This is a genomic window from Arthrobacter sp. B0427-1-12 (genome assembly GCF_059092905.1).
The window spans coordinates 1-57,671 of sequence record NZ_JBNHIC010000028.1 but is presented as its reverse complement, the minus strand read 5'-3'; the positions used below and the strand labels follow the sequence as shown (position 1 = coordinate 57,671).

Annotated in this window: 40 protein-coding genes (1 of these 40 running past the window's edge); 20 read left to right on the top strand and 20 right to left on the bottom strand. The window is 68.1% G+C overall.

What is annotated here, in order from left to right; genetic code table 11:
• The 3 genes in view from eccCa to AC5RWU_RS16070 are tightly spaced (at most 14 nt apart) and all read left to right on the top strand, a layout consistent with a single transcriptional unit that may run on beyond the window.
• Positions 1-2,957, top strand: the 3' portion of a protein-coding gene (eccCa, locus tag AC5RWU_RS16080) for a type VII secretion protein EccCa (RefSeq protein WP_494028858.1). It extends 1,081 nt beyond the left edge of the window; only the last 2,957 of its 4,038 coding nucleotides appear in the window; its start codon lies off the left edge, out of view; its stop codon occupies positions 2,955-2,957.
• Complete coding sequence (locus AC5RWU_RS16075) at positions 2,954-3,379, top strand: hypothetical protein (protein WP_494028859.1); 426 nt, start codon at positions 2,954-2,956, stop codon at positions 3,377-3,379. Before eccCa ends, AC5RWU_RS16075 begins: the two co-directional genes overlap by 4 nt.
• 14 nt (positions 3,380-3,393) lie before the next feature.
• Positions 3,394-4,401 carry a DUF6177 family protein gene (locus AC5RWU_RS16070; RefSeq protein ID WP_494028860.1) on the top strand — a complete coding sequence of 336 codons (1,008 nt, stop codon included), beginning with the start codon at positions 3,394-3,396 and terminating at the stop codon, positions 4,399-4,401.
• Positions 4,402-4,407: 6 nt separating this feature from the next.
• On the opposite strand, the gene AC5RWU_RS16065 is transcribed toward AC5RWU_RS16070, so the two are convergent.
• From AC5RWU_RS16065 to AC5RWU_RS16005, 13 genes are all read right to left on the bottom strand, one after another.
• Complete coding sequence (locus AC5RWU_RS16065) at positions 4,408-5,709, bottom strand: FAD-dependent oxidoreductase (protein ID WP_494028861.1); 1,302 nt, start codon at positions 5,707-5,709, stop codon at positions 4,408-4,410.
• Positions 5,710-6,619: 910 nt separating this feature from the next.
• Positions 6,620-7,735 carry an RDD family protein gene (locus AC5RWU_RS16060; RefSeq protein ID WP_494028862.1) on the bottom strand — a complete coding sequence of 372 codons (1,116 nt, stop codon included), beginning with the start codon at positions 7,733-7,735 and terminating at the stop codon, positions 6,620-6,622.
• Positions 7,736-7,783: 48 nt separating this feature from the next.
• The gene (locus tag AC5RWU_RS16055; protein ID WP_494028863.1) at positions 7,784-8,485 is read right to left on the bottom strand and encodes a hypothetical protein; all 702 of its coding nucleotides are present in this window, start codon (positions 8,483-8,485) and stop codon (positions 7,784-7,786) included.
• 62 nt (positions 8,486-8,547) lie between these two features.
• Positions 8,548-10,269 carry a serine/threonine-protein kinase gene (locus tag AC5RWU_RS16050; RefSeq protein WP_494028864.1) on the bottom strand — a complete coding sequence of 574 codons (1,722 nt, stop codon included), beginning with the start codon at positions 10,267-10,269 and terminating at the stop codon, positions 8,548-8,550.
• Positions 10,266-12,101: an FHA domain-containing protein gene (locus tag AC5RWU_RS16045; RefSeq protein ID WP_494028865.1), complete on the bottom strand. Its 1,836-nt coding sequence runs from the start codon at positions 12,099-12,101 to the stop codon at positions 10,266-10,268. Before AC5RWU_RS16045 ends, AC5RWU_RS16050 begins: the two co-directional genes overlap by 4 nt.
• Positions 12,098-12,997 carry a PP2C family protein-serine/threonine phosphatase gene (locus AC5RWU_RS16040; protein ID WP_494028866.1) on the bottom strand — a complete coding sequence of 300 codons (900 nt, stop codon included), beginning with the start codon at positions 12,995-12,997 and terminating at the stop codon, positions 12,098-12,100. Before AC5RWU_RS16040 ends, AC5RWU_RS16045 begins: the two co-directional genes overlap by 4 nt.
• A 19-nt stretch (positions 12,998-13,016) precedes the next feature.
• Positions 13,017-15,449 carry a transglutaminase-like domain-containing protein gene (locus AC5RWU_RS16035; protein ID WP_494028867.1) on the bottom strand — a complete coding sequence of 811 codons (2,433 nt, stop codon included), beginning with the start codon at positions 15,447-15,449 and terminating at the stop codon, positions 13,017-13,019.
• Complete coding sequence (locus tag AC5RWU_RS16030; RefSeq protein WP_494028868.1) at positions 15,446-16,711, bottom strand: DUF58 domain-containing protein; 1,266 nt, start codon at positions 16,709-16,711, stop codon at positions 15,446-15,448. The genes AC5RWU_RS16035 and AC5RWU_RS16030 overlap by 4 nt, the downstream gene beginning before the upstream one ends.
• 13 nt (positions 16,712-16,724) lie before the next feature.
• Entirely contained in the window at positions 16,725-17,705 is a 981-nt protein-coding gene (locus AC5RWU_RS16025) for an AAA family ATPase (protein WP_494028869.1), read from the bottom strand.
• 17 nt (positions 17,706-17,722) lie between these two features.
• The gene (locus tag AC5RWU_RS16020; protein WP_494028870.1) at positions 17,723-23,836 is read right to left on the bottom strand and encodes an Ig-like domain-containing protein; all 6,114 of its coding nucleotides are present in this window, start codon (positions 23,834-23,836) and stop codon (positions 17,723-17,725) included.
• Positions 23,837-24,002: 166 nt separating this feature from the next.
• Positions 24,003-25,265: an adenylate/guanylate cyclase domain-containing protein gene (locus AC5RWU_RS16015; protein WP_494028871.1), complete on the bottom strand. Its 1,263-nt coding sequence runs from the start codon at positions 25,263-25,265 to the stop codon at positions 24,003-24,005.
• Positions 25,262-25,837 carry a PH domain-containing protein gene (locus AC5RWU_RS16010; RefSeq protein ID WP_494028872.1) on the bottom strand — a complete coding sequence of 192 codons (576 nt, stop codon included), beginning with the start codon at positions 25,835-25,837 and terminating at the stop codon, positions 25,262-25,264. The genes AC5RWU_RS16015 and AC5RWU_RS16010 overlap by 4 nt, the downstream gene beginning before the upstream one ends.
• 49 nt (positions 25,838-25,886) lie before the next feature.
• Positions 25,887-26,660 carry a biotin--[acetyl-CoA-carboxylase] ligase gene (locus AC5RWU_RS16005; RefSeq protein ID WP_494028873.1) on the bottom strand — a complete coding sequence of 258 codons (774 nt, stop codon included), beginning with the start codon at positions 26,658-26,660 and terminating at the stop codon, positions 25,887-25,889.
• A gap of 338 nt (positions 26,661-26,998) precedes the next feature.
• On the opposite strand from AC5RWU_RS16005, the gene AC5RWU_RS16000 reads away from it, so the two are divergent.
• Positions 26,999-28,492 carry a hypothetical protein gene (locus AC5RWU_RS16000; RefSeq protein WP_494028874.1) on the top strand — a complete coding sequence of 498 codons (1,494 nt, stop codon included), beginning with the start codon at positions 26,999-27,001 and terminating at the stop codon, positions 28,490-28,492.
• A gap of 43 nt (positions 28,493-28,535) precedes the next feature.
• On the opposite strand, the gene AC5RWU_RS15995 is transcribed toward AC5RWU_RS16000, so the two are convergent.
• Positions 28,536-29,435 carry an SDR family oxidoreductase gene (locus AC5RWU_RS15995; RefSeq protein ID WP_494028875.1) on the bottom strand — a complete coding sequence of 300 codons (900 nt, stop codon included), beginning with the start codon at positions 29,433-29,435 and terminating at the stop codon, positions 28,536-28,538.
• 222 nt (positions 29,436-29,657) lie between these two features.
• Here AC5RWU_RS15995 and AC5RWU_RS15990 point away from each other — a divergent pair, with 222 nt between their 5' ends.
• The 10 genes from AC5RWU_RS15990 to AC5RWU_RS15945 all read left to right on the top strand — a co-directional run bounded on the left by AC5RWU_RS15990 (position 29,658) and on the right by AC5RWU_RS15945 (position 41,925).
• Positions 29,658-31,253, top strand: coding sequence for an acyl-CoA carboxylase subunit beta (locus AC5RWU_RS15990; RefSeq protein ID WP_494028907.1), 1,596 nt, complete (start codon positions 29,658-29,660; stop codon positions 31,251-31,253).
• Complete coding sequence (locus AC5RWU_RS15985; RefSeq protein ID WP_494028876.1) at positions 31,250-31,594, top strand: acyl-CoA carboxylase subunit epsilon; 345 nt, start codon at positions 31,250-31,252, stop codon at positions 31,592-31,594. The genes AC5RWU_RS15990 and AC5RWU_RS15985 overlap by 4 nt, the downstream gene beginning before the upstream one ends.
• A gap of 66 nt (positions 31,595-31,660) precedes the next feature.
• Complete coding sequence (locus AC5RWU_RS15980) at positions 31,661-33,361, top strand: DUF885 domain-containing protein (RefSeq protein WP_494028908.1); 1,701 nt, start codon at positions 31,661-31,663, stop codon at positions 33,359-33,361.
• Positions 33,362-33,571: 210 nt separating this feature from the next.
• A complete protein-coding gene (locus AC5RWU_RS15975) occupies positions 33,572-34,999 on the top strand; it encodes a dicarboxylate/amino acid:cation symporter (RefSeq protein WP_494028877.1) in 1,428 nt (475 codons plus the stop codon).
• Between the two features lie 120 nt (positions 35,000-35,119).
• Positions 35,120-35,503 carry a GNAT family N-acetyltransferase gene (locus AC5RWU_RS15970; RefSeq protein ID WP_494028878.1) on the top strand — a complete coding sequence of 128 codons (384 nt, stop codon included), beginning with the start codon at positions 35,120-35,122 and terminating at the stop codon, positions 35,501-35,503.
• Between the two features lie 29 nt (positions 35,504-35,532).
• Positions 35,533-35,823, top strand: coding sequence for a hypothetical protein (locus tag AC5RWU_RS15965; RefSeq protein WP_494028879.1), 291 nt, complete (start codon positions 35,533-35,535; stop codon positions 35,821-35,823).
• Positions 35,824-35,958: 135 nt separating this feature from the next.
• Entirely contained in the window at positions 35,959-36,585 is a 627-nt protein-coding gene (locus tag AC5RWU_RS15960) for a TetR family transcriptional regulator (protein WP_494028880.1), read from the top strand.
• 43 nt (positions 36,586-36,628) lie between these two features.
• Entirely contained in the window at positions 36,629-39,142 is a 2,514-nt protein-coding gene (locus tag AC5RWU_RS15955; RefSeq protein ID WP_494028881.1) for an MMPL family transporter, read from the top strand.
• A gap of 83 nt (positions 39,143-39,225) precedes the next feature.
• Positions 39,226-39,966: a Maf family protein gene (locus AC5RWU_RS15950; RefSeq protein ID WP_494028882.1), complete on the top strand. Its 741-nt coding sequence runs from the start codon at positions 39,226-39,228 to the stop codon at positions 39,964-39,966.
• A gap of 147 nt (positions 39,967-40,113) precedes the next feature.
• Complete coding sequence (locus tag AC5RWU_RS15945) at positions 40,114-41,925, top strand: acetyl/propionyl/methylcrotonyl-CoA carboxylase subunit alpha (RefSeq protein WP_494028883.1); 1,812 nt, start codon at positions 40,114-40,116, stop codon at positions 41,923-41,925.
• A gap of 88 nt (positions 41,926-42,013) precedes the next feature.
• Here AC5RWU_RS15945 and AC5RWU_RS15940 read toward each other — a convergent pair whose 3' ends face one another.
• From AC5RWU_RS15940 to AC5RWU_RS15925, 4 genes are all read right to left on the bottom strand, one after another.
• On the bottom strand, positions 42,014-43,417 hold the full coding sequence (locus AC5RWU_RS15940) for an MFS transporter (RefSeq protein WP_494028909.1): 1,404 nt from the start codon (positions 43,415-43,417) through the stop codon (positions 42,014-42,016).
• Between the two features lie 164 nt (positions 43,418-43,581).
• Positions 43,582-44,079 (bottom strand): metallophosphoesterase family protein, encoded by a 498-nt coding sequence (locus tag AC5RWU_RS15935; RefSeq protein WP_494028884.1) that lies wholly within the window; start codon positions 44,077-44,079, stop codon positions 43,582-43,584.
• An 11-nt stretch (positions 44,080-44,090) separates the two neighbouring features.
• Entirely contained in the window at positions 44,091-45,455 is a 1,365-nt protein-coding gene (locus tag AC5RWU_RS15930; protein ID WP_494028910.1) for an NAD(P)H-quinone dehydrogenase, read from the bottom strand.
• Between the two features lie 203 nt (positions 45,456-45,658).
• Positions 45,659-46,360 carry a DUF4352 domain-containing protein gene (locus tag AC5RWU_RS15925; RefSeq protein ID WP_494037065.1) on the bottom strand — a complete coding sequence of 234 codons (702 nt, stop codon included), beginning with the start codon at positions 46,358-46,360 and terminating at the stop codon, positions 45,659-45,661.
• A gap of 138 nt (positions 46,361-46,498) precedes the next feature.
• Between AC5RWU_RS15925 and AC5RWU_RS15920 the strand changes: the two genes are divergently transcribed.
• The 3 genes from AC5RWU_RS15920 to AC5RWU_RS15910 all read left to right on the top strand — a co-directional run bounded on the left by AC5RWU_RS15920 (position 46,499) and on the right by AC5RWU_RS15910 (position 50,482).
• Positions 46,499-47,350 (top strand): purine-nucleoside phosphorylase, encoded by an 852-nt coding sequence (locus AC5RWU_RS15920; RefSeq protein WP_494028911.1) that lies wholly within the window; start codon positions 46,499-46,501, stop codon positions 47,348-47,350.
• Positions 47,351-47,357: 7 nt separating this feature from the next.
• A complete protein-coding gene (locus tag AC5RWU_RS15915; RefSeq protein WP_494028886.1) occupies positions 47,358-49,142 on the top strand; it encodes a phospho-sugar mutase in 1,785 nt (594 codons plus the stop codon).
• Between the two features lie 293 nt (positions 49,143-49,435).
• Entirely contained in the window at positions 49,436-50,482 is a 1,047-nt protein-coding gene (locus AC5RWU_RS15910) for an IS110 family RNA-guided transposase (RefSeq protein ID WP_494028887.1), read from the top strand.
• 120 nt (positions 50,483-50,602) lie between these two features.
• On the opposite strand, the gene AC5RWU_RS15905 is transcribed toward AC5RWU_RS15910, so the two are convergent.
• Together AC5RWU_RS15905 and nirD are read right to left on the bottom strand one after the other, a co-directional pair.
• Positions 50,603-51,328 (bottom strand): sirohydrochlorin chelatase, encoded by a 726-nt coding sequence (locus AC5RWU_RS15905; protein WP_494028888.1) that lies wholly within the window; start codon positions 51,326-51,328, stop codon positions 50,603-50,605.
• Between the two features lie 17 nt (positions 51,329-51,345).
• Positions 51,346-51,747 carry a nitrite reductase small subunit NirD gene (gene nirD, locus AC5RWU_RS15900; RefSeq protein ID WP_494028912.1) on the bottom strand — a complete coding sequence of 134 codons (402 nt, stop codon included), beginning with the start codon at positions 51,745-51,747 and terminating at the stop codon, positions 51,346-51,348.
• 244 nt (positions 51,748-51,991) lie between these two features.
• Here nirD and nirB point away from each other — a divergent pair, with 244 nt between their 5' ends.
• The 3 genes from nirB to AC5RWU_RS15885 are packed head-to-tail and all read left to right on the top strand — an operon-like array spanning position 51,992 to position 56,909.
• Positions 51,992-54,673 (top strand): nitrite reductase large subunit NirB, encoded by a 2,682-nt coding sequence (gene nirB, locus AC5RWU_RS15895; RefSeq protein ID WP_494028889.1) that lies wholly within the window; start codon positions 51,992-51,994, stop codon positions 54,671-54,673.
• A 2-nt stretch (positions 54,674-54,675) separates the two neighbouring features.
• Positions 54,676-55,737, top strand: a complete 1,062-nt coding sequence (gene cobA / locus AC5RWU_RS15890; protein WP_494028890.1) for a uroporphyrinogen-III C-methyltransferase — start codon at positions 54,676-54,678, stop codon at positions 55,735-55,737.
• A complete protein-coding gene (locus AC5RWU_RS15885; protein ID WP_494028891.1) occupies positions 55,734-56,909 on the top strand; it encodes a uroporphyrinogen-III synthase in 1,176 nt (391 codons plus the stop codon). Before cobA ends, AC5RWU_RS15885 begins: the two co-directional genes overlap by 4 nt.
• Positions 56,910-57,671 lie beyond the last annotated feature (762 nt).

The window sequence follows — 57,671 nt, the reverse complement described above, 5'->3', positions numbered from 1 at the left end:
CCGGCGAGGTGGCCATCCGCATCAGTGAAGAGACGGCCAGTGAAAAAGCGGCCCGCGGCGAGGCAGCCCGCGGCGAGGCGGAGAATGCGGGCTTCGTCATCGAAAACTACCGGGAGGATCCGCTCTCACCCGTCATCGAACGCGGGGTGCTGGACGATCTACCTGCCGCCACCGCCGCAGCACTGGCCCGCGAGCTCGCGCCCCTGCGCCTGTCCCCTGATTCGCTGGAACATGACAGCTCCGAGAACTCCGTTGGCTATCTGGAGATGCTCGGCCTCTCCGAGCGGCTGGACGAAGCGGATATCCGGCGGCTGTGGCAGCCGCGCAGCGAGATCGATTTCCTCCGCGTTCCCCTGGGCCCGGACGACCGCGGCAAACCCGCCCTGCTGGACCTGAAGGAGTCGGCCCAGTTCGGCCACGGGCCGCACGGCCTGTGCGTGGGCGCCACCGGCTCGGGCAAGAGCGAGATGCTGCGCAGCCTGGTCCTGGGCCTGCTGGCCACACACTCCCCCGAAGTGTTGGCCATGGTGCTGGTGGACTACAAGGGCGGCGCGACCTTCGCCCCCTTCGCCGACGCGCCCCAGGTCGCCGGTGTCATCACCAACCTCTCCGACGACGTCAGCCTGATCGAGCGCGTCTACGCCAGCCTGTCCGGCGAGATCCAGCGCCGCCAGGAGGTACTCAAGGCCGCCGGAAACCTGGCGAACATCACCGATTACCAGCTGCACCGCCAGGAGCGGAAGGCCCGCGGCGAGGACCTGCCGCCGCTGCCGCACCTGGTGGTGATCATCGACGAATTCGGCGAACTGCTTACGGCCCGCCCGGATTTCATCGAACTGTTCCTCTCGATCGGCCGCATCGGCCGATCGATCGGCGTGCATCTGCTGCTCTCCAGCCAGCGGATCGAGGGCGGCAAGCTGCGCGGCCTGGACACCTACCTGTCCTACCGGATCGGTCTGCGGACCCTCTCCGAAGCCGAAAGCCGCACGGTCCTGGACACTCCGGATGCCTTCCATCTGCCGCCGGTTCCGGGCTTCGGCTACCTGAAGGTGGACACCACTACCTACACGCGCTTCAAGGCGGGCTATGTTTCCGGCCCCCTGGAGGCGCCCGAGGCAGCGGATGAGCAGCCGGAGGAGGCCGACGTCGTGCTTCGGGTCCCGCGGTACGCGGCGACCCTGGAGCGGGCCGCGGCGCCCCGGCCGGCGGCGACCGCGCAATCCACCGGCGCGTCCCAGCGGACCACGGGACCGACTGTCCTGTCCACGCTGATGGAGACCCTGCGCAAATTCCCCCGCGCGGTCCAGCCGATCTGGCTGCCGCCGCTGCCCAAGGGCATTTCCCTGGACATGGCGGCCGGCGATGTCACGGCCACCAGCCAGGGCATCCGGCTGGGCCAGGGCGGCGGCCTGCGCATCCCGATCGGCCTGCTCGACGATCCCGCCAAACAATGGCAGGGGCTATGGGAACTGGACCTGACGGCCGCGGGCGGCAATGCGGCGATCATCGGCGCTCCGCACACCGGCAAGAGCACGGCGCTGCGGACCATCGTGGCCAGTCTGGCCCTGACGCACAGCCCGGCCGAAGTCGGCATCTACGCGGTGGACCTGCTCGGCAGCGGCCTGCTTCCGCTGGAGGGCCTGCCGCACGTCGGCGGCGTGGCAGTGCGCACCAACCGCGAGGTGGTCCGCCGCACGGTCGAGGAGATCTTGGGCATGCTGCACCTGCGCGAGCGCATTTTCGAGCGCTACCAGATCGATTCGCTGCCCACGCTGCGCCGGCTGTGCGCCCAGGGCAGGATTCCCGAGCTGACCAGTGCCGACGTCGTACTGGTGCTGGACGGCTACGGCCAGCTGCAGGACGAATTCGAGGACATCGAAAAATCGGTCCACGCCCTGATTTCCCGCGGCGGCGGCTACGGCATCCACGTCATCGTCACATCCACGCGCATGAACGAAATCCGCATCGCGCAGCAAAGCTTCTTCGGCACCCGGATCGAAATGCGGCTGGGCGACCCCGGCGAATCGGCCCACGGCCGCAAGCTGGCCGAGGCCGTCAGCACGGACAGCCCCGGACGCGCCCTCACCGACCGCAAGCTGCAGGGGCACATCGCCCTGCCGCGGATCGACGGCTCGCCGGACCCCGATACCGCCATCCAGGGGATGCGGGACCTGGTGGCCGCCGTCGCCGCCTCGACCGAGGACCGCGCCATGCAGGTGCGGGTGTTGCCGCCGCTGGTCGCCGCGGAGTCGGTGGCCACGCCGGCTTCGCCCGGCCTGGTCCCTCTGGGCCTGCGCGAAACGGACTTGGGCACCGAGACGCTGGACTTCCGCAACAAGGAACACCACCTGATCATCATGGGCGACGATGCCGCGGGCAAGACGAACATGATGCGCTCGGTGATCCGCCGGATGTCCGCCCAGCACACCGCCGAGCAGATCGTCTTCGCGGTCTTCGATCCGCGCCGCGGACTGGCGGACGAGGTCGAGGATTCCTACCTGGGCGGCTATGCCACCAGCGCCGCGCTCGCCGAGCAGCTGGCCGCCGCCGTCGCCGGTGAACTGGACAAGCGCGTCAACGCCGATCCCGCGGAGGTGGCCAAGGCTCCGCGCGTGGTCCTGGTGATCGATGACTATGACATCCTCACCGCTGGCGGTTCCTCGCCGCTGAGCCGGCTCACCCCGTACCTGCCGCTGGCGCCGGAAATCGGGCTGCACGCGGTGCTGGCCCGCCGGGTGCGCGGTGCCAGCCGCGGCCTGTACGAATCGTTCTTCATGTCCCTGCGGGACTCCGGCAGTGCCGCACTGATCATGTCCGGCGACCGCGGCGAAGGCGCCCTCATCAACGGCGTCCGGGCCCGCACGCTGCCGGCTGGCCGCGCCCAGTTGGTGCAGGCCGGGCGTCCGGTCCAGACCGTCCAGCTGTTCTGGAACGAAACCGAAGGAGGGCCCGCATGAGCAGCGACTGGACCGTGCTGTGCGTCGAGGAACCGACGCAGGCACTGCTGGTGGAGAGCCTGGTGGAGACCATGCCGGCGCTGAATGTCCGGGAGGTCGCGGAGAACATGGTGCTGGAGGTGTTCGACGACGCCGGCACGGTGCCGCTGGCGCTGGAACTGCCGCGCCTGATCCGGAACCCCGGGGAGGTCGAACGGCTTCTCGCCGGCGCTGCCGTCTCCATCGCTGACGGCACCGCCGCGATACCCGCGGTCTTCATGTCCGCTGCCCCCGCGGCTGCCAGAAAGCAGCCGCTGTGGTGGCAGGACATCCATGTCACCAATGGACAGCACGACGGCGGCCGGCTGGCCGACGCGCTGGCCCACGCCATCGCGCGCCGGTGTTCGGGAGCCGTCGTCGCACCTCACCAGGAGAACCAGTGACACCGGAAGAACCAGTGACACCAGAAGCGGGGACCCACTCCTCCGCCTTCGACTTCACCACTGGGCAGACGGCGGTCGTCTTCCAGGACAAGCCCGTGGTCTACCTGTCACCGTGGCTCGCGCGATCCTACATGGCCGCGGTGGCTGAACGCAAGCGGTTCGTGGTGCTGACGCCCAGCGGTTCCCGGTTGACGCACCCGCTGGCACACCTGCTCAGCACCGCCGGGGCACAGTGGCTGGCCACCACCTCCGACGGCAGGTTCTTCGACGGCTTTACCGGGCGCATTATCGCCTGGGCCGACGGCGAGTTCCGGGCCGGCGAGGAGGTGGCGGAGGACTTCCTGCTGACGCCGGCGGCCCCGCGCGGCCATGTCCATGTGCACGCGGAGACACTGCATCCCGCGAGCCTCGGCACCAGGGTGGGCGTCCTGGCCGAACGGGTCTTCCGTGGGCTGACCGGGGCGGCGCCGGAGGGCTGGGGGCTCCATGAACCGGTCAGCGAAGGTTGGGACACCGAGACCCTGACCGCGCACTGTTTCGAACGTTCTCCCCGCACCAGCCACATCGTGGTCCTGGGACGGCCGCGCGGGCAGACAAGCCCGGCCTCGATCGCGATGATGCGGGTCGAACGGTCCTCGGCCGGTGTGCACGAGACCGTGGAGTTCCTGGCCGAAAGCGAGGATCCGCTGAGCGGCGACGAACTGGATGCTTTCGGTTCCGCCATGCATCACGCACATGTCCGCACTGCCCTGCTGGGCCACGGGCTCGGCTATACGGAGCTGGGCCGTCCGGCCCGGTTTACCGGCATGTCCGTCCCCGGCTGCGCCGTCTTCGGGCCCGAGGCTGTCCGCGCCCTCGGAGCGCAAAAGGCGCTGGACGCCGCAGGCGCTGGCGCCCGGCTGGTCGGCATCGCGCCGGCCCAGTCGCTGCTGGTGGCATATCCCCGCCAACCGGTGGCCGGGCAGCCGCATCCGCTCGAGGCGTACGGCACTCTGGCCGCCAAACTCGTCGGCACGGGCTGACTGGTGCTACCGCCGGGCGAACGCCGGAGCGTGCTCCGGACGCGGACCGAAGCCGATCATCCGCGGCGGAACCTTCCGGAATCCGGGTAGATGCCGGGCCAGGAACAGCACCGCCTTGGGCGCCCCGGCCCGCCTGCCCTCGAATACCGGGACGAAGACCACCCGGTGCAGGAAGCGCTGTGCCGTCTGCACAATGACCGTTGGCAGCTGCCGCCGCCGCTGGACCTTGGCCAGGTCGCGCTCGGTAACCTGCCGGCGTCGTAATGGTGCGGCCAGCAAGGCACCCGCCGCCACCGCATCCTGAATGGCGAGGTTGATGCCCACGCCGCCCGCCGGCGACATCGCATGTGCGGCATCGCCGATGCAGAGCAGCCCGTCTACGTACCAGTGGCGCAGCCGGTTCAGCTTCACGTCCAGCATGTGCAGATCGTCCATGCTGCGGATGAGGTCCACCCGGTCGGCGAAATCCGGCCTTAGACGGGCTACCCGCTGCCGGAAGCGCTCCACGCCCTCGCTGCGCAGCCGGGCATCGGAACCTTTCCGGGCAAGATAACCGAGCTGGTAATAATCCGTGCGGAGCAGGGCGATCAGGACTTCCCGTCCTTGGAAAGCCGGCATAATACCGGCGATGTCGCCCTGCTCGTCGTCATGCCGGGGCAGCCGGAACCACCAGGTGTCGAACGGCACCCGGTATTCCCGGGGCTGCAGCCCGGCCGACCGGCGAAGGACTGAATGCCGGCCGTCGCAGGCGACGACCAGGTCGGCGTGGAGTTCGCGATTCTCGCTGCCAGCGGCCTCGGCCTGGTTGTCTGAGCGGGCGTCCGCGGTACGGGCGTCAGGACTATGATCGTCGGTGCGGCCGCGGCGGATCCGGTACTGCACGCCTGTCACGCGTCCGCCGTCGCAAACCAGCCCTGTAGCTTCCGCATTCATCAGCAGCGTGAAGTTCGGCTCCCGGGAGGCCGCCTCGGCCAGGAGGTTGAGGAAATCCCACTGCGGCATCATGGCCACGTAGTTGTAGGGCCTGGGCAGGAGGTCGAAGTCGCCGAGCACGATCCGGCCCCCGCCGGGTGCGGGGAAGGCCACCTGCCGCAGCCGGCTTTGGGGAATTTTCCGGAACGCCTCCCCGAGGCCGAGTTCGTCCATCAGCCGAACGGTGGACGGATGGACCGTGTCTCCGCGGAAGTCCCGGAGGAAATCCCCGTGCTTCTCCACAACGGTAACTTCGACGCCGGCTCTGGCCAGCAGCAGCCCGAGCATCAGTCCCGCGGGCCCGCCGCCGACGATCGCGCATCCGGTTCGCTGCATGTGCTCACTGTAGGATCGTCGGCTTGGGCGGTAAAGGGAAGCTTATTTTGTCAGTGGTGGCTGACTGACTGATTGTCATGAAGGCATTCAGGCACAGGCACCTGTTCGGTGAGGGGGCGATGATCCACAGCTCTTCGCCGCTGCCCGGGTCCGTGCCTGCCGGGAGCATGCCGGCCGAAACCGCCGGCCAGCCGGTCCCGGTGTCACGCTCGGGGCCGGCCGGCTCCTGGCCATGGTGCCGGCCGGGCTGCTGAACCTCGCCTCCGCCGTGGACACGCTGCAGGATCCGGCCCGGCTGCGGGCCTGGCTCGACGCCCAGGAAGCCCGCGTCATCGACCGGATCACCGCCGTCGCCGAAACCGAAACCTGGGGCCCCGAAGCCGGCGCCTCTCCGTTGGCCGGAACCGTCGCCGCCACCGACATCGCCACCGCCCTGACCATCCCCGAACGCACCGCCCTGGCCCTGATGAGCGACTCGGCCCCCCTCGTCAACAATTCCCGCCGACCTGCGCCCTCCGCTGCGACCTGGACCACACCGTCCCCTGGGCCGCCGGCGGACCCACCGGCCACCACAACCTGTGCAGCCCGTGCCGCAACACCACCGCACCGGACACAAAACCAAATGGAAACCCAGCCAGCCCCGCCCCGGCACCATCACCTGGACCTCAGCGGCCGGCAAAACCCACACCACCCCCGACCCCCCGCTGCAAACCACCCTGCCCGACTGGCTCCGGACCCCCCCCGGCGCGCCGCAGGACAGGCCGCCCGACCCCCGGACGGACCAGGCTCCGCCGGACCGGGAAGCACCGCCGCCGTTCTGACCCGGCCGCCAGGGGGCAGCAGTAACGCCGCCGGACCTCGGCATTCGGCCGCGTCTTCGGTCTCAGACCAGCGGCTCAGACCAGCGCGCCTATGCGGGTCCAACCACGAAGTAGCGATCCCCGAAGTACACCGTGCTGCCTGCCGGGACGAGGACCGATTGACTTGGGTTGAGGGCCTGCCGCTGCCCGTCAGCAGTGGCTACGGCACTGCCGTTGGTCGAGTTGCGGTCGGTGACCCATACGCTAGTACCGTCCACGCGGACGTGCAGATGCGTCTTGGAAACCGACCGTCCCAGGTCGGCATAGTCGATGAGCTGTTCCACGTTTTCTCCGGACTGCGGCGTGGGATTGCGTCCGATCAGGGCCTCGCCCGCTACCCGGACGATGGCGCCGTCGTCGAATAGCAGCTGGATGCCGGCCGCCGCGGGCTGGCGACGCGCGACCCGGGTCATCTCGAGGTCCTCGTCCGGGTGCGCGATCACGGCGGCCGGAACCGGAACGGATTCCTGACCAGACCCAGGTATGCCGGTAATCAGACCGGGGCCGGCAGTTACGGAAGGCTCCCTTCCTGCCGGCTCCGCTGCCGCCGTCGTACCTCCAGACGGGACACTTCCAGACGGGACGCTTCCAGCCGGAGCGCCTCCATAGGGAGCCCCTCCGCCGGAAGCACCCGCGTCCGCCGTACTCCCCTCGCCGGCGAACGTCTGGGGCCCGTACAGTCCTCCGGTGGTCAGCGGATCCCTGCCCGCCCTGACATCCACGACGTAAGTCCGGGCGACCTTGTCATGCCAGCCCTGGCGTTGCCCGTTCGGGTCCCACAGATTGGAAATCAGCACCACGATCGACCCCACCACAGGCACGATGCCCGCCACACCGACGATCAGGCCGCGCAGGAAGACCGCCCCCACGCCCGGTGCGAAGCCGTCTTCGCCGGTGGTCCGCAGACCCAGCAGCAGATTTCCCGGGGTCTTCCCGGTCCGGGCCTCCCAGATCCACAGCCAGATGGCGTACGCCAGGATGCCCAGACCGCCCAGGAGCAGGGCAAGCAGCGCACCGACGGGATTTCCGGAGCTGGAACCGCCGGCCACGGCCAGTCCGATTCCCAGGGCAATGACGTAGATCAGCACGGGCGGCACACCGTCGATCAGCTTGGCACCAAGCCGCCGCCCTGCGGAGGCACTGACCAGGTTCAGGTTAGTAGTCATTCCGGTGTTCCGTTCTCCTCAATCAGGAATGGGCTGGTTCCAGCAGCCTCAGGCATTTTCGTCCAGCATCCGGTCGAGCAGCGGCAGGTCGTTGACCGTGACCAGGTGCGACGTGACGGCATGCTCCACCAGGCGGGTCCGCCGGTTGGATGCCACCCGGCCGGTCCCGCCGCGCAGGCCGACGACGCCGGCGCGGTCCAGCTTGTCGCAGACATTGTCGAGCTTCCGGTTGAACCGGGTCAGGGACCAGCCGAGCCGCTTGGCCGCTTCGGCCGACGACGGCAGGGCGCTGTAGCCCGTCCCGTCGCGGCGCAGCATGGGTTCGGCCAGCGCCACGATCAGGGCCTTCTGGGATTCAGTGAATACGACCGGTCCGATGGTGGTCTCGCCGACCGATTGGTGGTCGCGGGCCTCGTGCCGGAAAGAGGGGGTCTTGAGGTGGATGTCGAACTCGTAGGTAGTTGGGCCGGCCGTGAAGACGATGCGCGTCCGGGCAAAGACCAGCGGGATGCGGGCGCCGGGCGAGATCCAGGCCTGCATGCCGCCCGAGGCGTCGGCCACGGTCGCGGAAATCATGCTGCCGACGTTGCTCAGCCACCAGATGCCGTCGTACCGGGCGATCTGGAGGAACTTCCGGTGCAGGTACGGGTTGTCGTCAATCTCAAGCTGGCCTTCGCGGCCGATGGTGAAGACCTCATCGTCCTTGGGTTCATGCCATTCCCCACAAAAGTCGATCCCAAGATCCCCCATTTACGTTTTCCCTTTCCACAGGTTGCCGTTCAACTGCTTACCATCTGGCCAAATGCGCGCCGCTAACCCTCCGGATAGCATGACCGGACGGGATCGGATGCCCGCCCGTTGGCCCTGCTCAGCACCACATCAATACAGGTCTTCCCGTCGGCCGCAGCAAGCTCCGCACTGGGCTCGGACGTGCGGGCCCAGTCCGTTTCCTCCTGCTCCAGGGTCACCGGCCGGTACATGTACAGGTCGCCTTCCCGCGGGTCCGGATTGCGCCAGGTGAACGTGATCGTGCCGCCGTCGACCGACGGGGTGACGGCTTCCGGCGCCGGCACGGTACCTTCCACCCCGCCGAGCGCATCGGCCGGTGCCTGGCTGAACGAGGGAACCGCGGCTTCCTTCTCGGGCGGCTCACCGCTGAAAAGTGCGACGGCGCCGACGGTCACCGCGGCGGCGAATACGACGCCGCCCGCCGCCAGCACGCCGCGGGGCACCTTCCGCGCAGCTTCGGTTCCGCTGCCTGCCGAAACGCTGTTCCCTGAGGCTCGGTCGACTTCGCTGTCCGCGGCACTGTCCGCCGACGGGCGGATCTTTGCCGTCGGGCCGGGTTCGTCGAGGATCGGATCCGTCCGGTTCCAGGTATCCCGTTCGGTCTGGCCACCCCCGGGGGGCGGTGCAGCGGCGGGCCCTGCGGCCCCGCGCAGGATCGTTCGGTCATCCCGCGGATCGGATACCGGACCAGGATGCCCGGTTTGGCCCGGAGCCGCAGTATGGCCGGGAGCCGCAGTCTGGTTCCGCACGCGCTCCGGAAATGCCGGCCGCTGGGAAGTCCCACCGGATGTACCGTCCGGATCGATCGACACAACCTTGCGCACCCGGGTCAGCTCGCCGTCGTCGTCCGCGGCCTCCGCGGTCTGGGGACCGTCGTCGAGCACCTCGAACGGGGTGACGGACAGGTTCAGCTCGGCCTGGATCCGCTGCAGCGCCAGCGCAAAGGACCGGGCCGAACCGTACCGGGACCCGGGCGACTTGGCCATGGCGGCGGCCAAGGCCAGCTCCAGCGATTCCGGGACGTCGTCGCGGCCGATCCGCTGCAACGGCAGGTTGGCGATGCGGTCCATCAGCTCACGCTGTGAATTGCTCCGGCCTGGGAACACGAACGGGGAACGGCCCGCCAGCAGCGTGTACACGGTGGCACCCAGGGACCAGACATCCATCCGGATGCCGTCCGCCTTGCCGCCCTGGAATGCCTCCGGCGGGGACCAGGGGATGGACATGCCATGCTCTTCATCGCCGCCGGACTCGGTGGTTCCGGAGATGCCGAAGTCCGTCAGCGCCGGACGGTTGTAGTCCGTCGTCAGGATATTGGCAGGCTTGATGTCCCGGTGCACGATGCCCGCCCGGTGGGCGGTTTCGACGGCGGATGCCACCTGGATACCCAGCGCCAGGACCTCGACAACACCCAGGCGTCCCTGCCGGTATCGGACGTCAAGGCTCGGCCTGGAACAGTACTCCATGGCCAGGTATGAGTGGCCGTCGTCGGTGATGTCCGCTTCGTAGATGGTGATGATATACGGGTGCGAGGACAGCTGGGCCATGAGGTTGGCCTCCGCCTCGAAGCCGCGCCGGGCGCCTTCCGTCTTCAGGTCGGAGAGCAGCACCTTGATGGCGACCTTCCGCCGTGGACGGTCCTGTTCGTATAAATAGACATCGGCAAAACCACCGGAACCGAGGTGGCTGAGGTAGCGGAAACCCGGAATCTCCGGCGGCGGAGCCGGGGCGCGCCGGCCGCTCATCGAAGGTCCTCGAACCGCAGCGAAATCCCGTCGCCCAGGTCGGCGATATCGCCGTCCAGCAGGATGGCGGCCTCCCCCTGGCCCAGCCGGCGCGGCAGCTGCCCTTCGCGGATCAGCACTGTGCCGTTGGTGGCCTTGAGGTCACGCAGGGTCACGTGCCATCCCTCGAGCCGCACTTCCAAGTGCGAACGTGAGATATCCCCGTTTTCGCTGCGGACCTGGACCAGCCGGGGCATATCGTTGCCCTGGACCCGCGATACGGACGGCTGGCGGCCCACGATCAGGTTCCGGTCCAGGTCAACGAGTTCACCGGTCGAGACCCGCATGGTGCCCAGGCTGGGGCGCCGCACCGGCTGCGCGTCGCCGCTGAGCGCCTGCCCGCAGCCGGCACAGGTGGCGCTGGTCGGCGGATTCGCGTGGCCCTGGCCGCAGATGCGTGCCAGGACCATCGGTCCAGTGCCTGGACGGGTCTCCGGCATTCCCTGCCGGGATTCCGACGACGGCGGCACGGCCTGGGCGGGAACCCCACCCGGACCAGGGGTACTGTCCGAAGCGGTACCGGTTGCGGGGGCGCCGGCTGATGCGGAGCCGGGTGGTGGGGCAGGCAGTTCACTGCGCATGACGGTCTGCCCGTCGTGGTCACCAAGCTGCTGAGCGGACGAAGCGGACTCGTCGGCCGGCGCCGGTAGAGGACGCTGCGGTTCCGGTGTCTGGCCCTGGGAGTGCGAAGACCGCAGCCACGGCACGGAATCGATCAACTCCGAGGACTTCGCTTCCGGGTGCGCCTGGTGCGGAGCCGCCGTCGGCTGCGGAACGGCCGGGGGCGACACTGGGCGCGCAGGCTGCAGGACTGGGCCGCTTGCCGGACGGGATACCGAAGCAGCATAGGCGGCAGCCACGGCGTCCACGCCCGGCTGGGCCAGACCGGCAGCGCTGCCGGTAGCGCTGCCGGTTCCAGGCCCGGAGCTGTCCTGCGGGCCGCGCATAAGGGTATGGTCCCAGTCGTCGGTTTCAGCCCTGCCGGTTTCAGCGCCACCGAACTCAGGGCCACTGGTGTCAGCACCCTCGGTGTCCGCGCCATCGTGTCCGGCGGCCGCGGGATCGATGGTGCTTCCGTCGGCCGGGTCCAGGTCGAGATCGCCCTCACTGTCGGCAAGCGCAAGGGTGTCCGCACTGACGTCGCGGCGGGCGTTGACTTCGGGGCTGGCACTGACGTCGCGCGCAGGGGCGGGATCAGCGGGGGGAAAAACAGCCGGGGCAGAACCGGCCGGGCCTGCCGGTCCCGAAGCGGACCGAACATCCGGCGCAGCCGCCCCGGCAGGCTGCGCGCCACCGCCGCCCGCGGGGACTCCGCCGGACAGGATCCCGGTCACCGACAACGCGGAAGCCAGCACGCTGCCGGCGACGAGGCGCAGTGCCGGCGCACCGCCGTCGAAAGCGCCGCCGCTCTCAGCGCTTCCGTCGTCAGCCATACCGGCGACCCTCAGCTGGAACGAGTCCTGCTCGAAGAGCACCCGCTCGCTCCACGTTGTCACGTGCTCGCCGGATACCGCGGCGGTGCCGGAGCCGTCGACCACAACCTCCAGCGGACCGCGCAGGATCACGTGCAGCTTCCGTCCAATGGAGACCAGGCCAAAGTGCGGCATGGCCGCCAGGCCGGCGCCGAAACCGCCGGAGACCACCGGCAGCCCGGCATCAATGCCGGGGCTGTCCCCGAAGGTTTCCCAGATCCGGTCCAGCAGGTCCTGCGGGGAATCCGCGGGCACCAGGGCCACCATGCCGGATCTGGCCACGCCGATCCAGTTGCCCGGACGATAACTGATGTCTGTCATGGGTAGGTGCTCCCCCGTTCCGGCTCCTCGGGCGCCCTATCCGTCGCGCCGGCTGCCGCCTCGCCCGCGCCCGGACGGGGCAGGGTGTCCTCGGCGGTTTCACCGTTCCGGGGCGCCGTGGTCCTGACGTCGCGTTCGTTCGTGACATCGGCGGCGTCGATGACGATGACGGAAATGTTGTCCCGTCCGCCCGAACGCAGGGCCGCCTGGATCAGCGAGTCCGTTGCGTCCTGCGGCGACTTCAGCGTGCTGAGGATCCTGAAGATGTGGTCATCGCTCACTTCCGCGGTCAGCCCGTCGGAGCAGACCAGGATCCGGTCCCCTTCCTCCACGGGCATGAGCCAGAAGTCGGCCTCGGTATCGCTGCCGGCACCCAGGGCCCGGGTGACCACGTGCCGGCGGGGATGGATCAGCGCCTCATCCGGGGTGATTTGGCCGGAATCGACCAGTTCCTGGACCTCCGAATGATCAACCGTGATCTGGGCGAAGGTCCCCTGGCTCAGTCGGTAGGTGCGGGAATCGCCGACGTTGAAGACCAGCCAGTACGGCTGTCCGGATTCCTGGACCAGGACGACGCCGGAGAGCGTGGTTCCGGCGACGCCCTGCGTTTGGTAGCGGATCCGCTGGTCCGCCAGATGGATCAGTTCCTGGATGTCCGATGCATTCGCCTCCGGCGCGGCCATGCCCACGATTCTGCTTTCGGCCAGAGTCTGGACGCAGATGCTGCTGGCGATCTCCCCTGCCTCGTGGCCGCCCATGCCATCGGCAATGGCATAGATCGGGTGCATGGCCACGAGCGAATCCTCATTGAGCTCGCGCCGCAGCCCCCGGTCCGTGCCGAAGCCGCAGTCCACGCGGATACCCGGTTCGCGGGGTGTGTTCTCTTCCGGATTCATCAACGCCCTATACTCACGATCACTTATGTTTCCCTCCGCGGCCGAACAGGCGTTTGCCTTCCAGCGCCAAACGGGTCTCCTGGAACAGTGACCGGGGTGAATACTTGGCACGCTGGCGCCTCCAGAATCCTACCGAACCGCGCATCTGCTCCAGCGAACTGTCCACATGGTCCCAGTAATTCCGGACTTCGGCCTCCGATGGTTCGGCGGCGCTGAAGATGCTGCGGTCCGCCCGTTGCGCCAACTGCAGGGTCGCAGTGGCGCTCTGCGGGAACGCCTCCCCCAGTCCGGCGGCGCTTTCCCGGCGCGTGGCCTTGGGGTTGGTCTGCGCGCCCATGTCGGTGGCCAGGCTCATGACCTCTTCCCAGCCTCCGCCGACACGGCGCGAGGGCTGGCCCTCGGTGGCGCGGCGCCGGCGGCGGCGCAGCTTCAGGAACGCGATCAGCAGCAGCGGCAGCAGCAGGATCGCCACCGGAATCATGGCGATGCCGATGACGGCCAGGATGGGACCAAGAATGGCCCAGAAATCCTCCTGCTTCTGCTCCGCGTCCTGCGGTTCCGGTGCCGAATCCGGCGGCAGCTCGGCCGGCTCCTGAGGTGGCGGCGGAGGCTGCAGCACCTGCGGCTTCGGCGTCGATTTGGGCTGCTGCTGCGGCGGGACCGGCTCATTGTCCTCGTCCGGTGTCGGGTCGAACGGCACCCAGCCGATGTCCTCGAAGGCGATCTCCACCCACGCGTGGACATCCGAGCCCTTGATGTCGATGGGACCGGTGGGGGTGCCGATTTCCTCCCAGTCCGGGTAGAAACCCATGACCACACGGGCCGGCATGTCCAGCTTGCGCGCCATCAGCGCCATGGCAACGGCGTACTGTTCGTCATCGCCGATCATCTGTTCGGCATCCAGCAGCCTGAGCATCCGCGAGGCGCCGTGGCCGGCCAGCGACGGCGGCTGGTCCTCCTTGCCGTTACTGAAGAAGCCCTGCTCCTGCAGCGTCTGCTCCAGCGCGCGCACCTGTTCAATCGAGGTCTTGGCTTCACCCACCAGTTCCGTCGCTGCGCTCGCGATGACGGGCGGGTCGTTGAGCACCTTGGGCAGGTTCAGTTCCGCGAACTTCTGCTGCGCCAGCTGCGCATCGTCCGGCCGCTGCGGGAAGGTGACATTGACGGTGTACTTGTCCCCCTCCTGCAGGCCGATCGTGCTCAATGTGGTGCGCGCGGCGTCGTTGTAGAACAGGGACTTCCCCAGTTCCTCTTCGCGGCCGCCTTCGAGCTCAATGCCGGTGAGCTCGCCGCCGGCGGGCAGCCAGACATCCTGGTAGTCCTTGATTTCGACCGTCATCCGCGCCGGGATCCCGCCATCGTCGGAATCCTCCCGGCCCAGCTGCTCCGCATCCCCCACAGGCGAAAAGCTGCCCGAATCCTGCGGATTCACGTTGTAGACCACGCCGTCGTAGGCGTCCATGGCGGCCAGCCGGATGCGCTGCCCCTGGGGCAGCCCCTCCACCGTGAAGAGCGTTTCCTCGGCGTCAGTCTTCACGTACTGGCGGAACTTCATGAGCGGGCTTGGATAGTCGTACAGGTTCACGGGAGGTACGACGACGTCGCGCAGCACCGTACGCTGTCCGCCCGCCGTCAGTGCCGGGCCGGCCGCGAGGGTGACGACGGCGGCAGCGGCGACCATGCCGGCGCCGTAGCCGAGGCGCCGGATCGTCCCGCTGCGGACCGCTGCCGCGTTCGGCTCGCCGGAAGCGACCGGAACGCGCACCAGTTGGCCGGCGCGGGCAATGTCCCGCCGATAAGCCAGCCAGGCGGCGCCGATGGCCACGAGCGCCACGCCCCGCAGCAGCGGCAGCGACGCCTGGTTGGTGCCGAACGCGATGCCGGTCACGAACAGGGCCAGCACCGGCAGCAGGGTCCAGTAGGGGCTGCGCACGCGCCAGGCGAGGGTGCCGGCCACGACGGCGGCGATGAGCGCGGACAGGAACGGCACCACCAGCATGCCGCCGGTGATTCCGACGGGCGCGGCGACGGTCAGCAGGTCCTTCCAGGACAGCACCAGCCCAAGGATGATGGTGCGCAGCGATTCCAGGCTGGGCAGGAAGCCGAGGACGGACTCGCGGGGCGCGGCCAACGCGCTGCCGAACAGCAGGTAGGCCAGCAGGGCCGCGCCGACAGTCGGCAGCAGCCAGAGCCGGTAGCGGGCGGCCAGCCAGGCGGTGCCCAGCCCCAGCAGGATGCCGCCGAACCCGGCCAGCAGGTAGCTGGCGTCGCCGCCGAAGGTGGGGCCGAAGCCCAGCACGCCCAGGCCCAGCAGGATGATGAGCGCGGCCCAGTCCAGCCCGGCCTGCCGGCGTGTCTGCGGCAGGTGCGGGGGCATTTCACGGGTGGTCGTTTCGCGGGTGGTCGTGTCACGGCTGCCCAAGTCGCCGCTGCTCATGTCCCGGGTGCTCATGCCACTGCCTTCCTCAGGACCGCGGCGAGATCGTCCAGGTCGCCCAGGGACACGACGGTGAGGTCGCCAATGGAGGCCCGGCCCTGCTCCTGCCCGCTGCGGCAGCGCACCGCGATGCAGCGGATCCCCGGCGGGATGGCCGCCGCGGCGGAGCGCAGCTGCGCGGCGGTGACATGGGGACCCACCACGAAGAAGACCACCGAAGCATTGGGCACCGTCTCCGCCGTCGTGCGGGCCAGCTCCACCGCAGTGGTCCGCAGCGAGCGTCCCTCGATGCGTGTCATATCGTCCAGCAGGTTGCGTCCGGTTTCGCTGCGCAGCGGTCCGTTCTGCGTCAGCACGTCCAGGTTCCGCTGCTCCTTGATGGCCTGCAGTCCGATCGAACCGGCGGCCGAGACCGCCAGTTCGAAATCGGCTTCCGATCCGTATTCAGCGGTGTTCACGGACAGCGCCACGGCCAGGTGCGAGCGCCGGGTTTCCTCGAACTGGCGGACCATCAGCTGGTCCGTCCGCGCGACCGTCTTCCAGTGAATGTGGCGGCGGTCGTCGCCCGGAACGTACTCGCGCAGCGCATGGAAAGACACATCTGCACTGGCCAGCTCCCGGGTGGGCAGGCCTTCCAGGTCCTTGATGAAACCGGCGGCGGAACCGGTCAGCGCGACCGTGCGCGGATGCACGAACAGGTCGGTCGGCTCGGTCCAGAGCACCTGGCACCGCAGCAGGCTCAGCGGATCGGCGCGCACGGAACGCACCGGGCCGACGACGATCACCGCCCGGCGCTGGGTGGGAATGGTGAACAGGTCCTCATGCACCTGCGCCGGCTTCATCCGCGGCAGGTGGAAAACCGCCGTCGCCTGGCCGACGGGCAGCTCCAGCGATGCGGGCAGCAGGGGGCGGCCGGACGTATTGGAGACGGAGACGCTGCCAACAGCGTGGTCCCCCACCGCCACACGGGTGCGCGCCAGGTCCAGCTCCACGCCGTAGGAGGACCGGCCCAGGATGAAGCCGACGGCGATGACCGTCAGCAGCGCGCCCATCAGCGCTGCGGTCTTCGCTTCCTGCCAGCCGAAGGACAAGCCCAGGACCAGCAGCAGCATGATGACGCCCAGCAGGATCCAGCCCAGCGGGGCCACGACGGCAAGGACGGGAGCGGGATATTTCCGCCACCAGGCTGCTGCTTTGTCCCGCCACGGCTTGGTCTGCCGGCCGACGACGGCGGCCCCCTCCTTCACCGTCTGCAGCAGTCCCGCGGTGTGCCGCATCCTGCCGGCGCCCCTAGACCGAGGCAACCGAAGCCCGCTGCTGCGGGGCAGCCACATCGGCCAGCGCACGGGTGATCACGCCTTCGGCGGTGGCTCCGGCGAACTCGGCTTCCGGGTCCAGGACCAGCCGGTGAGTCCAGACGTACGGTGCCAGTTCCTTGATATCGTCCGGCAGCACATAGCTGCGGCCGTGGCCGGCGGCCCACACCTTGGCGGCGCGGACCATGGCCAGCGCGCCGCGGACGCTGACGCCCAGCCGGGTTTCCGGCGCGTTGCGGGTCTGTTCCGTCAGGTGGGAGACATACTCCAGCACGGCCTGATCCGCGTGGGTTGTCGCGGCCAGGTCCGCCATGTCGGTCACCGCCTGCGTGGTGATGATCGGTCTCAGCGCCGCGGACCGGTCCCTGGTGGCGGCACCGGCGAGCAGCTGCACCATGGAGGCATGGTCCGGGTAGCCGATGGAGGTCTTGATCAGGAAGCGGTCCAGCTGCGCTTCCGGCAGCCGGTAGGTGCCGGCCTGCTCGATCGGGTTCTGCGTGGCGATGACCATGAACGGACGGCCGGAGTCATAGCTCACCCCATCCACCGTGACGCGCGATTCCTCCATGACCTCCAGCAGGGCCGACTGGGTCTTCGGCGAGGCGCGGTTGATTTCGTCCGCCAGCACGATGTTCGCGAAGATCGGGCCCTTGTGGAATTCGAAGTTCTGCGTCTTCTGGTCATAGATGGTGATGCCGGTGACATCGGACGGCAGCAGGTCCGGAGTGAACTGGATGCGCGAATGCGTCCCCTGCACCGTGGCGGCCAGGGACCGGGCCAGCATGGTCTTGCCGGTGCCGGGGGCGTCCTCGAGCAGTACGTGGCCCTCCGCCAGCATGGACGTCAGCACCAGGCGCACCACCTGGGACTTGCCCAGCACGGCCTGGCCCACATTGGCGGCGAGCTTGTCAAAGGTTCCTGCAAACCACTCGGCCTGTTCTTCGGTCATTGCCATGGGGGTATTCCTCACTCTTACCAGCTGACGTTCTTGTTGGAGTCGACCCGGACACCCGAGCCGCCCTCAACTGCGTGGAACCAGTACGGACCGGTCCAGTCATTGTTCTTATTGATGCTGTTCTTGTGGCCCAGATAGCACAGGTTGTCCGAGTAGGCGTAGCCATCACCGTTGGTCCGGATCGTGAAGCCGGAGAACACGTAGGTGCTTCCGTCCATGTTCGTGTAGTGGCAGAACACCTCCACGTTCCGGTTCGCGGCGAAGTTCTTCAGCGTCACCGCGAAGTAGTAGCAGTCCTTGGAGAAGCAGTCGCCGTCCGTCTTGTGCTGCCCCTGCCCCATTACCGCCTGGCGGCTGGCCGTCGTGACGGAGTCGGAGAAGCTCTGGCTGCCGTCGGCCCGCGTCACTGTGATCCGGAGGGTGTGGGTCTGGTCCGGACTGTCGCCGCCGTTCCACTGGCCGTTGTTGGCCACCCGGTTGCCGTTGACGGTCACGTCCATGCCCGTCACCGGCCGGCCGTTGCCGTAGGCGTCCGGGTTGGCGTTCCAGCTGAAGGATGCGTGGATCCCACTGGAGGACTTGCGGATGTTGGACGCGTTGTTGATTGGGCCGTAGGCGGTTTCCGCGTTCGACGCCGGGCTGGCCGGCCCCGCCCCTGCGGCGTTGACGGCGCGGACCCGGAACGTGTGGCCCGGGTTACCGTTGTTGCCGACGTTGACGGTCGCACCGGGGCCGCCGATGCCGCTCCAGCCGCCGCCGTCCACCGAGACCTGGTAGCCGCTGATCGGGCTTCCGTTGCTGCCCGGGGCCGCAAAATTGAGCTTGATGCGGGTGTTTTCGCCCGTGGCTACGGCGCTGACGGACTGCACCGCCTGCGGCTGGCCGTAGGGCCGCACCGATGCCGACTGCCCGCCAGCGGCCGAAGCTCCCGCCTTGTTGTGGGCCACGACCGCGAAGGTGTAGTCCGCCGTCGTCTGCAGCCCGGTGAACTGGTGGCTGGTGACCGCGCCCGGCAGGTCGATCTGCGTCGATTCCAGTGCGCCGTTGCGGTAGACCATCAGGTCGTAGCGGCTCACGCTGTCACCGTTGGACGGCGGTGCCTTCCAGGCCACGTTGACCACACCGCCGTTGACGGTGGATTCATCCCGGGAGGCCGTCGGGGCGGCAGGCGCATCCGGCACGCCGGCGGGAATCTCGGCGGCCGAATAGGCGCTCCAGTCCGAGGGGTCGACGGCATCGTTCACGGCCTGGACGCGGACCTTGTAGGCCACCCCGTTGGTGAGCCCGGTCCAGGTGTACTGGGGGGCGGTGATATTCCGCTTCTCGGCGACGCCGGAGGCCGGCGGCGGCGAGATCTCCAGGTTGTAGGAGCTCACCGGGGAGCCCTTGGAGACCGGAGGCGTCCAGGCGATGTTCAGGGAGCCGTCCCCAAAGTCCAGCGCGGGCGGAGCCGGCATTTCCGGCTTCACGTCCGGGCGCGCCGGCGCCGACTGCGGCGAGGGATCGGACTCGCCCACCGCATTGGCCGCGGTCACCTGGAAGACGTACTCAACGTTGTTCGTCAATCCGGTGAGCGTGCACGTCGTGGCGGCGCAGGCCTGGCTGAAGCCAGAGCTGCCCGTGACCGTGTAGCCGGTGATGGCCTCGCCGTTGTTGGCCGGCGGATCCCAAATCAGCACCACGGTCTGGTCGCGGACTTCCTGGACCACTGGCGTGGCCGGCGCATCCGGCTTGCCCTTGACCGTGAGCAACACCCGTCCTTCGACCTCGCGCTCCGGGTCCCGGGTCTGGTCCTGGACGCGGTAGCGGACCTCCATCGTGCCGACGAAGTCCGCCGCCGGGGTCACCTGCACCACGTCGCCACTGACGGAGGCGGTGCCCTGACCGGCGTTGACATTGGCGGTGACCAGCCGCAGCGGGGACTCCGGGAACGGATTCGTGTCGTTGGTCAGCACGTTCACCGATTCCGCCCGGCCCTGGTGCGCATCGGCGATCACGTCGTCGTTCGCTACCGCCAGTGGCCGGTTGGTGGACACGACGTTGACCGTCACCGTGGACGTCACCGGCGGATTGGACCCGTCCGAGACCGCCACGTCGAAGACACCGGTGGCGCCCTTGGGCGCATCGGCGTCGGCCCTGGCCGTCAATACACTGCCGTCGAGCGAAACGTCGACGCCGTCCAGCGAACCGCCGGTCAGCTGGAAGCTGAGCCGGTCCGAGTCTCCCGGGTCCGGATCGGACACGGCCTGCCGCAGGTCGAGGCTGGCGGCTGGCTCGCCCTGGGCCACTTCCAGCGTGTTGGCCCGGAAACTGGGCGGCCGGTTTTCCTCCTGCTTCGGAGTGACGTTGATGCCCACTGTCAGCACGGCCTTGAAGCCCTGCGGATCATCGGGACCGCTGCCGTCGGTGACCTCGAAGGACACCGAGGCCGGTCCGGCATAGTCCGGGTTCGACGTAAACGTGATACCCGTGGCGCTGTTGACCGCCGCCGTGCCGCTGACCGCCTGCACTTTGTCCTCGACGGTCAGACGCGGGCTGCGTCCCTCGCGCACCTTGACCAGGGAATTAAGGTCCAGCTCCAGCGTTTCGCCGGACACCACTTCCAGCGGTTCCGTGCTGGCCAGCGTCGGCCGTGCTTCAGCGCTGCCGGGCACCATGACGAACGCCGTGGCGGTCAGGCCGTCGATGTCCCTCAGCGTGTAGGGGATGAGCTGCGACTGGGCGGTCAGGCCCACCGTCAGGGCGCCGTCGGCCCCGACGGAGACATTCGCGTTGCCTTCGGGGAGGCTGACCTCAAGGTCGCTTGCCACACCGTCCGGGTCCTCGTCATTGCGCAGGATCGGCACCTGGACCTCGGTCTTGCCCTCCGTTTCGGAGACGGCTACCCGGTCGTCGCGGGCGATGGGCGCCAGCAGGCGGGCATCCGGCTGGACATCCACCTTGAGGTTACCGGTGTCCGTGCCGCCGCGGCCGTCCTCGATGCCGTAGCGGATGATGAACACGCCGGCTTCCTCCGGCGCAGTCAGGGTGACCCGGCCGTCGACCACGGCCACGTCGACGGCGGCATCCGTTTGCAGGCCGTCGGCGGTGTAGCGGATCGTGTCCCCGTCGGCGTCGGTGTCATTGGCCAGCACATCCGACGCGATGCTGCGGCCCGGACGGACGGTGATTTCGTCGTCGACCGCGATGGGCGGCTGGTTGGTGGTCGAGACCGGCGCAATGCCCACGGACACGGTGCCCGTGGCGCGGGCCCCCAGGCGGTCCTCGACCACGTAGCTGAAGGTATCCGTACCGGAAGCGCCGGCCGGGGCGGCGTAGTCGATCGCTGCGGCGCGGACGGTGGCCGTGCCCTTGCCAGGCGTCTGGTCGAGGCCGACGAGCGTCACCGAATCGCCATCCGGATCGATGCCGTCCAGCGGAATGAGCAGGCTGGCGGTCTCCCCCGCCAGTACCCGGCCGGTCACATGCTTCGGCAGCGGCGGACTGTTCTGGCCGTCCACGGGGCGGATGTGGATGGTGACCTGGGCGGAAGCTTCCTGGCCATCCGGGCCGGCGACGGCATAGACAGCATTGACGGTGCCGGGCTGGCTGCCGGCCTTGAACCGCAGCCCGGTCTCGGACACGGTGAGCAGCCCCTGCGCCGGATCCACGGATTCCACCAGTTCAGGCAGCAGCGTCAGCGCCGCGCCGTTGGGATGCTCGTCGTTGGCCAGCACGGGGATGTTGACCACGTCGCCGACGCGGACGGTGGCTTCGTCCGCGATGGCCCGCGGCGGCTGCAGTTTGGCCGGCGCCGGGACCGGGGACACGGAGACTTCGCCGGTGGCGCTCTCCCGTCCGTTGGAGACGACGTAGCTGAAAGAGGTCGGGGCGGTCAGGCCGCGGGTGTCGCTGACGCGGATGATATGGTGGTCGATCACCGAAAGCGTGATGGCCGAATCCTTCGGCGCCGAGACGGACTGGACCACCAGCACGCCGCCGGCCGGATCGGAGTCATTGGCCAGCACGTCCACCAGCACCTCGCCGGCCGAAGGCAGCAAGGCAGTGTCCCGCACGGCCACCGGCGCGCCGGCGCTGGCGTCCGGCGGCAGCACATCGATGCGGATCAGCGCGGTGGCGCTCGCCGGGCCGTTGGTCACCAGGTAGGTCAGGTAATACGTGCCGGGGCGTTCGGAGCGGAAGCTGACCGTGCCCGCGTCGATATTCGCCTTCACCGTGGCGTCGGCGATCTCGTCCACCTTCGCCAGCCGCAGTTCGCCGCCGGTGGGATCCACGTCGTTCTTCAGCGGCGAAATGACGATCTCCTCGCCCACGGCGCCGCTGGCGTAGTCCGCGTTGCCCACCGGGGCCAGCACGCCGCGGGGTTTGACGTCGAAGACCATGGTGGCCGTGGTGCTGTCCCGGCCGTCGGAGACGGTCACCGACACTTCCTTGCGTCCGGTGCTCACGCCGACGTCCTGGAAGGTCAGCTCACCGTCGGGACGGATGCGGACGATGTCGCTGCCTTCCGCCACGCGCGCGGCGGTGAGCTGGAGATCGTCCCCGTCCGGATCGATCCAGTCGGTGAGGACATTCTGGGTCAGGCTCTGCCCCTGCTCCAGGGACAGAACGCTCTCGCGCAGCTGCACCGGCGCCCGGTTCGAGTCCGCCGGCACCACCGTCAGGCGCACGGTGGCGGTATCCGTGCCGCCGCGGCCGTCGTCGACCTTGTAGCTGAAGGTGCCCGCACCGGAAGCATTGGACGGGACCACCACCTGCAGACCGGTGCCGTCATAGATGGCCTGGACGGTGCCGGCGGAGGGCTGGTCGCCCTCCAGCGCGGCGGTCAGCAGGTCGCCGTCGGAATCCGAGTCGTTGAACAGGACCGGCAGGATTGTCGTCCGTCCGGCGCGCACGCCGAATTCGTCGTCGACGGCGACCGGCGGCGTGTTCTCCTCGGTGCGGTCCGGCAGGTCCGTGACCGGATTGATCTCGTTGGAGTCCTCCTCCGCCTTCTGGTCGTCCTCCCCGGGCGGCGGTTCCAGGTCCGCCCAGTTGTCCACGACGTGCATGTCATGGTTGACCAGCCAGACGGTGCCGCCGCTCATGTCGTTGAGCACCACGACGTCGCGGTTGACCCGGAAGACCAGTTCCGACTGCCCTTCAAGCTCGGGGATGGACTGGCTGCGGTCGTTGCCGTCATCCTCGCAGTCCCGCAGGTACTGCCGGCTGCCGTCCCATGCCGCGTGGATGCAGCCGTCCAGCTGCACCGGCGCGGCAGGCACTCCGGGTGCACCGGCGTCGACGCCGGTGCCCTCGCCGCCCCGCAGCGGCAGTTTCACCAGGCTCTTGGCCGTGGCGATGGCGACGATGTCGCTCACCGGTCCGCTCTGCTGGAGGCGGGCGCCCTCGGTGTCCGCCGGGTCCAGTCCGGTGGTGCCGCCGCCCGGCAGATGGACGGCGCCATTGCCGGCGTCGAACACCACGGCGTCCTTGCCCACGGCGGCAATCTGCGGGTCCTCGGCATCCTTGAGGCCGGCGAGGCCGCGGCTGCCGGCCTCCGCGTAGGCGCCGTCCTCCTGCCGCTCGAAAGTGAGAAGTTTCTCCTGTGCGGGGACAGCCACATGCAGACGGTCATCGACGCCCATGGCCGCGACGGCGCCCTCGACATCGACCATGAGCGGTTCGGTATCCGCCCCGGAAAAGGCCGGCAGACCCTCCACGCCCATTGCCCAGACCCGGCCCTGGACCGCATCCACCACGGCCACCGCTTCGGTTCCCAGCACCATGCGTGAATGTCCCGGCAGCCCTGTGGGCTGCCCCAGGACCACGTTCGACACGTCCACCGGGCTCACCGAGGCGTCCTCGCCGTTGGTCATGAAGACCGTGGCCGCGTCCTGCTGCACATCGAACTGGTTGGTCGGGGTTGTGAGGCCGCCGTCGAGGGTCTGCGACTGGTAGTTCAGGTGGCCGACCTTGCCGATGCTCTTGTTCGTCACCCAGACGCCGCCGTCGTTCAGGTCCACCTCGGCGGTCCGGAAACCCGGATAGAGCACGGCGCCCGTCAGCGCCAACGCGGCCACCACGGCCAGCGCTATGACCGAAACGACAGAACGCCGCCGCCCCTGCAGGCCGAATTTCCGGAATTTCACAGCACCAAACCTCTGCCACGCGGCATGTCCAGGAATATTTTCTAAACTTAGTGGAGGAATTATCCTCCTGGGTAAGTGTAGCGAACAGTGGTTAACAAACCACTGTTCCTGGTTAACAACAGGGATGGGGAGTTCTCCCCATTGTGCGCGGCGCCGCTCCGCGGAATCAGTCCAGGACCAGGCCTTCCCCGGCGCCGCGGGAGAGCCTCACCGGCTGGACATCGCCGAAGCCGCGGACGGAACGGACCTCCTGCGGCTCCAGCACAAAGCGGTCGTCGAGCGCCAGGCGGGCGGCCGTCGTCGTATCCACCAGGACGGTGCCCGGCTGCGCCAGCGACGTCAGCCTGGCCGCCAGATTCACGGTAGGACCGTAAATATCACCGAGCCGGGACAGAATCCGGCCGTAGACCATGGCCACCCTCGCCTGCGGCAGCAGCTCGTCCTCGTTGAATGTCTTGGCCAGGGCCAGCGAGATTTCAGCACCTGCTTCCGGTGTTTCGGCGTTGAACAGCACTTCGTCGCCGACGGTCTTGACCAGCCGGCCGCCGCCCACCGAGATGATTTCGGCGCACTTGTTCTCGAACCGCTGCACCAGCTGCGCCAGGGTCTTCTCATTCATCCGGCGTGAGAGGCTGGTATAGGAGACCAGGTCGGCGAAACCCACTGCGCGGGCCAGCGGCAGCGGTTCGTCGCCCTCGCCGCCGGCGCGTCCCTCGGCGCTGGCCGCCAGTCCCGCTTCGGCCCGCAGCACCAGCCGTTGCACGGCGGCATTCATCTGCCGGCGCCACGCATAGACCAGGGTCTCCTCGAGCGGCTTGATCAGGTCCGGAAGATTCGCCACCAGCGCCTTGCGGGCTTCGGCGTCCGGGATGCCGCGATTGATCACCATGTCCTCGACCATGGCCTCGATCTGCCAGACGACCATGCGGTCCGTCATCTGGCCGATCGACCTGGTCAGGGAAATCGCCGCGTCCTCGGTCAGGCGACCCTCGCGCACCTGCTCGATGATCGTCTCCAGAGCATCCTGGTCGCCGAAGGTGAAGAACACGTCGTCGTCGCCCAGATTCGGAAAACCCAGGGCGCGCCACAACTTCCGGGCCGACATGAGGGAGACGCCCGCACCGGCGGCCACCTCGCGCCGCTTGAGCGTACGTTCGCCCCCAAGCAGTTCCTTCTCCAAGGCGCGGATGGCCCCGCGGTCCGCTCCGATCATCGAATCCGGGGTTTCCGGGATGAGCGGGACGATCGATTCCGCCGGTACGTCGGACATCAGCGGCAGGTCGGACGACGCCGGCTGGCTGGCTTCGGGGGGCTGCTGCGCAGGGGGGTCGACGACGGGCATCGCGCCGGTTGCAGGGTCCTGCGTGGACCCGGCCGGCTGGCCGGCTCCGGTCACGCCGTACTCCTGCTCCGGGCTTTCACCGTTCATTGACCCTCCCATCCATAGGTGTCCATCGCCTGGCCACCATCCATATCTACGCCATCGAACATGGCAGTCTGCGGCAGACGCTCGATGGAGGCCAGGATGAATGCCTTGAATCTTTCCACCTCCGGGACGTCGGTAAAAGACACCGTCCGGCCGTACCCCAGATCCACGGTCAAGGTGCCGCTGCGCAGCAGACGCTGCAGTAGGCTCTGCCGGGTGCGGACCTGGTACACGCCCACCAGCAGGTTTTCCTGCCACTGCTTGCGGGACCAACCGCGGCGGACTATCAGCCGCCGGCTGGTGAGGATGTAGCAGGTGTTCAGCCATCGAAGCAGCGGCCGGGCGGAAAACCGCAGGATCAGCACCCCTGCAACCACCATCATTGCTGGGGGCAGCACCGGCACCCACTCCGCAGACCATGACGGCAGGGCAGCGCCGTTGCGGTTCAGCCAGCCCAGGCCGAAAAACAACGCAGCCAGCATCAGCAGGAAGAAGATGAACGGCCCCAGCAGGCCCCTCGCCTGTTTCCGGCTGGCCACAATCACCCGTTCACCGGGTGCGAGTTTCAGGCGCACGGGACGGTCCCGTCGAATCTTTTCGGGGAACGCATCATCGGGTGAAGCATCATGCGGGGCGCAGATGGACGATGTCGCCCGCGCTCACAGTGTGCTGTGCGCCCGTCGCATCAGTGAGCAGCAGTGCGCCGTCCGCGTCGAGCCCCGTCGCCAGCCCCTCGAGCACTCCCCCGCCCGGCAGCTGCGCCCGGACCTGCTGGCCGAGGGTAACCATCCGTTCCGCAATCCGTCCCGACAGGGTGCTGCCATCCGTCCACACGGCGCGTGCATCGCCGTCGACCATGCAGAAACGCCGGTACAGTTCGGCGAACGTCCGCAGATAGGCCTTGAGTAGGACATTCCGATCCGTCGTCGCAGCATCGCTGAGCGCCAGGCTGGTGGCGGTCGGCACCGGCAGTTCGGCTTCGGACAGGCTCACATTCAGGCCGGTACCAACGACGACGGCGGGCGCCTCAGCGCCGCCGGTCACCAGCTGGGCCAAAATTCCCGCCAGTTTCCGGCCGTCCACCTGGACATCGTTGGGCCACTTGATGTCAGCCTGCACTTCGGCTCGGTCCGCAACGGCCTCGACAAGAGCCAGGGCCGATATCAGCGAGAGCCAGGAATATGACTGCGGCGGAAGCGGTCGGCCGCTGCGGTTCAGCGGACGAAGCAGCACGCTGACAAAAATCGATGATCGTTCCGGTGCGGTCCACGGCCGGTCGAGGCGGCCGCGCCCAGCCGTCTGGACCTCCGTGGTCAGGACGCTCAGATCCGGCCACGACCCCGGCGCCTCGACGGCCAGCCGGGCCAGATCGGCGTTCGTGGACCCAGTTGTCCCCACGACGTCCACCCGTGCGAAAGAACCCGCCGGAGCACACAGTCCGTCACGAAGACTCTTCGGATTCAATCCGGGACGTTCTAAGCTGGAATAGCGCGGGCTCATAGGAACGATCTTACGCAGGCAGAGGACCCGGCAGGGAGAGGACCGGCCTTCCCGGTCCTCCCGTCCGGCACGGAGCAGTCAACGTTTCCCCAAGGACAAACTGCAACAAATAGGACAAGGGCAAAGAACCGACGACGGCGAATGCTCGGTTGTGCAGGCCGGAGCGATTCGGTGGGCGCATCCAGTGCCTCGAACTAGAGGATATGGAACCTCCCTCAGTTCCAAGGAGCAGCAAGATGCAGAACAAGAGCAAATTCATCATCGGATCAGCTACTGTCGCCGGACTTATTGTCGCTGGCGGGGTAACCTCCGGAGCCTTGCACAGCGCCGATGAAGAACCGGCCGCCTCCGCCCTCGGCCTGGTCAACCCCGGGTCAACCCGTTCCGACTCCTCATTGGATGAGGAAGCCGAGGACCGCGACGCGTCCGCTGGCGAAGAAGACGACGAAGACAACGGCGACGGCGGCGGCGACGACGACGGAGATTCGGACGACGGGGATTCGGACGACGGGGACCGGGATCGGGACGACGATGACCGCGACGGGGATCGGGATCGGGACGACGATGCCGATGCCGCTACCGATAGGGACCGTGACGGCGATAGGGACCGGAATAAGGACCGGGATGACGACGAGCGGATCCAGGCCAGCGACCGGAACACCGGTGATGACGACGAACTAGACTGCCCCGATGACGACAACGGCGACAACGACAATGCCGGTAACGGATACGGCGACACGCAGGAACCGATCAGCCTTGCCCCGGCCGACGTAGTTAGTCCGTCAGCTCCAAACCTGCAGGAACCCGGAAACAACCGCAGCCCGGGCGACAACTCCGGCCCCAGCGAGAATGCCGGCACGGGCAACAGAAGCCAGGACCGGGACGACGACGATGAGGACCGGGAAGCCAACGCGGCGGAAGACGCAGCCGAGGCCTCAACCAGAATCGCCGACAACGACAATGCCGGTAACGGAGACGGCGACGATGAGGGCGACGCACAGGAACCGATCAACCTTGCCCCGGCCGACGTAGTTAGTCCGTCGGCTCCAAACGTGCAGGAACCCGGAAACAACAGTGGACCTGGAAACAGCCGCAGCCCGGGCGGAAACTCCGACCCCAGCGAGAATGCCGGCACGGGCAACGGAAACCAGGACCGGGACGACGACGATGAGGACCGGGAAGCCAACGCGGCGGAAGACGCAGCGGAGGCCTCAACCGGAATCGCCGGAAGGACGGCCAAAGACGCCGAAGACAAGGCGGATGGGGCCTTGCTGCCGGTAGCGCCAACCTCAAGAATCCCGTTTTCGGGGTCGCCGACAGCTGCCGGCGACCCGGCTCAAGAAGCGCGGATAGCTCAGCAGGAAGCCGAGGCGAGGGCCAAGCAGCTGACCGGAGAAAAGGCCGAAGCCGAACGGCTCGCTGAGGAAAAGGCCAAGGCCGAACGCGCCGCAGCCGACGAGGCAGAAGCCAAGGAAGCCGAAGCCGAACGGCTCGCCGAAGAAAAGACCAAGGCCGAACGCGCCGCAGCCGACGAGGCAGAAGCCGAGGAAGCCGAGGAGGCAGAAGCCGAAGAAAAGGCAGCCGCCGAAGAAAAGACCGAGGCCGGACGCGCCGCAGCCGAAGAGGCAGAAGCAGACACCGATGAGCGCACTGCCGGACAGGCCGACGCCAAGGATGATTCAGACAAGGTCGATTCAGACGAGGAGTTGGCCGAGCCGAAAGCCAACTAATGGCGGCTGGGCCTTACAGAAAATACTTAGAGCAGAAAAATCTCTAGAGAAAAATATCCGGGACCAGGGAGCTCTCCGGCACCCCCGGGCTGTAGCGGCTGAAGTCCTCCACGCCTTCCTCGGACAGCACTTCCTCATCCGTGTAGAAGTGGCCGGTCACGGACCGGCTGGGCCGGGTGAGCAGGGCGTGCGCCGCGTCCGCCACAATCTCCGCCCCGCGCGCACCCCGCACCGCTTGCTCGCCGCCGGGCAGGTTACGGATGGCCGCGGTGTTGATCAGCGTCCGCGGCCAGAGCGAGTTCACGGCGATGCCGTCCGGCTTCAGTTCCTCCGCCAACCCAAGGGTGGTCAGGCTCATCCCGTATTTCGCCATCGTGTAGGCCAGGTGCCGGCCGGCCCAGTACGGCGCGAGGTTGAGCGGCGGGGAGAGCGTGAGGATGTGCGGATTATCCGAACGCCGCAGCGCCGGAAGCGAAAACTTGGACAGCATGAACGTGCCGCGCGTATTGATGTCCGCCATCAGGTCGTAGCTCTTCATCGTCACCTCGGAGGTCGAGGACAGATCGATGGCAGAAGCGTTGTTCACCACAATGTCGATCCCGCCGAAGCGCTCAACGGCCGCTTCGACGGCGGCGGCCACATCGCCGTCGTTCCTCACATCGCCCACCACCGGCAGCGCCTTGCCGCCGGCCGCCTCAATCTGTTCCGCCGCGGTATGGATGGTGCCTTCAAGCTTGGGATGCGGTTCGCTGGTCTTGGCCAGGAGCACCACATTGGCGCCGTCGCGCGCGGCGCGCAGTGCAATGGCGAGGCCGATCCCGCGGCTTCCGCCGGACATCAGAACCGTCCGTCCGGAAAGCGTCCGGGCAGGGAGCGGGGCAGGATTCCGGGCCGGAGCCGGGCGGTGATCAATCGATGACGAAGCGTCCTTGCTGGAAGTCATTGCCCCAGAATAGTCGAAATGTCCACGCACTGTTACCCACGGGTAACAACAGCCTCCCAGCTAAGGTGTCGGGTACGAAATTGTAGGATCCCTACAGCAGTCAGGGGTGTTTGGCTCATTAGACTTGATGGAACGCCCGTCTTTTTGTGCGAAACCTACTTAAGCACCCAGGACGTCGCGCAGGACCCCATGTCGCCGATCCCTCCGGAGAGCTAATTGAGCATTGACCAGGATCAAATCATTGATCTGCAGACAACGGCCGGCAAGCTTGCGGATTTCCGCCGCCGGCAGGCTCAATCCCTGTTCCCTTCGGGCGCCGAAGCCGTCGATAAGCAGCATGCCCGGGGCAAGCACACCGCCCGCGAGCGCATCGAACTGCTTCTGGATCCGGATTCCTTCGTGGAGTTCGACGCCCTGGCCATCCACCGGTCAACGGCGTTCGGCATGGAAAAGAAGAAGCCCCTCGGCGACGGCCTCGTCTCCGGCTACGGGACGGTCGACGGCCGGCCGGTCGCGGTCTACAGCCAGGACTTCACCGTCTACGGCGGCTCGCTGAGCCAGGTCAACGGCGAGAAGATCGTCAAGGTGCAGGAATTCGCCCTGCGCAACGGCTGCCCGGTGATCGGCATCCTGGACGGCGGCGGCGCGCGGATCCAGGAAGGTGTGGCATCGCTGGCCATGTTCGCGGACATCTTCCGGAATAACGTGCATGCCTCCGGCGTCATCCCGCAGATTTCGCTGATCATGGGCCCGTCCGCCGGCGGTGCGGCCTACTCCCCGGCGCTGACCGACTACGTCGTGATGGTGGACAAGACGTCGCATATGTTCATCACCGGCCCCGATGTCATCAAGACGGTGACCGGCGAAGATGTGGACATGGAGACGCTCGGCGGCGCCCGGCAGCACAATGCCACCACCGGAACGTCCACCTACCTGGCCGTCGATGAGCAGGACGCCATCGAATTCGTCCGTGAGCTCCTGGACTTCCTGCCCTCCAACAACCTCAGCGAGGCGCCCCGGACCGACTTCGCGGAGGACCTCGGGGTCAACGAGGATGATCTGGCGCTCGACGCCCTGGTGCCTGATTCCGCCAACCAGCCCTATGACATGCGCACCGTCATCGAGGCCATAGTCGACGACGGCAATTTCCTGGAAATGCAGGCACTCTACGCGCCGAATGTCATCATCGGCTACGGCCGGGTCGAGGGCCACACCGTCGGTGTCGTCGCGAACCAGCCGCTGCAGTTCGCCGGGACACTCGACATCAACGCCTCGGAGAAGGCGGCCCGGTTCGTGCGCCACTGCGACGCCTTCAACATTCCGATCCTGACCCTCGTGGACGTGCCGGGCTTCCTGCCGGGCAAGGACCAGGAATTCAACGGCATCATCCGCCGCGGCGCCAAGCTTCTCTACGCCTACGCCGAGGCCACCGTGCCGAAGCTGACGGTCATCACGCGCAAAGCCTACGGCGGAGCGTACATCGTGATGGGCTCCAAGAAGCTGGGCGCCGACATCAACATTGCGTGGCCGACCGCCCAGATCGGCGTGATGGGCGCCCAGGGCGCGGTGAACATCCTCTACCGCCGCGAACTGGTCGCCGCGGCCGACACCGGAGCCGACGTCGATGCGGTCCGCCAGGGCTTCATCGCCCAGTACGAAGAGGAACTGCTGAATCCCTACCAGGCTGCCGAGCTCGGCTATGTCGACGCCGTGATCGCCCCGTCCGAGACGCGCGTCCAGATAGTGCGCGGCCTGCGCGCCCTGCATGAAAAGCGCGCCACCATGCCCCACAAGAAGCACGGAAACATTCCGCTATGAGCACAGCACTGGCACTACCACGCACAACGCCGGCACCCGCCTTGCAGGAGCCGCCCGCCTCTGCGGATCCGCAGCCGGCCCGCGGCCCTGTCCGCCGGCAAGCCGCGGAAGCAGCTGCGGCGGGTCCGGAGGCCGCGGCCGGCGCGGCACCGCTGTTCTCCGTGACCCGCGGCAATCCGACGGACGAGGAACTGGCGGCGCTGACCGCCGTCGTACTTGCCTTGCAGGCCGGGGAGCCGGCGGCGGCACCGGGTGTCCGCCGCCGCACCGTCCGGCGGAGCGAACTGCTGCGGCCCTTCCGGCCGCACGGCCCCGGAGCCTGGCGGCACACCTTCCGGTAAGCTCGGCCTGTGAGCAACGAGACACCTGCCGACGATATTGATCCGTTCCCGCTTCGGGGCCTCGCGCTGCCCGGGGACGTGCCCCGGCAGCCGTCCATCATCGACGAAGTAGCCAATGCCTACACCGGCGAACTGCTGGAACTGGACCCCGGATTCGCCACCGTTCTTGGCTTGCCGGGCCGTGAGACGGAATACCGGGACTACTCCCCCGCCGGCTTCGAGGCCATGGCGGAGGCAGCCCGCGAGACGCTGGGCCGGCTCGAGGACCTGGCGCCGATGGACACGGTGGACCGGGTCACCCTGGACGCGATGCGCGAGCGCCTTGGACTGGAACTGGAGATCCACGAAACTGGACTGGATCTGTCCATGCTCAACAACATTGCTTCGCCGGCGCAGGAAATCCGTGAAATCTTCGACCTGATGCCCACGGACACGGCGGAACACTGGAGCCATATCGCCGGGCGGTTGGCCAACGTTCCCGATGCCATCAGCGGCTACATCACTTCCCTGCGCGAGGGACAGTCCCGCGGCCTGGTGGCCGCTGCCCGACAGGTGAACGCCGTCGTCGAGCAGGCCAACCGCTTCACCGCGGACGGCGGCTTCTTCGACAACCTGGCGGCCCAGGCCGAAACTACGGCGGGCGGCCGGCAAACGGAACATGCCCTCCCCGCGGAGCTCAAAGCCGAGCTGCGCGCCGGCGCCGAGGCCGCCAGGACGGCGTACCGCCACTTGGCCGCCTTTCTGCAGGACGAGCTGCTGCCGCATGCACCGGAAGCAGATGCCGTGGGCCGCGAACGCTATGCCCTGATGTCGCGGGTATTCCTCGGGTCCGCCGTGGACCTTGAGGAGACCTACCAGTGGGGCGTCGAGGAGCTGGACCGGATCATCGCCGAACAGGAGGAAGTGGCCAACCAGATCAGGGAGGGCGCGTCCATCGAGGAAGCCATGAAGGCCCTGGACGAGGATCCCGGGCGCCAGCTGCATGGCACCGAAGCGCTGCGGGAGTGGATGCAGGATCTTTCCGACCAGGCGATCACGGACTTGGCCGACACCCATTTCGACATCCCGGACATCATGCGCGTGCTCGAATGCCGCATTGCGCCCACCAATGAAGGCGGCATCTACTACACCGGGCCCAGCGATGATTTCTCCCGCCCCGGGCGCATGTGGTGGTCCGTCCCGGAGGGCGAGGACACCTTCACGACCTGGAAGGAAACGACGACGGTCTACCACGAGGGCGTGCCCGGCCACCACCTGCAGGTGGCAACGGCAACCTTCCGGCGCCACCTGCTGAACAACTGGCGCCGCAATGTCTGCTGGGTCTCCGGCCACGGTGAAGGCTGGGCCCTGTACGCAGAACGGCTGATGGAGCAGCTCGGCTATCTCAAGGATCCCGGGGACCGGCTGGGCATGCTGGATGCCCAGCGGATGCGGGCTGCGCGGGTGGTATTCGACATCGGCGTCCATCTTGGCCTGCCGGTCCCGGCGCGCTGGGGCAGCGGCACCTGGACTCCGGAGAAGGGCTATGAGTTCCTGCGGCAGAACATCGCCATCAGCGAAGGCCAGCTCAAGTTCGAGTTCACGCGCTACCTCGGCTGGCCGGGGCAGGCACCGGCCTACAAGATCGGCCAGCGGCTCTGGGAGCAGATCCGGGACGAGGTCAAGGAGCGCGAAGGCCAGGAGTTCAATCTCAGGAGCTTCCACTCCAGGGCACTGAACCTGGGTTCGGTCGGCCTCGACACCCTGCGCCGCGCACTGCTCGGCTGACCCCCCGGTGGTTGAGCGAGGTCCTGGCGCGCCTCCCTCAACCACCGGGACCAAGTGGAGGTTCGTCACAATTGGGCCGGGAATAAACCTGCACAGCCGCGGAATGGCGCGCTATGAGCGCCCAAGGCAACGGCCCGCCCTCGGACGCCATCCTTCATATTTCGTAATCTCCGCTCCAATCTGCTAGCAGTGTTCACCTACAGTCTTGGAGTGACTTCCTCAACGCAGGCCAAAACCGGCCGTTCCCTGCCACGCTGGGCCACATCCTTCGGACCGCAGATCATCGCCGCCCTGGTCGTCGGGCTGGGCCTCGGACTCGTCGCCAAATCCCTGGGTGATGCAAACGGTGAACCGAATTGGCTCACCGCCACGCTGACCACCATCGGCTCCAGCTACGTGTCGCTGCTGAAGGCCGCCGTGGTGCCGCTGATCTTCACCGCCGTCGTCAGCTCCATCGCCAACCTGCGCGCGGTGGCCAACGCCGCGAAGCTGGCCTGGCAGACGCTGCTGTGGTTCGCCATCACGGCCTTCATTGCCGTGGTCATCGGCCTGGGACTGGGCCTGGTGCTGCAGCCGGGTGCCACCGCCTCCGGTGAGGCCCCCGATGCCTACACCGGACGGACCGGCGACTGGTGGGCGTTCCTGACCGGCCTGTTCCCGTCCAACTTCCTGGGCCTGGAGGCCGCCAGCAAGGTCGCGGAGTCCGGGGCCGTCACCACCAGCGTGAGCTTCAACGTCCTGCAGATCCTGGTGATCTCCATCGCCGTCGGCATCGCCGCCCTGAAGGTGGGCGCGCCGGCCGAACCGTTCCTCAAGCTCAATGCCTCCGCCCTGGCCGTGATCCAGAAGGTGCTGTGGTGGATCATCCGCCTGGCTCCGATCGGCACCGTGGGCCTGATCGGCAAGGCTGTGGCCACCTACGGCTGGGACACCATCGGCTCGCTGAGCATGTTCACGGTCGCCATCTACGCCGGCCTGGCACTGGTGCTCTTCGTGGTCTACCCGGTGCTGATCCGCGCCCATGGGCTGTCCATCAAGCAGTGGTTCTCCGGCGCCTGGCCGGCCATCCAGCTGGCATTCGTGTCCCGCTCCTCCATGGGCACCATGCCGCTGACGCAGCGGGTGACCGAGCGGAACCTCGGCGTGCCCCGCGCCTACACCGCCTTCGCCGTGCCGCTGGGGTCCACCACCAAGATGGACGGCTGCGCCTCGATCTACCCGGCCATCGCCGCGATCTTCGTGGCCCAGTTCTTCGGCATTGAGCTGAGCATCGCCGACTACCTGCTGGTTGCCGTCGTCGCGGTCCTCGGTTCCGCCGCGACCGCCGGCACCACCGGCGCGACGGTCATGCTGACCCTCACGCTGTCCACCCTGGGGCTGCCACTGGAGGGCGTGGGCCTGCTGCTGGCGATCGATCCGATCCTGGACATGGGCCGCACCGCGGTCAACGTCGCGGGCCAGACCGTGGTCCCGACGATCGTTGCCCGGCGCCAGGGCATCCTGGACCTGGGGCTGTACAACGCAGCGCGTACCGGCGATCCCTTCGCCGACGACGTTGCGGAAACCGCAGCGAACGACGACGGCACCAGCGTCCGCGATGCCGGTGCGGCCAAGGTGCCGGCCGGCACAAGGTCCTAGCCAACGCAATGTCCTAGCGGACGGTTGCTCTTCCAAGACGCCGGCCTGCCTCCGGGATGGTCACAGATCGCCCGCCGGTGGGTCGGCGTCCTGCGTTCGATATGACGGGCGACAATAAGTGTGCTTACTATTAGGCCACCCGACCCAGGCAGTACTGACGCACACCAGGAGGAGCCCATGCCCACCGTTCTGAACAACCACGCAGCATCCCGGCTCGAAATCTACGAAGAGGGCGAGCTGGCCGGCTTCGTCCGCTACCGCACCCACGACCGCGGAATCTGGTTCCTGCGGACCGAGATCCTGCCCCATTTCCAGGGCCGCGGCGTGGAGGACATCCTGATCAGCCACGCCCTGGGGTCAACGCGCCGCCGGCGGGTGGCGGCGCTGCCGTTCTGCCCCGCCATCCGGAAATTCATGTCAAGCAACCGCGAATTCGTCCGCCTGGTGCCCTCCGACTGGCGGCGCCGCTTCGGCCTGCCCGGCCTGGCTGCGGCAGCAGCCTGAACCCCTGAATCCACCGAAAGGATCAACACATGGCCACTTTCCTGAAGATTGACAACGGCGCGGCAGCGCTGAATGTCGCCACGATCGCCGCTTTTGAAATCAGGGACCAGTCCGAGGGGGCCGGGGGCGATACCTATGCGATCGACTTCCAGACCATCGCTTCGCCGCGGATGTTGCCGCTGCTCGAGGGATTCACACGGGACGAAGCCGCAATGGCGCTGGAAGCACTGCTGAAGTCCATAGTCGAGGCGACTCCGGTTGGCGGCGTGCTGGACCCCGAGGCCATCGCCCTGCGCTTCAGGAACTCCAGTCGGCCATAATTCGGAACCAAGGGGGCGCACCACCGAGGTGCGCCCCCTTTCCCGTGCCCGTACCGGTTCGATCCGCACCCAGCAGGCCTGTCGGCACCGCAAGCTTTAACTTGCACTCAGTGCAATTGCACTTAGTGTAAGACGGTGACTTTGACACCGGAGGTTCCCGACGGCGTGTCCCGGCGCGAGCTCAACAAGGCGGCGACCCGCCGCGCCATCGCGGAGGCCACCTTGGCCCTTGTCCGCTCCAGGGGCATGGGCCAATTCACCGTCGATGACATTGCCGGCGCGGCCGGCGTCTCCCGGCGAACCTTCTTCAACTACTTCCCCAGCCCCGAGGCGGCCCTGGCCGTTTCCACCGAAAGCTTCCTGGACACCGCGCTGGCCCAGTTCCATTCCCGTCCGGCGGACGAACCGCTGGTCGAATCGGCACAGCAGGCCCTGATCGCGCTGGCTGATCCGATGCACCTGGCCACCATGGCGGAGGTGTACGGCATCGCGGTCAACAATCCCCAGATGTACCGCTTCCAACTGGAAGCGTGGGACAACTGCTCAGAAAAGATCGTCGACGCCATCCGGCAGCGCCCGGGCGCCAACAATGACCCGCTGTACATCAGCGCGCTCGTGGGCTCGGTGCTCTCCTGCGGCCAGGCCGCCCTGGCTGAATGGTTCCGCCGCCGCGGGAACGATGTCAGTGCCGAATCCCTCGCCGTCCTGCGGCAATTGCTCATCGATGTGATGGGCCACCTGCGCCACGGTTTCGCGCGCTGAATCCACCACCGCCACCAACCCTTCTCGAGAACGGTTAGCATCCATGGCCTCCCTCCTCTACAAACTCGGACAGTTCTGTTACCGCCGCCGCTGGTGGGTCGTCGCGTTCTGGACGGCCCTGGCCCTGGGCGTGGGCGGCGCGGCAGCCGCCTTCCACGGCACCATGACCAACAACTTCACGATCCCGGGGACCGAGACCCAGCGCGTCCTGGACCAATTGCAGCAGGATCTGCCGGAAGCGGCCGGCGGCACAGGGGCGATCGTCTTCCGGTCCGATGGCACGGACTTCACGGCCCCGGAGGAAGATGCCATCCGGCAGGCGCTGGACAGCCTCGCCCAGCTGCCGGACGTCCAGTCCGTCCTCAACCCCTTCGATACACAGGCCCAGCTCAACGCCGGCGCCGCCCAGGCTGCCGACAGCCGGGCCCGGCTCGAGGCCGGCAAGGCCGAGCTCGCCGCAGGCCAGCAGGCGCTGGAGGCGCAGCAGGCCCAGCTGGCTGCTGCCGCGGCGGCCGGTATGCCCGGACTGGAGCAGGCCCAGGCCCAGCTGGACGCCGGGCGCGAACAGCTCGACGCCGGCGCCCGCGAAATCGTCGCCAACGAAGAAGCGCTCGCACTGGCGGAGCGCAAGCTGGAGGCGGCCGCGGAGATGCGCTTCGTCTCCGAACCCGCCGGCGACGGCCAGGTGGCCCTGAGCCAGGTGCAGTTCACCGAATCCATCAACGCCATCACGCCCGAGGTCCGGCAGGAGGTCCAGGCTACGGTGAACGAGGCGGCGGAGGCCGGCGTCGAAATCCACTTCAGCAAGGACATCACCGAGGACGTCTCCCAGATCTTTGGCACCGCCGAGCTTATCGGCGTGGCGGTCGCCGCGCTGGTGCTGCTGCTGATGCTCGGCACGCTGGTGGCCGCCGGGCTGCCGCTGCTGATGGCCATCATCGGCGTCGCCGTGGGCGTCGGCGGCACCTTCGCGCTGACCGGCGTCATCGAGATGACCTCCATCTCCCCCATGCTGGCGCTGATGCTGGGGCTGGCCGTGGGCATCGACTACTCGCTGTTCATCGTCAACCGGCACCGCACGCAGGTGCTGCAGGGCATGCCGATGGGCGAATCCATTGCGCGCGCCACGGGCACCAGCGGCAATTCGGTGCTCTTCGCCGGACTGACGGTCGTCATCGCGCTGGCTGCGCTGGCGGTTCCGGGCCTGCCGTTCCTCACCGTCTTGGGGCTGGCGGGCGCCGCCACCGTGGCCGTCGCCGTGATCGTGGCCCTGACCCTGACTCCGGCGCTGCTGGGGCTGATCGGGACCCGGCTGGTCTCCCGGCGGGCCTGGGCCAAAGCCCGTGCGGCCGGGGGTGCCGGCACGCAGGCGGCCAAGGCTGCCGCAGACCGGACCCGCGCCGCGCGCGGCTGGGGCGCCTTCGTCACCAAGCACCCCGTCGCGACCCTGGCCGTCAGCGTCCTGGCGCTGGCCGCCGTCGCGCTTCCGGCCGCCCAGCTGCGCGTGGCGCTGCCCGACGGTGGGTCCGAACCCGAGGATTCCACCGCCTACCAGGCGTACAGCCTGATGGGCGAAGCGTTCGGCGAGGGCATCAACGGGCCGATCGTGGTGGTCGGCGAACTGCCTGCCGGGCTGGATCCCGCCGAGTCGGAGAACCTGCAGTACGACGTCGCGGACCGCCTGCGCGCGGTGGAGAACGTGCCCGCGGCGCTGCCCGCTGCCGTGAGCGACGACGGCCGGACCGTGGTCTTCCAGGTCATCCCGGCCGAGGGTCCCGCCAGCGCCAGCACCGAGCAGGTTGTCGCGGACCTGCGGGCGGAGGCGGACGACGTGAAGGAGGCCACCGGCGTCGAAATCGGTCTCACAGGGCAGACGGCGGCCAATGTGGATGTGTCCGGGAAGCTGACGGAGGCCATGCCGCTGTATCTGGGGATCGTGGTCGGGCTGTCCCTGGTGCTGCTCCTGCTGGTGTTCCGGTCCATCCTGGTGCCGGTCCTGGCCACCGGCGGCTTCCTGCTCTCACTCGCGGCCAGCTTCGGCGCCGTCGTCGCGGTCTACCAGTGGGGCTGGCTGGGCGAAATCTTTGAAGTCCACAATCCGGCGGCCGTGCTGAGCTTCCTGCCGATCATCCTGATCGGCGTACTCTTCGGCCTGGCGATGGACTACCAGGTGTTCCTGGTCTCCGGCATGCGCGAATCCTACGCGCAGGGCGAGGACGCGAGGACCGCCGTCCGCACCGGCTTCAGCCACGGGGCCAAGGTGGTCACGGCCGCGGCGATCATCATGACCTCGGTCTTCGCAGGCTTCATCTTCTCCCACCTGACCATGGTCCGGCCGATCGGGTTCGGCCTGGCGTTGGGCGTGCTGGTGGATGCGTTCGTGGTGCGGATGACCATCATCCCGGCGGCGATGCATCTGCTGGGCAAGTCGGCCTGGTGGCTTCCGCGCTGGCTGGACCGGATCCTGCCCGATGTGGATGTCGAGGGCGCCAAGCTGGCCGCCGCGCCGGCGGCTGGAACTGAGCCGGAGCGGGAGCTGGAGGACGCCAGGGCCTAGCGAGCGTCCCGACGGCGGCTCCCAGGCCGGGGGCCGCCGTCGTACGTCTTCATCCGTCCGGCACGTCGCATACGCTAGAGGACGTGACCAAGCTGATCCTCGCCTCCGCCTCCCCCGCCCGCACCAAGCTCCTGTCCGACGCCGGCATCGCCCATGCCGTGCTGGTCTCCGATGTCGACGAGGACGCGGTCACCGCCAAGTACGGCGTCACGGACCCCCATGACACCGCCCTGCTGCTGGCCCGCGCCAAGGCCGAGGCCGTGGCCGCGCTGCCGGAGGCAGAGGGAGCACTGGTCCTTGGCTGCGATTCGGTCTTCGAGTTCGAGGGCCAGGCCCACGGCAAGCCGTATACGCCGGAGGTCGCGCGGGAGCGTATCCGCCGCATGCGCAACAACAACGGGATCCTGCACACCGGCCACTGGCTGATCGACTGCCGCCCCACGGAAGCGGAGTTCGAGGACGAAGACCCGGAGGCCGAGCCGCTGGACAGCGCGGAGCACGACGGCGCCACCGGCTCGGCCGTCAAAGCCACCGAAACCGCCGCGGACACGGACGCGATCGAGGAGTTCGGCACCGGCGCAACTGTGGGAGCCGTCGCCAACGCCGCCGTCTACTTCGCGGATATGACGGACGCCGAGATCGACGCGTACATTGCCACCGGGGAGCCGCTGCACGTCGCCGGCTCGTTCACCATCGACAGCCTGGGCGGGGCCTTCATCACCAAGGTCGACGGCGACCCGCACACCGTCGTCGGCCTGAGTGTCTCCACCCTCCGCCAGTTGCTGGCCCACGCCGACGTCCAAATCACCGATCTCTGGCAGTAGGCTCCCGCACCCGGGCGCAAAAGGCGACCTCCGCCGTCGTTGTAGCTTTCCTACAAATATTCAGGCGGCAACACGCAACCACCGCGTGGATCATGGGCGAAACCTTCAAAATAGCGTTAGGCTCGCCTGAGATAAGAAGGAGCCATAGTGACCAACCCTGAGTCCTTTACACCCAGCATCACCAAAGTGCTGGTTGCCAACCGCGGCGAAATCGCCGTCCGTGTCATCCGCGCAGCCCGGGACGAAGGCATCGCTTCCGTAGCCGTCTACGCGGATCCGGACCGCGACGCCCTGCACGTCCGGCTGGCGGACGAGGCCTATGCGCTGGGCGGCACCACCGCAGCCCAGTCCTACCTGGTCATGGACAAGCTCCTCGAAGTGGCCGTCCGCTCCGGTGCGGACGCCGTCCACCCCGGCTACGGTTTCCTGGCCGAAAACGCCGAATTTGCGCAGCGCGTGATCGACGCCGGCATCACCTGGATTGGCCCGTCGCCCGAGGCCATCTCCGCGCTGGGCGACAAGGTCCGCGCCCGCCACATCGCCGAAAAAGTCGGCGCTCCCCTAGTTCCCGGCACTGCGGATCCGGTCAAGGACGCCGGCGAGGTCCTCCGCTTCGCGGACGAATTCGGCCTTCCGGTTGCCATCAAGGCGGCCTTCGGCGGCGGCGGCCGCGGCATCAAGGTCGCGCGCACCCGCGAGGAAGTCCCCGATCTCTACGAATCCGCCGTCCGCGAGGCCACCGCCGCGTTCGGCCGCGGCGAGTGCTTCATCGAGCGCTTCCTGGACGCACCCCGCCATGTGGAGACCCAGTGCCTGGCGGACGCGCACGGCAACGTGGTGGTGGTCTCCACCCGCGACTGCTCGCTGCAGCGGCGCAACCAGAAGCTCGTCGAGGAGGCGCCCGCGCCGTTCCTGACGGAGGAGCAGAACAAGCGGCTCTACGAATCCTCCAAGGCCATCCTGAAGGAAGCCGGTTACCTGGGCGCGGGCACCTGTGAATTCCTGGTCGGCCAGGATGGAACGATCTCCTTCCTGGAGGTCAACACCCGCCTGCAGGTGGAGCACTGCGTGTCCGAGGAAGTCACCGGAATCGACCTGGTCCGCGAGCAGTTCCGGCTGGCCCGCGGCGAGGCCCTGGGCTACGACGACCCGGAAATCCGCGGCCATTCGTTCGAATTCCGCATCAACGGCGAGGACCCGGGCCGCAACTTCATGCCCGCCCCCGGGACGGTCGAAGCCATCAGGCTTCCCGCCGGCCCGGGCATCCGCGTGGACTCCGGGATCGAAGCCGGCGAGGTCATCAGCGGCAACTTCGACTCGATGCTGGCCAAGCTGATCGTCACCGGCGCTTCCCGCGAGCAGGCGCTGCAGCGCTCCCGCCGCGCGCTGGCCGAACTGCGGATCGACGGCATGCCCACTGTTGTCCCGTTCCACGAGGCCGTGGTTGCCGATCCGGCCTTCGCCCCCGCGGAGGGCCCGTTCTCGGTCCACACCCGCTGGATCGAAACCGAGTTCGTCAACGACCTGCCCGCCTGGGTGCCTGGCGGCACCACTGAAACGGACGACGCCGACGAGCGGCAGCGCGTGACCGTCGAGGTGGGCGGCAAACGGCTGGAGGTCACGCTGCCCGCAGGCCTGGGCGTGGGCGCCGCTGCGTCCGGCGCGGCCGCAGGGTCCGGCAAACCGGGCAAGGCAGGCAAGACGAAGAAGCGCGGACGCAGCTCGGCCCCCGCCGCAGCCACTGGCAATGACCTGGCCTCGCCGATGCAGGGCACGATCGTGAAGGTGGCCGTAGCCAACGGTGACGTGGTCGCGGAAGGCGATCTCGTCGTCGTGCTTGAAGCCATGAAGATGGAACAGCCGCTGACCGCGCACCGCGCCGGCACAGTCTCCGGCCTGTCCACCTCCCCCGGCGACACCGTCTCGGCGGGCGCCGTAGTGGCCACCATCGCGGACTGACCGCCTGCACCCCGCCCGCAACCCCGCGGGTATTAAGCGCCAGGGGCCGGACTTCCACGGAAGTCCGGCCCCTGCTGCGTCTGGAGTTCTAGCTGCTCTGGTTCTCGTAGTCCACGTTCTTGGTCTCCTTGCTCAGGAACAGGGCGACCAGGGTCAGCACGGCGGCAGCGCTGAGGTACACGCCCACCAGGAACGTGCTGCCGCCGGCGGCCTGCCACAGGGCAACGGCGATGAACGGTGCCACGGCCGCGCCCAGGATGGAGGAGAAGTTGTAGGCCACGGCCGAACCGGTGTACCGGACGTTCGTGGGGAACAGCTCGGGCAGGATCGCGCCCATGGGGCCGAAGGTCAGGCCCATCAGCGTGAAGCCGAGGATCAGGTGGGCCATGGTGCCTGCGAAACCGCCGTCGAACAGCGGGACCCACAGGAAGCCGAAGATGAAAATGCCGGCGGTGACCCAGAGCAGGGTCTTGCGGCGGCCATACTTCTCCGCCAGCGGACCGGCGACCAGGGTGAAGATGCCGAAGAATACGACGCCCACGATCAGCATCAGCAGGAAGTCGTTGCGGGCGTAGCCCAGGCCCTCCGTGAAGGTGGACGGGTCGAAGGCCTTGCCCGCGGCTTCAGCCTTGGCAGCAGCCTCTTCCTCAGTCCGGGCGGCGGTGCCGTAGGACAGGGTGAACGTGGTCATCAGGTAGAAGAGCACGTAGGTGGCCAGCATGATGAACGTGCCCAGGATGAGCTGCCGCCAGCTGGTCTTGAGCATGCGGCCGAAGGGCAGCTTGGTGACCTCGCCCTTGTCCACGACCTTCTGGAAGGCCGGGGTTTCCACCAGCTTCAGGCGGACCCACAGGCCGATGATCACCATGACCGCGCTGGCCAGGAACGGAATGCGCCAGCCCCAGGCCATGAAGGCGTCGTTGTCCAGGTTGATGCTCAGAATCAGGAAAAGGGTGTTGGCAAGGATGAAGCCGATCGGGGCACCCAGCTGCGGGAAGGTGCCGTAGATGGCGCGCTTGTTGGCCGGTGCGTTTTCGGTGGCCAGCAGTGCCGCGCCGCTCCACTCGCCGCCCAGCGCCAGGCCCTGCGCGAAGCGCATCAGCACCAGCAGCGCCGGCGCCCAGAAGGCCCAGCCCTCAACCTTCGCGGTGGGCAGGCAGCCGATGAGGAAGGTTGCGATGCCCATGGTCAGCAGCGAAGCCACCAGCGTGCCCTTGCGGCCGAACTTGTCGCCGAAGTGGCCGAAGACAATGGAACCGACCGGGCGCGCGATGAACGCCACACCGAAGACCGCGAAGGAGCTCAGAAGGGCATAAATGCCTTCCGTGTTCGGGAAGAACAACGCCGGGAAGACCAGGACGGCCGCGGTGGCGTAGACGTAGAAATCGTAGAACTCGATCGAGGTGCCAATAAGGCTGGCTACGATGACGCGTCCGCGCGAATTCGCCGGCGCCCCAGGCGCAGTCGGTTTGACTGGTGCCGCTGATGACATGTTGGATACAGCTTTCACTATGGGTCCCTGCCCGCTCGTGGGGCCAGGGGGTCTGAAACGAAAAATCGACCCATCAATTGTAGCGCCGGGGTCCAGACCCCGGACAAAGCCGTCCGCATCATGGACGGCGGGAAAAGTCCATATGCTGGCCACTGTCCTGGCCGCTAGCCCAGCAGGTGCAGTTCGGCCTCAATGCTGCCGTTCTCTACGACCGCGGTCATGTAGGAGCAGTAGGGCTGGCGGCGGCGGTCCGTTGGAGACCCGGGATTCAGCAGCCGCAGGCCCGCCGGAGTCACCGTGTCCCACGGAATGTGGCTGTGCCCGAAGACCAGGACGTCCACGTCCGGATACCGGGCATCCATCCGCTGCTCCCGCCCCTGCGCGGAGCCGGTCTCGTGCACCACGGCCAGCCGGACGCCGTCGAGCTCCGCACGGGCCACCTCGGGCAGCCGCCGCCGCAGTTCCGGGCCGTCATTGTTGCCGTAGCAGGCGATCAGGCGGCTCGATCGCTGCTCGAATTCGTCCAGCGTCGCCTCGTCCACCCAGTCGCCGGCATGGACGACGGCGTCCGCCGCCTCCACCGCCTCCCACACCTGGGCGGGCAGCGACTTGGCACGCTTGGGCAGATGGGTATCGGAGACGATCGCCAGCCGCGTGCTCATGCCCGGAGACGCTACAGGTGCACGTGCAGGCGGCGGGCCGCCTCGGAGATGGAGCCAGTCAGTGAGGGGTAGACCGTGAAGGTGTTGGCCAGGTCGTCGACATGCAGCTTTTGGGTGCAGGCCAGGGCGATCGGGAAGATCAGTTCGGAGGCGCCCGGCCCCACCACGACTCCGCCGATGACGGTGCCGGACCCCTTGCGCGAAATGATCTTCACGAAGCCGTCCTTGACGTGGCGCATCTTTGCCCGCGCATTCGTCTTCAGGGACAGCTTGATCACATCGCCCTGGTACTTGCCCGTGGCCAGGTCCTTTTCGGACACGCCCACGGACGCGATTTCCGGCGACGTGAAGATGTTCGATGCGACCTGGTGCAGCTTCAGCGGCATGACCATATCGCCCATCCAGTGCGCCACGGCGATGCGTCCCTGCATCGCGGCCACGGAGGCCAACGCCAGCACACCGGTGCAGTCGCCGGCCGCGTAGATGTTCGGCGCGGTGGTGCGGGAAACGCCGTCGACCTTGATGTGGCCGCTTTCGGCGAGCTGCACGCCTGCCTCCTCGAGTCCGATCCCTGCGGTGTTGGGGATGGAGCCGACGGCGACCAGGCAGTGCGAACCCTCCACGACGCGGCCGTCGGACAGCGTCACGCGGACGCCGTCCCCGGTGCGTTCCACGGATTCGGCGCGGGTTTTCGAGAGCACGTTCATGCCGCGTTCGGCGAACACGTCCTCCAGCACCTCCGCCGCGTCCGCGTCCTCGCCCGGCAGCACGCGGTCGCGGCTGGAAACCAGGGTGACCTTGCAGCCTAGGCCGTTGTAGGCGGAGGCGAATTCGGCGCCGGTCACGCCGGAGCCGATGACGATGAGGTGTTCGGGAACGTCCTGCAGATTGTAGATCTGGGTCCAGTTGAAGATCCGCTCACCGTCCGGCTTGGCGGTCGGCAATTCGCGCGGATGGGCGCCGGTGGCAATCAGGATGGCGTCTGCTTCGATCACCTGGGTGCCGCCGTCGGCCTCAACCTCGATCCGGCAGCTGTCCAGCAGCCGCCCGGTTCCCATGATGATCTTCACGCCGGCCTTCTCCAGGCCGTAGCGCACGTCCGCGGACTGTTCCCGGGCCAGGTTCAGCAGGCGTTTGTTCACCTGCTCCATATCCACACTCAGGTCGCCCACCATGACTCCCAGGCCGCCGGCCTGGCTGGCGCGGGCCATGGATTCGGCGGTCGCGATCAGCGTCTTGGAAGGTACGACGTCGGTCAGCACCGCTGAACCGCCCAGCCCGGCACGCTCCACAACAGTGACATCGGCGCCCAGCGAGGCGGCCACCATCGCTGCCTCATATCCGCCCGGTCCGCCACCGAGAACTGCGAGCTTCATTGCCTTGGAATCACGTCGAGTCGTCACAGAACCCCATTCTGTCCTATCGGTTGTCCCGGCTCAAACCATTTCCGGTTCCGCGGCCAGGCCGGTGAGGCACAAAGGGATAACGACGTTCACCAGGACCGGCTGTTCACCAGCATCATGGCCACCCGCACCGTCACCGTCATCGCGGAATGAGCGCCCGTGGGTGTTAATGAGACCTAGGAGGCCCGTGCGATGCCGTCCGCAGTGGCGCCCTCTAGGACACGCGGAACGCCCATCACCAACTGGCTGTCCTGCTGCGGATCCGTAAACTCCACCGAGAACTCGCCCGCGTCCGACGGCGCCAGATAACTGACCCACACCACTTCCGTGACCCCGGCCGGAATCGCACCCGGCCCGCGGCTCGCGTCCCGCGGCGTGACCGTCGGCCCGTCCTCCCCCACCTTCAGCCGCATCTGGCCGGGTGAGAACAGCCGGGGTTCCGTCCCGGAATTGGCCACTTCCACTTCAAGTACGACGACGTCCCCCCAGGTTTCGTTCACCGGTTGCCCGGACGGGGTGGCCGGGATGTCCCCGCCGGTATGGCCGTGGCCGCCCGCGGCGGCGGGAGCTGCGGCCGAAACGCTGGCCAGCCGGCTGAAGTCGGATGGGCCGGGGGTTGTCCGGAAAGTGGCCCGGCCGCTGGCCGTGAACCTGGCCTGGCGGCCCGCCCGGACTATCCGCACGGATCCGAATGACGCCTTCGCGGTTTGGGCCGCGGTGCGCACGCCGGTCGAAGCGATGGCATACACGCTGGCAGCGGCCATAGCCGCAGTGCCCGCGATCATTCCGAAGGTACGGCGGGAGATGCTTCGGCCGGAGAATCCAGAATCCCGTGAAACTGTGCCCGCCAATGGATCGTCGGGCCTGTGCACAGACATCGGTCTGCCCCTTATCTGTCATCGGTTTGGCCCCGTATGCCAATCATGAACGAATACCCGGGACGGGGAAAGACCTTTGGGCAGAACGTCGATAAGCATTCCGGATGGAGCGGGCCTGTCACAGCCGGTAGGTTGGTTATCGTGACTACTCCTACCGACGCGGCACAGGCAAATCCGGCACATCCGGATCAGGCACAGGACCCCTTCGCCCTGGCGCAGAGCGCCGCCGGCTACATCACCGAGCAGACCGGCGTCGAAAAGCACGACGTCGCCCTGGTCCTTGGCTCCGGCTGGGGCAATGCCGCCGGCCTCATCGGTGAAACCACCGCCACCATCCCCGCAGCGGACATTCCCGGCTTCCGGGCGCCCGCCGTCGTCGGCCATGTCGGCACTATCAGTTCCATCCGCACGGACACCGGCAAGCACGCACTGGTGCTGGGCGCCCGCACGCACTTCTACGAAGGCAGGGGCGTGCGCGCCGTGGTCCACGGCGTCCGCACCGCGGCGGCGGCAGGGGCCAAGGTGATGGTCCTGACCAACGGCTGCGGTGGACTGCAGGAACACTGGAAGCCCGGCACGCCCGTGCTGATCAGCGACCACATCAACCTCACGGCAGCCTCCCCGCTGGAAGGCGCCACCTTCGTGGATCTGACGGACCTGTACTCGTCCCGGATCCGGGCGCTGGCCCGGGAAGTGGATCCGGCGCTGGAGGAGGGCGTCTACGCCCAGTTCCCCGGCCCGCACTACGAAACTCCGGCCGAGGTACGGTACGCCAAGCGCATTGGCGCGGACCTGGTGGGCATGTCCACGGCGCTGGAAGCCATTGCCGCCCGCCACGCCGGTATGGAAGTCTTCGGCATCTCGCTGGTCACCAACCTGGCCGCCGGTATCAGCCCGGTTCCGCTCAGCCATGAGGAAGTGCTTGAAGCCGGCCGGGCGGCCGGCCCCCGCATCTCGCGGCTGCTGGCAGACATCATCGCCAAGCTCTAGGACCCCCATGACGCTCACCGAATCCAAACTGACCCAGCTCATTGATACGGCCCGGGCCTGGGCAGAAACAGACCCGGACCCCGAAACGGCTGCCGGACTGCGGGAGCTGATCGTCCGGGCCAGCCAGGTCCATGCCGGCGGCGCGGACGTCGGGGGCGCAGACGCAGTCCAGGAGCTCGCGGACTGCTTCAGCGGCAGCCTCCGGTTCGGGACAGCGGGGCTGCGCGCCGCCCTGGGCCCCGGTCCCAATCGGATGAACCGCGTGGTGGTGCGCCGGGCCGCCGCAGGCATTGCGGCTTTCCTGCGGGAGAAGGGCCTGAACATCGCCGGGAGCGGAACCTTCCAGCCCCGCGCCGTCGTCGGCTTCGACGCCCGCCGCAACTCGGATATCTTCGCGCAGGAAACCGCGGCCATTTTCACCGCGGCGGGCATCCAGACCTTCCTGCTGCCCTCCGCACTGCCCACTCCGATCCTCGCCTACGCCGTCCGCGCGCTGGACTGCGACGGCGGCGTCATGGTCACGGCCAGCCATAACCCGCCGCAGGACAACGGCTACAAGGTGTACCTGGGCGGCCGCGTGGTGGAGGAAGCCGGGGCCGGGGTGCAGATCGTCGCGCCCTACGATGCCGAGATCGCCGCGCAGATCGACGCCGTCGGCCCCGTCGGGGACATCGAACTGGCGCCGGAGGGCTGGACGGTGCTGCCGGAGACCATCGAGGATGAGTACGTGGCGGCCGTGGCCGCCCTGGCCCGGCCGGAACGGTTCGGTGCCCGCGGGCTGAAGATCGTGCTTACCCCGCTGCACGGCGTCGGCGGCCGGACGGCCCTGAAGGTCCTGAACAGCGCGGGCTTCGACGACGTCACGCTCGTGCCTGAGCAGGCTGATCCGGATCCGGCCTTCCCCACCGTGGCCTTCCCCAATCCGGAGGAGCCGGGTGCACTGGACCTCGCGCTGCGGACCGCACAGGAAACGGCGGCGGACCTGGTGCTGGCCAATGACCCGGATGCGGACCGGGCGGCAGTGGCGGCCAAGGACCCGCACACCGGCGAATGGCGGATGCTGCACGGTGACGAGGTGGGAGCCCTGCTGGGCGCCCATGTCGCCGCACGGCTGGACGGCGGCGCGGACCCTGCCGCCGCTGCCGGCCCGGCCCCGGTCTTCGCAAACTCCATCGTGTCTTCCCGGCTGCTGTCCCGCATTGCCGCTGCCGCCGGGTACCGGCATGCGGAAACCCTAACCGGCTTCAAATGGATTTCCCGCGTGCCCGACCTGGTGTATGGCTACGAGGAGGCCCTTGGCTACTGCGTGGCTCCGGACCTGGTCCGCGACAAGGACGGACTGTCCGCCGCCCTGCTGATCGCGGAAATGGCGGCGGACGCGGCGGCCCGCGGCCAGACGCTCTTCGACACCTTGGACGACCTCGCGCTGCAGCACGGCCTGCACAGCACGGACCAGCTGTCGGTCCGGGTCGGCAGCCTCGCCGAGACCGATGCCATGCTGAACCGCCTGCGCGAGAATCCGCCGCAGTCCTTCGCCGGTGCCGCCGTCGAGACCGTCGTCGACCTGTCCCAGGGCAGCGCGTCGCTGCCGCCGACCGAGGGACTGCTGTACCTGACGCAGGACCGGACCCGGGTGATCATCCGCCCCAGCGGCACTGAGCCCAAGCTCAAGTGCTACCTGGAGGTCATCCGGCCGGTCGACTCGGCGGACCGGCTGGCCGCTGCGCGCACGGAGGCACGCGAGGCCCTCGATCGGGTCCGCGAGGACGTCGGCGTCGCCCTCGGCCTCTAACACCACAGCCCCTCCCCGACCGCTGACTCTCTAATGGTTGTGGCTGGCCTGGTGCCTGCTGGCAGGATGGCTGCCGGTCCTGCTGAACGTGACTCGCGCTGACTCTGACCCGGTTCCGGTGTCTTTCTGCTGATGTGTCCGTTCGGTGGGGCCGGCGCCGGCCTGTCCTCTTCCGATGGCTTGATAGAAGGTCGTCCAGGGTGCCACCTGTGACTCATTAGAGAGCTGCCTCGAAAGAACCCTTCCAGGCCGGCGCCGGAGACGGTACCCGCCTATGGAAGGAAAGCACCGCGATGACCATCGTTGCAGAAAAGTACGGGCACGTCATTGGCGTGGACACCCACGCCAGAACCCACACCTACGCGATCGTGGACACCGCCACCGGTGCCTGCACGGCCACCGAATCATTCCCCGCCACCGCAGCGGGCATCGACCGGGCCATCGCCTGGATCAGCCGGAACACGGACGGGAACATCCTGGCCGCCGTGGAGGGAACCTCCTCCTACGGTGCCGGACTCACCCGCGCCCTGAAGAGGGCCGGCATCGAGGTGGCGGAGGTAAAGCCGCCGCGCCGGCAGGCCCGCGCCGGCGTCGGCAAGTCCGACCCGATTGACGCGCTCGAAGCGGCCCGGCAGGTGCTGCACCGGCCCGTGACCAGCCTGGCGGTCCCGCGCGCCGACGGACTGAGGTCGGCCCTGCGCGTGCTGCTGACCGGCCGCCGGGGCCTGGACGTACGCCGGACCGCGGACCGTAATGCCCTCAACGCGCTGGTGCGCACCTGCGACCTGGATGTTGATGCCCGCAAGGCCCTCACCGACGCCCAGATCACCGTGATCGCCGGCTGGGAGGAACACCCCTGCGACACCGTCGATCAGCGGATCGCCCGGCAGGAAGCAGCCCGGCTCGCCGCCGCCGTCAAGGACGCCGCCCGGCACCTGAACCGGATCAAGGAGCAGCTGAAGGACCTCGTCGAGCAGCTCGCCCCGGGATTTTTGGACCTGCAGGGCGTTGGCCCGGTCACCGCCGCCATCATCCTGGCCGCGTACTCGCACCGAGGCCGGATCCGTTCCGAGGCCGCCTTCGCGGCCCTGGCCGGGGCGGCCCCGCTGCCGGCATCCTCCGGCAACACCGTCAGGCACCGGCTCAACCGCCACGGCGACCGGCAGCTGAACATGGCCCTGGACGTGATCGTGCGGGTCCGCCTGACCCACGACGAAACCACCCGCAAATACACCGAACGCCGCACCGCCGAAGGCCGGACCTACCGGGACATCAAACGTTCCCTGAAACGCTACGCAGCCCGCGCCATCTTCCGCCAACTGCAGACCCTGCTCGCTTGACACTCACCATAGAAGGGTCAGCAGCTCGCGCACGTCCCAGGGCTGAGACGTGCGCGTCGTGCGGAGTCAGCGAGGGCGGGGAGCTGGAACGTACGTGTGCTGCGGAGTGGGGCTGGGCCCTCAGCGGAGGTCGTAGCGGTCTAGCACCAGATCCACTAGTTCGGGGGCGGGCGGGTCCGACGCCGTGAGCAGCGGCATGGTCACGACGTCGGCCCCGCACTGTCCGGCCAGGGTCGCGAAGTACCCCGGCGCCAGCAGATACGTCGCCACGACCACACGGCCGGTTTTGCCGGCCAGACGGTCGCGGGCGGACCGTACCGCCTCCGGAAGGGCGGGCGCGGCAACGGCTGTCACAGAAACGAAACCGCAGCGCACCGGCCTGCCGATCGCGTTGCCCAACAGCAGCGCCATCAGCTCGCAGTCCGCCACGGCCCGGGCATCGGTCGACCCGGCGGCTGCAAGAACTACGCGGTCCTCCGGCCGCAGTCCGGCCTGCTGCAGGCGCCGGGCCAGCACGGCAGCCAGTCGCCGGTCCGGCCCCAGTACCGCGGCAACGACGGTGCCTTCCTTGGCGACGGCGGCTTCGGCCAGGTCGACGTGCACGTGGTGGCCGGCGGACAGCAGCAGCGGCACGATCCGCACTGACTGCTCGATGCCCGCCAGCGACGCTGGAACATCGGGTTCCTGCACGTCCACAAAAGCCTCAACGACGTCCAGGTGCGGCCGCTGCCGTGCCACGGCCCGGACCAGTGCGGCGATGGCGGCCTGGCCGGTAGGATCGGACGTTCCGTGCGAGGCTGCCAGCAGCGCCGGACGCTCCGCAGCGCCACGCCGGCCTCGGTGCACGCCCTCAGCATCATCCGTCAGACTCCAACTTCGATGAAGCCGTCCACCAGACGAGTGGGGAACGTGCGCAGGTACAGGGACGGATCCCCAAAGCATTCGCCCGTCTGCAGGTCGTAGACCTCCTTGTGCAGCGGGGAGGCGATAGTGGGCCGGTCCCCCTTGGACCCAACAATGCCGCGGGCCATGACATTGGCGGCGGTGGCCGGATCGCGATGGGAAACGGCGTAGACCTCCGTGGGTGAAAGGCGGAACAGCGCCACCTGCCGGTTCTCGATCAGGGCCGCTTCACCCCAGGCCGTTTCCAGGTCCTCGAGACGGCAGATCCGGTGCCAAGCGGAGACGCCGCAGGAGGCAGTGGCCCGGTCCGCAGTCAGGTCTGCTGCAGTCAGTTCGGGTGCAGTCAGTTCGGGTGCCAGCATTTCGGTCATCGTTTTCCCCGTTCGTCGTGGATGATCGTCGAGTTCTGTGGATGGTCAGCCACGCTAGTGAGCCCATGTTTCCAGCGGTCCGTTCTTGTGTTTCACCCCCGTAAAACGGCACTCACGCACCGCACCCCGCCGGGTTGTGAGGAAGTCATGTGCTGGAAACAAATGGGAAATGGCGAGGCAACGGCCGCTTCCTAGGCTGGACTCCAATCGCAATGCACCCGTCGAAAGGTCCGCCATGACTCCCACTCCCGGTTCCCCCGCCGTCCGTGAAATCGTCGTCGTCGGCGGCGGCCCGGCCGCGCACCGCTTCGTGGAGGCGATATGTGCCCGGGAAACGGAGAACGTCCGGCTGACGGTCCTGGCCGAGGAAGTCCACTTCCCCTACGACCGCGTCGCGCTGAGCAAGGCGCTGACGTCCGACGTCGACCTCACCCTCGGCGAGGCCTCCCTGTGGGAGCACGATGCCGTGACGCTGGCTACCGGCGCACGAGCCGTTTCCATCGATACGGCTTCACGCAAGGTGGTCACCGAGGACGGCACCGGTTATGCGTACGACGAACTGGTGCTGGCCACCGGCTCCAACGCCGCCCGGCTGCCGATCCCCGGCAACGAGCACACGCACGTGTACCGCACGCTGGAGGACGTCTGGACGCTTCGCCGGGAAGTCGAGCGCCTGACGGAGAAGCTGGGCCGTACGATCAACGCCGTCACGATCGGCGGCGGGCTGCTTGGCCTGGAAGCGGCCGGCGGGATGCAGGAGCTGGGCGCCAACGCCGTCGTCATCAACGGGGCGGACTGGCTGATGAACACGCAGCTGGATGAGGGCGCGGGCCAGGCGCTGGGCCGGCTGATCGCAGGCAAGGGCGTCGAGGTCCACTGCGGGGTATTCCCCAGCGCCGTCCTGGTGGCGGACGACGGCACCGAAGTGCAGGTGACCGGCGTCGAAATGGCCGACGGGCGGGTGGTCCCGGCAGACCTGGTGATCGTTTCCATCGGCGTCCGCCCGCGCGACGAACTGGCCCGGCCGCAGGAATCAGCCACCGGTGAGGGCGAAACCGGAGTCTTCGAGCTGGGGCCGCGCGGCGGCATCGCCATCAACGACGACTGCTCCACCTCCGTCCCCAACGTCTGGGCCATCGGCGAGGTGGCCAGCTACGGCGGCATGTGCCTGGGCCTGGTGGCCCCGGCCAACACCATGGCCGAGGTCGTGGCGGACCGCCTGCACGGCGGCGAAGCCACCTTTCCCGGCTTCGACACCGCCACCAGGCTCAAGCTCTCCGGCGTGGACGTGGCCAGCTTCGGCGACTGTTTTGCCCAGGAGCCCGGTGCGCTGGAGATCGTCTACGCCGATCCGGCCCGCGGCGTTTACCAGAAGCTGGTGGTCACGGACGATGCCAAGACGCTGCTCGGCGGGATCTTCGTCGGTGACGCCGCCCCGTACACCAGCCTGCGCCCGCTGTTGGGCCGCGAGCTGCCGGCCGAACCCGGTGCCTACCTGTCCGCCGCCGGCGGCGGCGACGCCCCGGAAACCGAACTGCCGGACGATGCGATCCTCTGCTCCTGCAACAACGTGGCGGCCGGTTCCATCCGCGACGCCGTCAACGGCTGCGGCGCCTGCGAAGGCCAGGAACCTGTCCGGGAACTGGGGGCGCTGAAGGGCTGCACCCGCGCCGGCACCCAGTGCGGCTCCTGCGTTCCGATGCTGAAAAAGCTGCTGGAGGGCGAGCTCACGAAGCACGGCATCACCGTTTCCAAGGCGCTCTGCGAGCACTTCAGCCTTTCCCGCGCCGAGCTGTTCGAAGCCGTCCGGGCCCTGGAACTGGCATCCTTCGAGGAGATCCTGGCCCGGTTCGGCACAGCTCCCGAACAAGCAGCGCCCGAAGGAACCAGCGCGCGCGGCTGCGACATCTGCAAGCCCGCCATCGGCTCCATCCTCGCCTCCCAGCACGGGGCCTACGTGCTCGACGGCGGCCGCGGGACCCTGCAGGACACCAACGACCGCGCGCTGGCCAATATGCAGAAGGACGGCACCTATTCCGTGGTCCCGCGCATCCCCGGCGGCGAGATCACCCCGGAAAAGCTGGGCGTGATCGCGCGCGTGGCGGAGAAGTACGGCCTCTACACCAAGATCACCGGCGCCCTGCGCATCGACATGTTCGGCGCCCGGCTGGAGCAGCTGCCGGACATCTGGAAGGAGCTGGTGGAGGCCGGTTTCGAATCCGGGCAGGCTTACGGCAAGGCGCTGCGCAACGTGAAGTCCTGCGTCGGCTCCACCTGGTGCCGCTACGGCGTGCAGGACTCGGTGGACATGGCCATCCAGCTGGAACTGCGCTACCGCGGTCTGCGCGCTCCGCACAAGCTCAAGATGGGTGTCTCCGGCTGTGCCCGCGAATGCGCCGAGGCCCGCGGCAAGGACGTCGGCGTCATCGCCACCGCCGACGGCTGGAACCTGTACGTGGGCGGCAACGGCGGCGCAACGCCGGCCCACGCCCAGCTGCTGGCCAAGGACCTGGACAGCGCAACGCTGATCCGGTACATCGACCGCTACCTCATGTACTACATCCGCACCGCCGACCGGCTGCAGCGCACGGCCCGCTGGGTGGAGGAGCTCGACGGCGGCATCGGCCACGTCCGGCAGGTGGTCCTGAAGGACTCCCTGGGCATTGCGGCGGACCTGGAAGCCGCCATGGCCCGGCACGTGGACACCTACGAGGACGAATGGGCCGCGACGCTGAAGGACCCTGAGAGGCTGCGCCGCTTCCGTTCCTTCGTCAACGCTCCTACCCAGGCGGACGACTCGCTGGCCTACATTCCGCAGCGCGGGCAGCTCCGCCCCGCCACCGAGGCAGAACGCGCTGCCAGCCCCGTGCTGCTGGGCGCCGCCATCCCCGTCCGCACCCACTCCCAGGAGGCCTGACCATGCACCTCGATATCGACCTCACCGGCCTGCCCGTCCTGGTCGCGGGCAATGCCACCGCGGCCCAGCGCGTCGTGCGCCGCTACCATGCCGCCGGTGCCCAGGTCCGCACCCTCGAGTGTCCGGCCGCCTACCGCACGGAGCTGCTGGCCGACGTCGTCCTGGCCGCCGCCGTAGACGACGGCGACCCGCGCTGGGCGCCGCTGGCGCAGGCCTGCCGCCTGAACGGCGTCGTTCTGGTCCGCGAAAAGGCCGCGGCGCCGGGCCGCCGGGTGACACTGGTCGGCGGCGGCCCGGGCCGCGAGGACCTGCTCACCCAGGCCGCGCTGGACGCGCTGCGGGAGGCCGACGTCGTCTTCTACGACCGGCTGGCACCGCACCGCAACCTGGCCGAGCTGGCGCCGGGCGCGGAGCTGGTGGATGTCGGCAAGCGGCCCGGCCACCACAAGGTGGAGCAGCCGGAAATCGAACGGCTCATGGTGGCCAGCGCGCTGGACGGCAACAATGTGGTCCGGCTCAAGGGCGGCGACCCGTACGTCTTCGGCCGCGGCGGCGAGGAAGCAGCTGCCTGCGCCCGGGCCGGCGTGCCGGTGACGGTCATTCCGGGCGTCACCAGTGCCGTCTCCGTTCCGGCTGCCGCCGGCATCCCGGTGACGCACCGAGGCGTCAGCACCAAGTTCACAGTGATCTCCGGGCACGATCCGCTGACCGACGAGGAACACGCGCACTTGGCAGGCCTGGGCGGCACAGTCGTGGTCCTGATGGGGGTCGGTACGCTGCCGCATATGACGGTAGGGCTGCGCCGCGCCGGAATGCGAGCGGATATGCCGGTGGCCATCATCGAGCGCGGCTACAGCCCCTCGCAGCGCACCACCACGGGCACCCTGGCCGACATTGTCACCAGGGCAGGCGCCGCCCGGGTGAAGTCCCCGGCCGTGCTGGTGATCGGTGAGGTCGTCCGCCACCGGTACGACGCCGGCAGTGTCCTGGGGGCCGAAGCGGACACCGGGCAGCTGGCCGGGTTGCTGGACGGAGTGTTGCTGGACGGAGTGAGGATCCCTTGACCGCAGCCGCGCCTCACAGCACTGCACCCGTTCCTGGCGGCGTGTCTGGTGCCGGCGCTGGCCGGCTGCCCGCCAGCGGTCCGTCGCTGACCGGTTTCCGGATCGGCGTCACCTCGGACCGGCGGTCCGAGGACCTCATCTCGGCCCTCGAGCGCCGCGGTGCCCAGGTTCTGCATGCCCCTGTCCTGCGGATCGCGCCCGTGGACGAGGACCTGGCCCTGCTCCGGGACACGCGCGCCATCATCCAGGCCAGGCCGGACATCACCGTCATCACCACGGCCTACGGGATGCGGCGCTGGAGCGAGGCGGCCGATGCCGCCGGAATCGGCGATGAACTCGCAGCGGCACTGGAAGGATCACGGATCTACGTACGCGGTCCCAAGGCGCGCGGTGCCGTGCGGGCCGCCGGGCTGGAGGACACCGGCATCAGCCATGACGAACGCACCTCCACGCTCGTGGACATGCTGCTTCAGGAAGGCATCGCCGGCCAAACCATCGCCGTCCAGCTGCACGGTTACACCGACGTCCACCAGCTGGAGCGGCTGCAGGCCGCCGGCGCCAGGGTCCTGACCGCCACCCCGTACCGCTGGATCAAGCCGAATGAGGCCCGGGACCGCGTCCCGCGGCTGATCGAGGCCGTTACCGCCCGCCAACTGGATGTCGTGACATTCACCAGCGCTCCCGCCGTCGATGCTCTGTGGAGCACCGCGCACGAACTGGGCCTGTACGACGGGCTGGTTGAGGCGTTCCGCACGGAGGTGGTGGCGGCCGCCGTCGGACCCGTGACCGCGCAGCCGCTGCTCGATGCCGGAATCGAGCCGATCATGCCGGAGCGCTTCCGCATGGGTGCACTGATCCGGCTGGTGTGCGAGCACCTGGACGAGCACCGGACCGAGAGCTTCCGGACTGCGCTGGGGACGGTGCAGCTGCGCGGACGCACCGTCATGCTGGACGGAAAACGGGCCGATCTCTCCCCCACCCTGATGACGATTTTCCGCGCCCTGGTGCAGGCCGGCGGCGCCGTGCTGCCGCGGCAAACGCTCCTGCAACTGCTGCCGGAGGCGCAGGGCGAGCATGCCCTGGACATGGCCATGAGCCGGCTGCGGCAGACCCTGCCCAACCCCAGGCTCGTGGCGACGGTCATCAAACGGGGCTACCGGCTCAATGTCTAGCGCGGCGGAAAGGATCGGCGCAAAATCGTCCACAAAACAGCATGGCAATTTGTCAGTCAATAAGTTTCCAGGGCTCATTCCGCTGGCAAATATCAGCCTTTACCGCGGCCTTGGATCCAATCAGGAGAAACATTTGAAGACGCATTGATTTAAAATGCATAGAAAAGGGATAACCGCAGCACGCGGTTATCCCGATTTATCGTTTATCCCGGCTTATATGGCAGCTCTGAATATTCCTAGGCTAAAGGGGCCGCCCCAGCTCGCCTTTGTCTTCCTCAGCCTCTTCCTCCGGGCGCGGGAAGAGGAGACGCGGGCTACTGGTCTTCCTCAACCTCCTCATTCATCCGGGCACGGGAAATCGACGCCCTTGTCGGGGGCATGGCTACGGACAAAGCCCTCTTCCGCTATGACGACGGCTCTAATTTTTACGCCGCACCTTTTCACCGACTCTTCGGGGACGTTGAGAGTGAAGGTACCGTCCTGTTTTACAGAGACCGCGGGGTTAGAGAACACTGGAACCGTGGTGCCCGGACGCCGGAGTTCGACTCTTACTTTGCCTCCTAGGTCCGCGGTGGTCTCAAAAAACCTTCCCTTGATGGTGAATCGCCCCGCCCGCTCGCTGAACGTCAGTGTGACGGTCGCAACCTCCTCAGGTTCATCGGGAGCGGGAGCGGGAGCGGGAGCGGGAGCGGGAGCGGGAGCGGGAGCGGGAGCGGGAGCGGGAGCGGGAGCGGGAGCGGGAGCGGGAGCGGGAGCGGGAGC

Coding starts and splice junctions, on each gene's coding strand:
- AC5RWU_RS16075 (WP_494028859.1), top strand. CDS start 2,954: ATGAGCAGCGACTGGACCGTGCTGTGCGTCGAGGAACCGACGCAGGCA.
- AC5RWU_RS16065 (WP_494028861.1), bottom strand. CDS start 5,709: ATGCAGCGAACCGGATGCGCGATCGTCGGCGGCGGGCCCGCGGGACTG.
- AC5RWU_RS16060 (WP_494028862.1), bottom strand. CDS start 7,735: ATGACTACTAACCTGAACCTGGTCAGTGCCTCCGCAGGGCGGCGGCTT.
- AC5RWU_RS16055 (WP_494028863.1), bottom strand. CDS start 8,485: ATGGGGGATCTTGGGATCGACTTTTGTGGGGAATGGCATGAACCCAAG.
- AC5RWU_RS16050 (WP_494028864.1), bottom strand. CDS start 10,269: ATGAGCGGCCGGCGCGCCCCGGCTCCGCCGCCGGAGATTCCGGGTTTC.
- AC5RWU_RS16045 (WP_494028865.1), bottom strand. CDS start 12,101: ATGACAGACATCAGTTATCGTCCGGGCAACTGGATCGGCGTGGCCAGA.
- AC5RWU_RS16040 (WP_494028866.1), bottom strand. CDS start 12,997: ATGAATCCGGAAGAGAACACACCCCGCGAACCGGGTATCCGCGTGGAC.
- AC5RWU_RS16035 (WP_494028867.1), bottom strand. CDS start 15,449: ATGAGCACCCGGGACATGAGCAGCGGCGACTTGGGCAGCCGTGACACG.
- AC5RWU_RS16030 (WP_494028868.1), bottom strand. CDS start 16,711: ATGCGGCACACCGCGGGACTGCTGCAGACGGTGAAGGAGGGGGCCGCC.
- AC5RWU_RS16025 (WP_494028869.1), bottom strand. CDS start 17,705: ATGGCAATGACCGAAGAACAGGCCGAGTGGTTTGCAGGAACCTTTGAC.
- AC5RWU_RS16015 (WP_494028871.1), bottom strand. CDS start 25,265: ATGAACGGTGAAAGCCCGGAGCAGGAGTACGGCGTGACCGGAGCCGGC.
- AC5RWU_RS16000 (WP_494028874.1), top strand. CDS start 26,999: ATGCAGAACAAGAGCAAATTCATCATCGGATCAGCTACTGTCGCCGGA.
- AC5RWU_RS15995 (WP_494028875.1), bottom strand. CDS start 29,435: ATGACTTCCAGCAAGGACGCTTCGTCATCGATTGATCACCGCCCGGCT.
- AC5RWU_RS15985 (WP_494028876.1), top strand. CDS start 31,250: ATGAGCACAGCACTGGCACTACCACGCACAACGCCGGCACCCGCCTTG.
- AC5RWU_RS15965 (WP_494028879.1), top strand. CDS start 35,533: ATGGCCACTTTCCTGAAGATTGACAACGGCGCGGCAGCGCTGAATGTC.
- AC5RWU_RS15955 (WP_494028881.1), top strand. CDS start 36,629: ATGGCCTCCCTCCTCTACAAACTCGGACAGTTCTGTTACCGCCGCCGC.
- AC5RWU_RS15940 (WP_494028909.1), bottom strand. CDS start 43,417: ATGTCATCAGCGGCACCAGTCAAACCGACTGCGCCTGGGGCGCCGGCG.
- AC5RWU_RS15935 (WP_494028884.1), bottom strand. CDS start 44,079: ATGAGCACGCGGCTGGCGATCGTCTCCGATACCCATCTGCCCAAGCGT.
- AC5RWU_RS15930 (WP_494028910.1), bottom strand. CDS start 45,455: ATGAAGCTCGCAGTTCTCGGTGGCGGACCGGGCGGATATGAGGCAGCG.
- AC5RWU_RS15925 (WP_494037065.1), bottom strand. CDS start 46,360: ATGTCTGTGCACAGGCCCGACGATCCATTGGCGGGCACAGTTTCACGG.
- AC5RWU_RS15915 (WP_494028886.1), top strand. CDS start 47,358: ATGACGCTCACCGAATCCAAACTGACCCAGCTCATTGATACGGCCCGG.
- AC5RWU_RS15910 (WP_494028887.1), top strand. CDS start 49,436: ATGACCATCGTTGCAGAAAAGTACGGGCACGTCATTGGCGTGGACACC.
- nirD (WP_494028912.1), bottom strand. CDS start 51,747: ATGCTGGCACCCGAACTGACTGCACCCGAACTGACTGCAGCAGACCTG.
- nirB (WP_494028889.1), top strand. CDS start 51,992: ATGACTCCCACTCCCGGTTCCCCCGCCGTCCGTGAAATCGTCGTCGTC.
- cobA (WP_494028890.1), top strand. CDS start 54,676: ATGCACCTCGATATCGACCTCACCGGCCTGCCCGTCCTGGTCGCGGGC.